Origin of the sequence: Nocardioides ginsengisegetis (assembly GCF_014138045.1) — a bacterium.
Lineage (GTDB): Bacteria > Actinomycetota > Actinomycetes > Propionibacteriales > Nocardioidaceae > Nocardioides > Nocardioides ginsengisegetis.
The window spans coordinates 168667-224078 of the sequence record NZ_JACGXA010000001.1 but is presented as its reverse complement, the minus strand read 5'-3'; the positions used below and the strand labels follow the sequence as shown (position 1 = coordinate 224078).

At 72.3% G+C, this 55412-nt stretch carries 56 protein-coding genes (2 of these 56 only partly in view); 17 read left to right on the top strand and 39 right to left on the bottom strand.

Annotation, left to right across the window (positions count from 1 at the left end):
- The 8 genes from FB382_RS01070 to FB382_RS01035 form a co-directional block, all read right to left on the bottom strand.
- Positions 1-169, bottom strand: the 5' end (the start) of a protein-coding gene (locus FB382_RS01070; RefSeq protein ID WP_182536054.1) for a hypothetical protein. 377 nt of this gene lie to the left of the window's left edge; the window shows 169 of its 546 coding nt (coding positions 1-169); the start codon lies at positions 167-169; its stop codon lies beyond the left edge, outside the window.
- A gap of 3 nt (positions 170-172) precedes the next feature.
- Positions 173-1798: a choice-of-anchor P family protein gene (locus tag FB382_RS01065; protein WP_182536052.1), complete on the bottom strand. Its 1626-nt coding sequence runs from the start codon at positions 1796-1798 to the stop codon at positions 173-175.
- Positions 1795-2502, bottom strand: a complete 708-nt coding sequence (locus FB382_RS01060) for an ABC transporter ATP-binding protein (protein ID WP_182536050.1) — start codon at positions 2500-2502, stop codon at positions 1795-1797. The genes FB382_RS01065 and FB382_RS01060 overlap by 4 nt, the downstream gene beginning before the upstream one ends.
- Entirely contained in the window at positions 2499-3236 is a 738-nt protein-coding gene (locus FB382_RS01055; RefSeq protein WP_125037540.1) for an ABC transporter ATP-binding protein, read from the bottom strand. Before FB382_RS01055 ends, FB382_RS01060 begins: the two co-directional genes overlap by 4 nt.
- Positions 3223-5151, bottom strand: a complete 1929-nt coding sequence (locus tag FB382_RS01050) for a branched-chain amino acid ABC transporter permease (RefSeq protein ID WP_182536048.1) — start codon at positions 5149-5151, stop codon at positions 3223-3225. Before FB382_RS01050 ends, FB382_RS01055 begins: the two co-directional genes overlap by 14 nt.
- Before the next feature lie 3 nt (positions 5152-5154).
- Entirely contained in the window at positions 5155-6645 is a 1491-nt protein-coding gene (locus tag FB382_RS01045; RefSeq protein WP_182536046.1) for an ABC transporter substrate-binding protein, read from the bottom strand.
- A 98-nt stretch (positions 6646-6743) separates the two neighbouring features.
- Complete coding sequence (locus FB382_RS01040) at positions 6744-7892, bottom strand: acyl-CoA dehydrogenase family protein (RefSeq protein ID WP_182536044.1); 1149 nt, start codon at positions 7890-7892, stop codon at positions 6744-6746.
- Positions 7893-8013: 121 nt separating this feature from the next.
- On the bottom strand, positions 8014-8769 hold the full coding sequence (locus tag FB382_RS01035) for a DUF559 domain-containing protein (protein ID WP_182536042.1): 756 nt from the start codon (positions 8767-8769) through the stop codon (positions 8014-8016).
- 100 nt (positions 8770-8869) lie between these two features.
- Here FB382_RS01035 and FB382_RS01030 point away from each other — a divergent pair, with 100 nt between their 5' ends.
- The gene (locus tag FB382_RS01030; protein WP_182536040.1) at positions 8870-10063 is read left to right on the top strand and encodes a GNAT family N-acetyltransferase; all 1194 of its coding nucleotides are present in this window, start codon (positions 8870-8872) and stop codon (positions 10061-10063) included.
- Here FB382_RS01030 and FB382_RS01025 read toward each other — a convergent pair.
- From FB382_RS01025 to cysS, 3 genes are read right to left on the bottom strand one after another with little or no spacing between them, the layout of a single operon-like run.
- Positions 10054-11580: a metallophosphoesterase gene (locus FB382_RS01025; protein WP_343055438.1), complete on the bottom strand. Its 1527-nt coding sequence runs from the start codon at positions 11578-11580 to the stop codon at positions 10054-10056. The two genes, FB382_RS01030 and FB382_RS01025, sit on opposite strands and share 10 nt — an antisense overlap.
- 56 nt (positions 11581-11636) lie before the next feature.
- Complete coding sequence (gene rlmB / locus FB382_RS01020) at positions 11637-12587, bottom strand: 23S rRNA (guanosine(2251)-2'-O)-methyltransferase RlmB (RefSeq protein ID WP_125037534.1); 951 nt, start codon at positions 12585-12587, stop codon at positions 11637-11639.
- Positions 12587-14014, bottom strand: a complete 1428-nt coding sequence (gene cysS / locus FB382_RS01015) for a cysteine--tRNA ligase (protein WP_182536026.1) — start codon at positions 14012-14014, stop codon at positions 12587-12589. The genes rlmB and cysS overlap by 1 nt, the downstream gene beginning before the upstream one ends.
- 23 nt (positions 14015-14037) lie before the next feature.
- Here cysS and FB382_RS22735 point away from each other — a divergent pair, with 23 nt between their 5' ends.
- On the top strand, positions 14038-15276 hold the full coding sequence (locus tag FB382_RS22735) for a C39 family peptidase (protein ID WP_220481215.1): 1239 nt from the start codon (positions 14038-14040) through the stop codon (positions 15274-15276).
- 49 nt (positions 15277-15325) lie between these two features.
- Here FB382_RS22735 and FB382_RS01005 read toward each other — a convergent pair whose 3' ends face one another.
- Together FB382_RS01005 and FB382_RS01000 are read right to left on the bottom strand one after the other, a co-directional pair.
- Positions 15326-16366, bottom strand: coding sequence for a hypothetical protein (locus FB382_RS01005; RefSeq protein ID WP_182536024.1), 1041 nt, complete (start codon positions 16364-16366; stop codon positions 15326-15328).
- A gap of 170 nt (positions 16367-16536) precedes the next feature.
- A complete protein-coding gene (locus FB382_RS01000) occupies positions 16537-18075 on the bottom strand; it encodes a molybdopterin-dependent oxidoreductase (protein WP_182536022.1) in 1539 nt (512 codons plus the stop codon).
- A gap of 41 nt (positions 18076-18116) precedes the next feature.
- On the opposite strand from FB382_RS01000, the gene ispF reads away from it, so the two are divergent.
- Positions 18117-18605: a 2-C-methyl-D-erythritol 2,4-cyclodiphosphate synthase gene (ispF, locus tag FB382_RS00995; protein WP_182536020.1), complete on the top strand. Its 489-nt coding sequence runs from the start codon at positions 18117-18119 to the stop codon at positions 18603-18605.
- Positions 18606-18609: 4 nt separating this feature from the next.
- On the opposite strand, the gene FB382_RS00990 is transcribed toward ispF, so the two are convergent.
- From FB382_RS00990 to FB382_RS00960, 7 genes are read right to left on the bottom strand one after another with little or no spacing between them, the layout of a single operon-like run.
- Positions 18610-19305, bottom strand: coding sequence for a sirohydrochlorin chelatase (locus FB382_RS00990; protein ID WP_182536018.1), 696 nt, complete (start codon positions 19303-19305; stop codon positions 18610-18612).
- Positions 19302-20420: a uroporphyrinogen-III synthase gene (locus tag FB382_RS00985; RefSeq protein ID WP_182536016.1), complete on the bottom strand. Its 1119-nt coding sequence runs from the start codon at positions 20418-20420 to the stop codon at positions 19302-19304. The genes FB382_RS00990 and FB382_RS00985 overlap by 4 nt, the downstream gene beginning before the upstream one ends.
- Complete coding sequence (gene nirD / locus FB382_RS00980) at positions 20417-20779, bottom strand: nitrite reductase small subunit NirD (protein WP_246377314.1); 363 nt, start codon at positions 20777-20779, stop codon at positions 20417-20419. Before nirD ends, FB382_RS00985 begins: the two co-directional genes overlap by 4 nt.
- A 5-nt stretch (positions 20780-20784) precedes the next feature.
- Positions 20785-23319, bottom strand: a complete 2535-nt coding sequence (nirB, locus tag FB382_RS00975; protein WP_182536012.1) for a nitrite reductase large subunit NirB — start codon at positions 23317-23319, stop codon at positions 20785-20787.
- Positions 23316-24764 (bottom strand): FAD-dependent oxidoreductase, encoded by a 1449-nt coding sequence (locus FB382_RS00970; RefSeq protein ID WP_182536010.1) that lies wholly within the window; start codon positions 24762-24764, stop codon positions 23316-23318. Before FB382_RS00970 ends, nirB begins: the two co-directional genes overlap by 4 nt.
- Entirely contained in the window at positions 24761-26803 is a 2043-nt protein-coding gene (locus FB382_RS00965; protein ID WP_182536008.1) for a molybdopterin oxidoreductase family protein, read from the bottom strand. Before FB382_RS00965 ends, FB382_RS00970 begins: the two co-directional genes overlap by 4 nt.
- A gap of 40 nt (positions 26804-26843) precedes the next feature.
- Entirely contained in the window at positions 26844-28280 is a 1437-nt protein-coding gene (locus tag FB382_RS00960; protein ID WP_182536006.1) for an MFS transporter, read from the bottom strand.
- A gap of 158 nt (positions 28281-28438) precedes the next feature.
- Here FB382_RS00960 and FB382_RS00955 point away from each other — a divergent pair, with 158 nt between their 5' ends.
- Complete coding sequence (locus FB382_RS00955; RefSeq protein WP_182536004.1) at positions 28439-29125, top strand: IspD/TarI family cytidylyltransferase; 687 nt, start codon at positions 28439-28441, stop codon at positions 29123-29125.
- 77 nt (positions 29126-29202) lie between these two features.
- Complete coding sequence (locus FB382_RS00950; RefSeq protein ID WP_220481207.1) at positions 29203-30405, top strand: IS30 family transposase; 1203 nt, start codon at positions 29203-29205, stop codon at positions 30403-30405.
- Positions 30406-30448: 43 nt separating this feature from the next.
- Here FB382_RS00950 and FB382_RS00945 read toward each other — a convergent pair whose 3' ends face one another.
- Positions 30449-31018: a 2-C-methyl-D-erythritol 4-phosphate cytidylyltransferase gene (locus tag FB382_RS00945; protein WP_182536002.1), complete on the bottom strand. Its 570-nt coding sequence runs from the start codon at positions 31016-31018 to the stop codon at positions 30449-30451.
- A gap of 79 nt (positions 31019-31097) precedes the next feature.
- Complete coding sequence (locus FB382_RS00940; RefSeq protein ID WP_125037520.1) at positions 31098-31583, bottom strand: CarD family transcriptional regulator; 486 nt, start codon at positions 31581-31583, stop codon at positions 31098-31100.
- Positions 31584-31781: 198 nt separating this feature from the next.
- Between FB382_RS00940 and FB382_RS00935 the strand changes: the two genes are divergently transcribed.
- Genes FB382_RS00935 through FB382_RS00925 form a run of 3 tightly spaced genes read left to right on the top strand, consistent with a single transcriptional unit; the run spans position 31782 to position 34022 of the window.
- Positions 31782-32678, top strand: coding sequence for a UbiA prenyltransferase family protein (locus FB382_RS00935; RefSeq protein ID WP_182536000.1), 897 nt, complete (start codon positions 31782-31784; stop codon positions 32676-32678).
- A 53-nt stretch (positions 32679-32731) separates the two neighbouring features.
- Positions 32732-33265, top strand: coding sequence for a hypothetical protein (locus FB382_RS00930; RefSeq protein WP_182535998.1), 534 nt, complete (start codon positions 32732-32734; stop codon positions 33263-33265).
- A gap of 13 nt (positions 33266-33278) precedes the next feature.
- On the top strand, positions 33279-34022 hold the full coding sequence (locus FB382_RS00925; RefSeq protein ID WP_182535996.1) for a phosphoglyceromutase: 744 nt from the start codon (positions 33279-33281) through the stop codon (positions 34020-34022).
- 4 nt (positions 34023-34026) lie between these two features.
- Here the strand turns inward: FB382_RS00925 and phoU are convergent, their stop codons facing one another.
- Positions 34027-34692 carry a phosphate signaling complex protein PhoU gene (gene phoU, locus FB382_RS00920; RefSeq protein ID WP_182535994.1) on the bottom strand — a complete coding sequence of 222 codons (666 nt, stop codon included), beginning with the start codon at positions 34690-34692 and terminating at the stop codon, positions 34027-34029.
- Positions 34693-34812: 120 nt separating this feature from the next.
- Here phoU and FB382_RS00915 point away from each other — a divergent pair, with 120 nt between their 5' ends.
- From FB382_RS00915 to FB382_RS00900, 4 genes are all read left to right on the top strand, one after another.
- Positions 34813-35958, top strand: a complete 1146-nt coding sequence (locus FB382_RS00915; RefSeq protein WP_182535992.1) for an ATP-binding protein — start codon at positions 34813-34815, stop codon at positions 35956-35958.
- A complete protein-coding gene (locus FB382_RS00910) occupies positions 35955-36632 on the top strand; it encodes a response regulator transcription factor (protein WP_125037514.1) in 678 nt (225 codons plus the stop codon). The genes FB382_RS00915 and FB382_RS00910 overlap by 4 nt, the downstream gene beginning before the upstream one ends.
- 199 nt (positions 36633-36831) lie before the next feature.
- Positions 36832-37800, top strand: a complete 969-nt coding sequence (locus FB382_RS00905) for an EamA family transporter (protein WP_182535990.1) — start codon at positions 36832-36834, stop codon at positions 37798-37800.
- Between the two features lie 18 nt (positions 37801-37818).
- On the top strand, positions 37819-38172 hold the full coding sequence (locus FB382_RS00900; RefSeq protein WP_125037513.1) for a DUF1304 domain-containing protein: 354 nt from the start codon (positions 37819-37821) through the stop codon (positions 38170-38172).
- On the opposite strand, the gene FB382_RS00895 is transcribed toward FB382_RS00900, so the two are convergent.
- The 3 genes from FB382_RS00895 to FB382_RS00885 all read right to left on the bottom strand — a co-directional run bounded on the left by FB382_RS00895 (position 38162) and on the right by FB382_RS00885 (position 40467).
- Complete coding sequence (locus tag FB382_RS00895; protein WP_182535988.1) at positions 38162-38674, bottom strand: YbjN domain-containing protein; 513 nt, start codon at positions 38672-38674, stop codon at positions 38162-38164. The genes FB382_RS00900 and FB382_RS00895 overlap by 11 nt on opposite strands.
- Positions 38671-39930, bottom strand: coding sequence for a D-inositol-3-phosphate glycosyltransferase (mshA, locus tag FB382_RS00890; protein WP_425490039.1), 1260 nt, complete (start codon positions 39928-39930; stop codon positions 38671-38673). The genes FB382_RS00895 and mshA overlap by 4 nt, the downstream gene beginning before the upstream one ends.
- Before the next feature lie 96 nt (positions 39931-40026).
- Positions 40027-40467: a hypothetical protein gene (locus FB382_RS00885; protein ID WP_182535986.1), complete on the bottom strand. Its 441-nt coding sequence runs from the start codon at positions 40465-40467 to the stop codon at positions 40027-40029.
- A 95-nt stretch (positions 40468-40562) separates the two neighbouring features.
- Between FB382_RS00885 and FB382_RS00880 the strand changes: the two genes are divergently transcribed.
- Both FB382_RS00880 and FB382_RS00875 read left to right on the top strand, forming a co-directional pair.
- Entirely contained in the window at positions 40563-41345 is a 783-nt protein-coding gene (locus FB382_RS00880; RefSeq protein WP_182535984.1) for an SDR family oxidoreductase, read from the top strand.
- 38 nt (positions 41346-41383) lie between these two features.
- Entirely contained in the window at positions 41384-42073 is a 690-nt protein-coding gene (locus FB382_RS00875) for an aspartate/glutamate racemase family protein (protein ID WP_182535982.1), read from the top strand.
- Positions 42074-42143: 70 nt separating this feature from the next.
- Here the strand turns inward: FB382_RS00875 and FB382_RS00870 are convergent, their stop codons facing one another.
- Together FB382_RS00870 and FB382_RS00865 are read right to left on the bottom strand one after the other, a co-directional pair.
- On the bottom strand, positions 42144-42440 hold the full coding sequence (locus tag FB382_RS00870; RefSeq protein WP_182535980.1) for a protealysin inhibitor emfourin: 297 nt from the start codon (positions 42438-42440) through the stop codon (positions 42144-42146).
- A complete protein-coding gene (locus tag FB382_RS00865) occupies positions 42437-42910 on the bottom strand; it encodes a PPOX class F420-dependent oxidoreductase (RefSeq protein WP_182535978.1) in 474 nt (157 codons plus the stop codon). Before FB382_RS00865 ends, FB382_RS00870 begins: the two co-directional genes overlap by 4 nt.
- Before the next feature lie 107 nt (positions 42911-43017).
- Between FB382_RS00865 and typA the strand changes: the two genes are divergently transcribed.
- The gene (gene typA / locus FB382_RS00860) at positions 43018-44910 is read left to right on the top strand and encodes a translational GTPase TypA (RefSeq protein ID WP_125037506.1); all 1893 of its coding nucleotides are present in this window, start codon (positions 43018-43020) and stop codon (positions 44908-44910) included.
- A 49-nt stretch (positions 44911-44959) separates the two neighbouring features.
- Here the strand turns inward: typA and FB382_RS00855 are convergent, their stop codons facing one another.
- From FB382_RS00855 to npdG, 10 genes are all read right to left on the bottom strand, one after another.
- A complete protein-coding gene (locus FB382_RS00855) occupies positions 44960-45916 on the bottom strand; it encodes a CAP domain-containing protein (protein WP_182535976.1) in 957 nt (318 codons plus the stop codon).
- 40 nt (positions 45917-45956) lie between these two features.
- Complete coding sequence (locus tag FB382_RS00850) at positions 45957-46586, bottom strand: hypothetical protein (RefSeq protein ID WP_182535974.1); 630 nt, start codon at positions 46584-46586, stop codon at positions 45957-45959.
- On the bottom strand, positions 46544-47353 hold the full coding sequence (locus FB382_RS00845; RefSeq protein WP_182535972.1) for a hypothetical protein: 810 nt from the start codon (positions 47351-47353) through the stop codon (positions 46544-46546). The genes FB382_RS00850 and FB382_RS00845 overlap by 43 nt, the downstream gene beginning before the upstream one ends.
- A 155-nt stretch (positions 47354-47508) precedes the next feature.
- Positions 47509-48267 carry an enoyl-CoA hydratase-related protein gene (locus FB382_RS00840; protein WP_182535970.1) on the bottom strand — a complete coding sequence of 253 codons (759 nt, stop codon included), beginning with the start codon at positions 48265-48267 and terminating at the stop codon, positions 47509-47511.
- Positions 48264-48947, bottom strand: a complete 684-nt coding sequence (locus FB382_RS00835) for a dihydrofolate reductase family protein (RefSeq protein ID WP_182535968.1) — start codon at positions 48945-48947, stop codon at positions 48264-48266. Before FB382_RS00835 ends, FB382_RS00840 begins: the two co-directional genes overlap by 4 nt.
- Positions 48944-49252 (bottom strand): class III extradiol ring-cleavage dioxygenase family protein, encoded by a 309-nt coding sequence (locus FB382_RS21945; protein WP_246377071.1) that lies wholly within the window; start codon positions 49250-49252, stop codon positions 48944-48946. Before FB382_RS21945 ends, FB382_RS00835 begins: the two co-directional genes overlap by 4 nt.
- A gap of 260 nt (positions 49253-49512) precedes the next feature.
- The gene (gene folP / locus FB382_RS00825) at positions 49513-50376 is read right to left on the bottom strand and encodes a dihydropteroate synthase (RefSeq protein ID WP_182535963.1); all 864 of its coding nucleotides are present in this window, start codon (positions 50374-50376) and stop codon (positions 49513-49515) included.
- On the bottom strand, positions 50373-51323 hold the full coding sequence (locus tag FB382_RS00820; protein WP_182535961.1) for a glucosyl-3-phosphoglycerate synthase: 951 nt from the start codon (positions 51321-51323) through the stop codon (positions 50373-50375). The genes folP and FB382_RS00820 overlap by 4 nt, the downstream gene beginning before the upstream one ends.
- A gap of 21 nt (positions 51324-51344) precedes the next feature.
- Positions 51345-52565 (bottom strand): acyl-CoA dehydrogenase family protein, encoded by a 1221-nt coding sequence (locus FB382_RS00815; protein WP_182535959.1) that lies wholly within the window; start codon positions 52563-52565, stop codon positions 51345-51347.
- Positions 52565-53239, bottom strand: coding sequence for an NADPH-dependent F420 reductase (npdG, locus tag FB382_RS00810; RefSeq protein WP_182535957.1), 675 nt, complete (start codon positions 53237-53239; stop codon positions 52565-52567). Before npdG ends, FB382_RS00815 begins: the two co-directional genes overlap by 1 nt.
- Before the next feature lie 93 nt (positions 53240-53332).
- Here npdG and FB382_RS00805 point away from each other — a divergent pair, with 93 nt between their 5' ends.
- The gene (locus tag FB382_RS00805) at positions 53333-53947 is read left to right on the top strand and encodes a TetR/AcrR family transcriptional regulator (protein WP_182535955.1); all 615 of its coding nucleotides are present in this window, start codon (positions 53333-53335) and stop codon (positions 53945-53947) included.
- Between the two features lie 31 nt (positions 53948-53978).
- Here FB382_RS00805 and FB382_RS00800 read toward each other — a convergent pair whose 3' ends face one another.
- A complete protein-coding gene (locus FB382_RS00800) occupies positions 53979-55205 on the bottom strand; it encodes an MFS transporter (RefSeq protein ID WP_182535952.1) in 1227 nt (408 codons plus the stop codon).
- 101 nt (positions 55206-55306) lie between these two features.
- Here FB382_RS00800 and FB382_RS00795 point away from each other — a divergent pair, with 101 nt between their 5' ends.
- On the top strand, positions 55307-55412 hold the beginning of the coding sequence (locus FB382_RS00795) for an nSTAND1 domain-containing NTPase (RefSeq protein WP_182535950.1). 4982 nt of this gene lie beyond the right edge of the window; the window shows 106 of its 5088 coding nt (coding positions 1-106); the start codon lies at positions 55307-55309; its stop codon lies beyond the right edge, outside the window.

Sequence of the window (55412 nt, the reverse complement as noted above, 5' to 3'; positions counted from 1 at the left end):
GCACGATCACCACGAGGCCCAGCGGCAGCAGGATCGCACCCGCCCAGAACAGCACGATCTGGAGCAGCTGGTAGTGGTTGTCCTTGAGCGGCGCGGCGCCCGAGGTGCCGCGGCTGGACGCCCGCGGGAGCGACGTGGTGGTGCTGGACGGGGCCGGCAGGGTGGTCATCTCTCAGGCCTTTCGGAGGTCGGGCAGGCCGCTGTCGAGGCCGTGCGAGCAGGAGCCGGCGCCGCCGAGGGCGAGCAGGCCGATCTTGCGGAGGTAGGTGCCGCCAGCGGCCGCGAGTCCGATGCCGCCGAAGAGAAGTACGCCGGGCAGGGAGTAGAGCGGCGGCAGGCCGGCTGCGGCCGGGGCCGCGTCGTCGAGCGTGCCGTCGGTCGCCGGGGCCGCCCCCGCGGGCGCGGCGGCGGGCGGGGCGGCGGACGGCGGGGCGACGCTCGTGCCGCCCCCGCCGCTGCTCCCGCCGGACGTCCCGGTCGACCCGTCGCCGCCGGTCGACGGCGGCGTGGTCGGGATGTCGATGCCCTGCACGGTGTCCACGACGGTGGTCGCCGAGCCGAGCGTGATCACGAACCGCGGCGAGAGGTGCACCGCCGCGCCGAGCAGGCTCTTGAGCTGCCCGGCCTGGTCGGGCACCGCGCCGACGATCTCGTCGAACGGCACCTGGTCGAGCATGCCGCGCAGCTGGTGGGTGTCGAGGGTGACCACGAGTCCCGCGACCGTGCTGGTGGCCTTGTCGCCGTCGCGTTCGTACGCCGGCTTCGGCACCGTGACCTGCACGCCCAGCTGGGCCAGGGCCTTGGCGGGATCGTCGGGCAGCCCGGGGATCGGCTGGGACTGGCCGCCGCCCTCGATGCCGTCGGGCCCGATCGCGAACTCCTGGCCCGCGATCGCCAGCGTCCCGTAGCCCGCCTTGCCGCTGGGCTCCGCCTGCTCGCCGTTGCTGGTCGCCAGCGACCGGACGTGCACGCCCGAGATCGTGATGACCCCGCCGAGCAGGTCGATGTCGGACAAGGCCGCGCGCGACGTCGCCGCCACGGTCGAGCCGTCGTTGGTCGAGGAGCTGGTCGAGACGTAGCCGCCGAAGTCGACCAGCGCCGCCAGCTCGGCCGGGATCTGGCAGGACGTGTCCGGCTCGGCGGACTGCTTCGCCTGCTTCTGCGCAGCCGGCGCAGCAGCGGCCGGGGGCTGTGCCACCGGCAAGCCGGGCAGCGGCGGGAGTCCCGGCAGGCCCGGCGTACCGCCGTCGCCCCCGCCGTCACCCGAGCCCTCCGCGCCCGCGTCGTCCACCTGGCAGTCGGTCGAGTAGCCGGTCGACGCCACCGTCTTGTCGGGCGACGCGTGCGTGCGCATCACCATGCCGGGGAACGGCTCGTCGGCCTGGGTGTCCTCCCCCGAGGGCGAGCTGGAGTTCACCTGGTCGGGGTAGCCGCCATCGGCGATCGGGCCGCTGAGCTCGGGGGGCAGCCCGAGGTTCTCCACGATCGTCTTGAAGCCCTCGCCGACCGCGTCGCCCGGCCAGACGTAGCTGGCGCGGCCGCGCGAGCTGCCGGTGTCGGCCTGCACGGTGGAGTAGCCGAAGCTCAGCTCCGCCTGCGGGTTGGCCGGGATCGGGATCGTCGGCTCGTAGATCTCCACGTGGACCGGCGTCGCGGTCGCGAGTGTGCTGAACCCGCTGTACGCCGGGTCGCCGGAGTCGCCCGCCTGCGCGGGTCCGGCCGCGGCGACCGGGAGCATCGTGCCGACGACGGCCGCGGCGGCGAGGGATCGGGTCAGGCGTTGCCGACTGGTGGTCATGCTGCTCCTCCGAGGATGACGTCGGACATGGTGGCGAGGATCTCGGCGGGCTCGCCGGTGGCGACGACGCGGCCGCCGGACATCACCGCTGCGTAGTCCGAGACGCGCAGGGCGGTGCGTGCGAACTGCTCGATGCACAGGATCGAGACGCCGCTGGCCGCGATCTGGGCGACCGTCTCGTAGAGCTCGTCGACGATCAGCGGCGCCAGCCCCATCGACAGCTCGTCGAGCAGGAGCAGCGCGGGATCGGACGCCAGCGCCCGCGACATGGCCAGCATCTGCTGCTCGCCGCCGGACATGGTGCCGGCGAGCTGGGTGCGGCGCTGGTGGAGCCGCGGGAAGTAGGAGTAGGCGGTGTCGAGGACCGCGGCGGCCGGGACCCCGGCGTACGACATCAGGGTGAGGTTCTCCTCGACCGTCAGGTTGGGGAAGACCGACCGGCCCTCGGGGACCGTGCAGAGCCCGAGCCGCGCGAGCTCCTCGGGGTCGGCGCCGCGCACGTGCACACCGCCGAGGTGGATGTCGCCCGACGTCGCCTGCTTCTGGCCGCTGATCACCTTCACGAGCGTGCTCTTGCCGGCGCCGTTGGGCCCGAGCAGCGCCATCACCGCACCCTTGGGCACGCTCAGGTCGACCCCGCGCAGCACCTCGATGCGGCCGTAGGCGGCGTGCAGGTCGACGACCTCGAGGATCGGGACATTCATGCGGGGACCTCCTCGGAGTAGCCGAGGTAGGCCTCCTGGACGCGGCGGTCGGTGCGGATGTCGGCCGGCGAGCCGGACGCGATCACCTTCCCGAAGTCGAGGACGTGGATCTCGTCGCACACCGTCATCACCAGGTCCATGTCGTGCTCGACCATGAGGATCCCGCGCCCCTCGGCGGCCAGGCCGCGCAGCAGCTCGCCGAAGGCGTCGGTCTCGGCCTCGTCGAGCCCCGACGACGGCTCGTCGAGCAGCAGCAGCGTGGGGTCGGCAGCCAGGCAGCGGGCCAGCTCCAGGAGCCGGGCGGTGCCGGTGGGGATGGCGTCGGCGCGCTCGTGGGCGTACGCCGCGATGCCGACCCGCTCGAGCAGCGCGTCGACGTCGGCGGCGACCGGCCGCACCAGCCCGGCCACGCCGCGGTGGATGTCGAAGGCGACCCGGACGTTGTCGCGGACTGTCAGCGAGCCGAACGCCTCGAGCCGCTGGAAGGTGCGACCCATCCCGCGCTTCGACCGCCGGTGCACCGGAGTGCCGGTGACCGTCCGCCCGTCGAACCGCACCTCGCCGCGCGTCGGCTTCTGCAGCCCGCTGATCACGTTGAAGCAGGTCGTCTTGCCCGCCCCGTTGGGCCCGATCAGCCCGGTGATCCGGCCGGCCTGGGCCGCGAAGCTCGCGCCGTCGACGGCCGTGACGCCGCCGAACTGGACGACCACCTGGTCCACCTCAAGAAGCGACATGCGCGTGCACCTCTCCCGTACGTCGACCCGTACGTCGACCGCCGAGCGGCAGCCGGTCGCGCAGGTCCCCGAGGCCGAGCCGGGAGTCGAGCCGGCGGCCGAGCCCGAACAGCAGGTTGGACAGCCCGTTGGGGTCCCGGCCGAGCGCGACCGCGCCGAAGCCGATCACCGCGAAGATCGCGCCGGCGGCCGACGGGTTGGACGACTGCAGGACCGGCAGCAGCATCAGCCCGACCCCACCCAGCGCCGCCCCGGTCACCGAGGTGACGCCGAAGACGACCGCGAGCAGCAGCAGCGGCAGGCTGTTGAAGAACTGGAAGTCCGCGGCGCCGATCGTGCCGCGCAGCCCGGCGAACAGCGCGCCGGCGAGCCCGGCCATCCCCGCGGACGCCCCGAAGAGCCCGACCCGCCACCACCGCAGGTCCAGCCCGAGGGTGCCGCAGGCCTGCGGGCTGTCGCGCATCGCGATCAGCAGGCGGCCGAGCGCCCCGCGGCGGAGCAGGAGCAGCGCCAGCCCCATGAGGACGAAGAAGACGACCATCACCACGACGTACGCGCCGGTGGAGCCGATCGACGCCCCCAGGATCGAGAGCCGGTCGGCGTGGAGGGTGCCGTTGTAGCCGAACGCGTAGTCGGCCTGGAAGATCATCTTGTCCATCAGCACGCCGAAGGCGAGCGTGGACAGCGCGAGGTAGAGCCCGGTCAGCCGCAGCACGGGCAGGGCGACGAGCGCACCGACCGCGGCGGCGACCAGCGCGGACAGCAGCAGGCCGTAGAGGTTGGGCTGGTCGAGCTTGGCGTAGGCCAGCGCACCGACGCCAGCGAAGGTGAACTGCGCGAGCGAGACATGGCCGCCGTAGCCGGTGAGCAGGACCAGCGACAGCATCACCATGGCGTACGTCGCGGCCGTGCCCACCAGCAGCAGGTTGGCCTGCGACATGCCGGCCGCGAGCGCCATGGCCAGCAGCACGAGGCCGCCACCCCAGCCGAGCGCCTGCGTCGTCGACGGCAGCGGCGCCGACACGATGCCCTTGACCTGCCCGATCCGCAGCTGGGCCTGCGGCATCAGCACGATCACCCCGAAGAGGAACAGCGCCGGCACCACGGCGCGGATGCCCGACAGGGCGCCTTGCGAGGGCAGGTAGGCGACCGCGAACGACTGGAGGATGCCGAGCCCCATGGCCCCGACGAACGTCAGGGGCAGGCTCTTGAGCCGACCGAGCATCGCCGCGGCGTACGCGTTGATGACGAGCAGCGTCAGGGCGTAGTAGTCGAGCCCGATGATCGGGACCAGCAGGATCCCGGCGAGGGCGGCCAGCGAGGTGCCGATCGCCCACGAGAGCGACGCGACCTGCTGGGGCTTGCCGCCGAAGAGCTTGAGCAGGTCGGGGTTGTCGACCGAGGCGCGCATGGCGGTGCCGATGCGGGTGCGGTTGAGCAGCAGGTAGAGCAGCAGCGCGACCACCGCCGACAGCACGATCGTGATGACCTGGTGGGCAGTCACGTAGGTGCCGCCGACCTGCAGGCCGCTGGCGGGGAAGAACGGCGGGACGGTGCGCGCCGCCGGCGGCCAGATCTGCTGGGCGAGACCGATGCAGCCCACGAACAGCCCGACGGTGACCACCAGCGCGACGCTGACCGGCCCCTCGCCGAGGCCGCGGGTGACGTAGCGCTGGATGAACCAGCCGGTGCCCGGCGCGACCACGCCGAGCACGAGGACGAGCGCCAGCCAGGTCGGCATCCCCTGGCGCTGGCTGAAGTCCCAGAACGTGAAGGCCATGACCATGCCGAAGGCGCCGTGCGCGATGTTGAAGACGCGGGTCGTGGTGTAGGTCAGCACGAGGCCGCTGGCCGCGATGGCGTACGCCGCGCCGGTGAAGAGGCCCAGGATCGTGAACGACAGCAGCGAGCTCATGCCTCAGCCCACCGTCGTGACGCCGTTGCAGGTGTACTTCGTCCCGCCGACCGGCACCCAGCGACCGTGCTGCAGCTGGATGAACCGCCAGCAGTCACCGGTGTGCTTGGGGCCGACGTGCTGCGGCGAGTGCAGCCCGTTGGCCGTCCAGCCGTCCACCTTCGCGACGTCGGAGATCAGCGCCGGGCGGCTCAGCTTCCCTCCGAGGGCGGTGGCCCGCTCGACGAACAGCCGGGCCGCCGACCACGAGAACAGCCCGAAGAAGCTGGGCTCCGCGCCGGGCTTCACCTGCTGGAGCCAGCTGAGGTAGAGCTGCTCCTCCTTGTTGGAGGAGGCCTCCTCGAAGGGCGTGAAGTTGATGAACAGCGTGGTGCCCTCGACCGCGTCGCCGCCGCTCTCGACGTAGTCCTTGGTGTACGCCGTGGGGTCGAGCATGAAGACCTCCGGCTTGAAGCCCTGCTGCTGCATGGCCTGCGCGAGCCGGACGAACTGCGCCGTTGAGGCGATCATCTGGACGTACTCGACGCCCTTGTCCTTCATCTGCTGGACGTAGGGCGCGTAGTTGAACTCCGAGATGTCGATGCCCTGCACGTAGTCGAAGTGCATGCCGCGCTTGCCCATCGCTTCGGCCTGGAGCTTGCCGTTCTCGGCGGCGGCGCCGGCGTTGATGTAGAGCATCGCGGCGTGCTTCGCGGCGTCCGGGTGGTTCTTGATGACGTAGTCGGGGACGGCGTTCTCGAACTCGGTCGCCACCGTCGACTGGGCGCCGAAGCACGTGGTGCAGCGGTCGCGGTCGCCGGTGACGGCGGCCGAGCGGAGGTCGGGCAGCCCGCAGGACTGGGCGGTGCTCGCGCCGCCGGAGTCGAAGGCCGACATCGAGCCGACCATCGCGAAGGTCTCGTCGCAGGCCTTGGTGTAGGCCTGCTGGTCGGCCGAGGCGTCGGTGCGGCTGTCGTAGGACTTGAGCTCGAGCTTGCGGCCGCAGATGTCGCTGGTGGCGTTGAAGTAGGCGACGTAGGCCTCCACCGCGTCCTGGCTGGCCTCGAACAGCCCCGGCACCGGGCCGGAGATGTCGGAGGAGTTGCCGATGGTGATGGTCGAGTCGGTGATGCCCGGGCCGTTCTTGAACCCGGCGCAGCTTCCGCCCTTGCCGCCGCCGGTCGCCGCGTTGTCACCGCTGCCCTGGGTGGTCCCGCCCCCGCCCGTCGCGCCGCTCGCCGAGGAGCCGCCGCCGGTGGACCCCGAGCCGCCACCGGCGGTCGACGTACCGCCGGCGGAGGTGGTGCCGCCGCCCGCCTGGGTGCCGGCACCGCCCCCGAGCGCACTGCCGCCCTGGACACCGCCGGCCGTGGTGCCGTTGACGCGGGCGACCGTGGCCGGGTCGAGCTGGCTGCCGCAGGCCGCGAGGACGAGGGACAGCAGCGCGACCCCGGCGGCGAGGGTCAGCGACCCGGTCCGGGGGGCCCGGCGGGGGCCGGGGCGGGGCTGGAGCATGCGAACCTCCGCATTTCTAGAACACGTATCAATTCACAACGACACATGCTCCAGAAGGTGACGGGGGCCACAGGGTGGTCCGATCCAGTCGGGGCGGCCTAGCGGAGGAGGTCCCGGCCGATCACCATCCGCTGGATCTGGTTGGTGCCCTCGAAGATCTGGGTCACCTTGGCGTCGCGGAAGAGCCGCTCGACGGGGTACTCCCGCGTGTAGCCGTTGCCGCCGAGCACCTGCACCGCGTCGGTGGTGACCCGCATGGCGGCGTCGGTGGCGGTCAGCTTGGCGATCGAGGCTTGGCGGGAGAACGGCCGGCCGGCGTCCTTGAGCCGCGCCGCGTGGAGGTACGTCGCCCGCGCGCGCTCGACGTCGGCCGCCATGTCGGCGAGCAGGAACTGCAGGCCCTGCTGCTGGCCGATCGGCTTGCCGAACTGGACGCGTTCGTTGGCATACGCGACCGCGTGGGCGAGCGCGGCCTGGGCGATGCCGGTGCCGACGGCGGCGATGCCGAGCCGGCCGGCGTCGAGGGCGGACAGCGCCACCTTCATGCCGGCGCCCTCTTCACCCACCATCTGGGCGGCCGGGATGCGGGCCCCCTCGAAGATCACCTGGGTGGTGACGTCGCAGGCCAGGCCCATCTTCTTCTCGGGCGCACCGAAGCTCATGCCGGCGGTGTCGGCCGGGACGATGAAGGCCGAGAGGCCGCGCTTGGCGTCCTCGGAGGTGCGGGCGAAGAGGATGTAGTAGTCGGCGCAGGACCCGTTGCTGATCCACTGCTTCGTGCCGGTCACGACGTAGTCGTCGCCGTCGCGGACGGCCTTGGTGCGGATGCCGCTGACGTCCGACCCGGCCTGCGGCTCGGACAGGCAGTAGGCGCCCAGCCACTCCCCCGACAGCATCTTGGGCAGCCACTCGTCGCACTGCTCGGGCGTTGCGTTGGCGGCCACGACGGTCGCGGTCAGCGAGTGGACGCTGGTCCCGACGCCGACGCTCGGCCAGGCCGCGGCGATCTCCTCGATCACCTGCAGGTAGACCTCGTAGGGCTGGCCGCCACCGCCGTAGCCCTCGTCGAAGGGCAGGCTCAGCAGCCCCGACTTGCCCAGCAGCCGGTAGGCCTCCGCGGGGAACGCCGCCGCTTCCTCCATCTCGTGCACCTGCGGCGCGAGCTCCTTGACGGCGATCTCGCGGGTCAGCGCGAGCAGCGCCTCGGCCTCGTCGGTGGGCAGCAGTCGGTCAACGTTGGTAGCCACCCCCCGATCGTAGGACGACCTCAGACCTGCCCCGATGTCGAGGCGACGCTCCAGGGGGCAAACGCGAGCCCCACCCCGCAATCCGGCTGCTTTCGTCCACGTTTGCCCCCGGTAACGTCGATCACGCGAGGGAACGCAGGCACGCGAGCACCCAGTCGGGGTCGTACATCACCTGTCGCCACGTGAAGCGCAGCACCGTCCAGCCGGACAGGACGAGCTCGTCGTAGCGGCGGCAGTCGCGGTCGTGCGCCTCCCGGCCGGTGTGAAACTCCCAGGAGTCCGCCTCGAGCACCAGGCGGCGCCGCACGTCCACGAGGTCCGGATGCACCGACTCGAACGGGTTGAACGCTCGCCCGTCGGCATGCGCGGCGATCCAGCGCACCTTCGCCGCGCCCTTCCCGCGCACGCCGGCCGCCGCCACCTCGAGCTCGTCGCGGTCGACCGCACGGTGGCGCAGCGCGGAGTCGGCCACGGCCAGGGCGGGGCCGGGCGCCAGCCGCCTGCCGCAGTCCAGGACGGTCCGGAGCGGACTGGTCACCGGCCCGCGCTCGTCGTCCAGGTCGGCCCAGAAGACCAGGCTCCCGCGGCGCTCCCGGACCTCCCTGTTGCGCGGAACGCTCACCCACGGGCAGGTGGGAGAGAACGCCACCTCCCACCCGTGCAGCTGAGCGGCCGACAGGTGCGACACGATCCCGCCGAGCCGGGCGGCCGCGGCGATCGCCCGCTCGGCCCCGGGGAGCGCGTAGATCCCGCGCCGGAGCCGCACCACCACCCCCGCGAGCCACGCGGCGCGCAGCCGCGCGGGGGTGGTGAGGCGCAGGAGGCGCTCGGTGGTGGCGACGCCGCCGAGCCGCTCGAGCGCGCAGACCGGATCCATGCCGGCCTCCTACCCACCAGCGGGGTCGGGCCGGACCGTCATCCACAGGGCGCCCCGAAATACGCGGGCAGGACGTGCGAAAACCGGGCAGAGTGCCCCCGTGCCGAACCGCCATACCCGTCCCCTCACCCGCGACGACCTCGAGGCGTCGGTCCGCCTCGGCCTGGAGGCCTTCGGCGCGCCGCCGAGCGACTTCGTGATGCCCGACCCGGCTGACTACCCCTACCCGGGCCGCCACTCGTGGGGCACCTTCGAGGACGACGCCCTGGTCGCGCGGATGCTCGCCCGGGACTACGACTCGTGGTGGCGCGGCGTGCAGGTCCCCACGTGCGGGATCGCCGGCGTCACCGTGGTCGCCGAGCGCCGCGGCGCGGGCCTGCTGACCGACCTCTTCGCGGCCACGCTCGCCGACGCCGCCACCCGCGGCCAGGTGATCTCGACGCTCTTCCCGACCGCGCCGGGGATCTACCGCCGCTTCGGCTACGAGCTGATCGGCTCCTACGACACCGTCGAGGTCCCGACCGCCGCCCTCGCCTCGGTCGCCGCACCGACGGGCACGACCACCCGCCGTGCCACCGTTGGCGACATGCCCGCCGTCCGTGCGGTGTACGACGCGTGGGCGGCGCAGCAGAACGGCCCGCTGACCCGCTCGGGGCCGTCGTTCACCGCCGCGGACGAGGAGGTGGTCGGCGCGTTCACCGGCATCACGCTCGCCGAGGACGGCACCGGCGTGGTCGGCTACGTGATGTGGCAGCGCGGCACCGGCTACGACGCGGCCGCCTCGATCGAGGTCGAGGACCTGGTCGCGCTGACCCCCGACGCCGCCCGCGCGCTGTGGCGGCTGCTCGGCAGCTTCGGCAGCGTCACCGGCCGGGTCCGCGTCCACACCAGCGGCGACGACCTGGCCCGCCTCGTCCTGCCCTTTCCCGAGTGGGAGGTCGTGCACCGCCACCCCTACATGCTCCGCGTGCACGACGTGGTGGGGGCGTTCGAGGCGCTGCCGCTGGTCGGGGTCGCCTCGATCGCCTTCCGGGTCGCCGGCGACCCGCTCGGCACCATGGACGGCGGCTACCGGCTCGTCGTCGCCGACGGCCAGGCCAGCTGCACGGCGGGCGACGTACCCGACGGGGCCGCGGAGCTGACCCCGCAGGGCCTCGCACTCGCCTACGCCGGCGCGCAGTCCGCGGGCAACCTGCGGCTCGCGGGCCACCTCACCGGCGGCGACGCGGCCTTCGACGCCACGCTCGACGCGTTGCTCGGCGGCCGCCAGGTGCACATCCGCGACTACTTCTGAGCCGTCTCCACTCGCGACGGGGTGAGCACGAGGGGGATGTAGGCGGCGACGTGGAACTCGCCGGTCGTCCGCAGCGTCACCGGCTGGATCCCCACCGGCCGTCCGTCGCGGTAGGTCACCAGGCTGATCTGGGCATCGCGGCGCGGCTTGCCCCCGATCGCGATGGCGTACGCCGCCCCGCCCGCCGTGCCGGTCGTGTAGGAGTACCCCACCTGGCCGTTGCTGCCCACCACCCGCGTCGGCCCCTCCTGGACGTGCAGGTGGCCGGCCAGGACCAGGTCGACGCAGCCGCGGGCCAGGGCGTCGGCGGCGAGGTCGGCGTCGTGCACGAGCATCGTGCTGACCCGCACCGGTGAGGCGCACGCGACGTCGGACAGCCGTTGGCCCACCTCGTCGAAGCTCAGCCCGGTCTCGTCCCGCCAGGCCCCGAGACCGCTCGAGCGGGGGTCGTCGACACCGAGCAGGGTCGCGCCGTCGGGCCCGTCGATGACCTCCCCGTCCATCATCGTCCAGCCGTGGCTGTCGAGGTAGGACGAGACGAACGTGCCGTGGTCGTGGTTGCCGGCGACGCCGTAGCGCCGGAGCCCGTCGAAGGCCTGGGTCACCGAGTCGAGGCTGAACTCCTCCCAGGACTTGCCGGCCGAGGTGTCGTCCCCGGCGTCGAAGACGGCCGTGGCGCCCGCCGCGTCGCCGAGGGCGCGGGCGACCTGGTCCATGCCGATGTTGTCGTGCCGGTCGGCGACGAGCACGACGACCGTCTCACCCTCCGAGGGCTGGTGCAGGTCGAGGGCCGCGGCATCGGTGGCGGCGGTGACGTACCAGCTCTTGCTCGACTCGTACTTGGAGATCGCGCTGGTGAGCAGGCGACGGGTCTGGTCGGTCGTGACGTCACCGCGCACCTCGATCCCGGCGGCCTCCTCGGGCAGCGTGACGTCGGGGCCGACGAAGTCGCCCAGCGACATCCACGGGTGTTCCGACTCCACCACCGACTCGTTGCGCGTCCACGGCTGCCACGCCATCAGCACGAGGAAGACGACGAGCAGTCCGGCCAGCGCGCCCTGCGGCCCCAGGGCGCGGGCGCCCAGGTCCCGCCGCCGTCTCCTGCCGAGGAGCAGCCAGACCAGGATCGGCACCAGGCCGACGACGGCGCCGCGGAGCGCGGCGTCCCAGGCCATGTCGGCCACGGCGTCCTTGACCTTGTCGACCTGGGAGTCAGGTTGTCCCGCGATGGAGATGTAGCGCCGGACGAGGTCGTCGGTCGAGCGCGCCTCGGTCTTGCCCAGGCGGATGTCGACGCCCAGGGTGTTGCCGGTGTCGAGCCGGAAGTCCGGCAGCACCGGCCCGGTGTGCACGACCACGTGCCCCCCGAGGTCGGGGCTGACCTGCGCGTCGTGGCTGGCCAGCACGACCGTGCGGCTGCTCGAGAGGAAGAACAGCAGACCGGCCAGGAAGGCGACGATCGTCCAGACCGCGACGTACGCCGTCAGCCGCGACACCGTCGCCGTGTGCCTGAGCACGCGCCCCCGCGCGTCCTCGGGCACACGACCCGGGGACTGCGGAGAGGACGACATGGTCAGGCGCGCGCCTGCGCGATGGCGTAGAGCGTCACCGACGCCGCCACCCCCGCGTTGAGCGACTCGACCTGGTTGGCCATCGGGATCGACACGAGCTGGTCGCAGGTCTCGGCGACCAGGCGGGACAGCCCGTTGCCCTCCGAGCCGACCACCACGACGAGCGGGCCGTCGGCGAGGTCGAGCTCGGGCAGCGTGATGTCACCGTCGGCCGCGAGCCCGATGACCATGCAGCCGGCGTCCTGGTAGGCCTTGAGCTGGCGGGTCAAGTTGACCGTCTGGGCGACCGGGATGCGGGCGGCCGCGCCGGCGCTGGTCTTCCACGCCGAGGCGGTCATGCCGGCCGCGCGACGCTCGGGGATCAGGACGCCGTGGGCACCGAAGCCGGCCGCGCTGCGCACGATCGCGCCGAGGTTGCGGGGATCGGTGACCTGGTCGAGCGCGACGATCAGCGGCTTCTCGCCGTTGGCCGCCGCCGCGTCGAGCAGGTCGTCGGGGTGGGCGTACTCGTAGGCAGGGATCCGCGCGCAGAGGCCCTGGTGCACGGCGCCGCCGGTCATCCGGTCCATCTCGTTGCGGGTGACCTCGAGGAGGTTCAGGCCCTTGTCCGCGGCCAGCTTGAACGCCTCACGCAGCCGGCTGTCGCGCTCGGCGCCCTCGGCGACGTAGATGCCGTTGACCGGCACGCCCTCGCGCAGCGCCTCGACCACGGAGTTGCGCCCGGCGATCCACTCGGCGTCCGAGCTCTTCGTCGTACGCCGCTTGGGGCGCGCCGCGGCCGACTTGTCGACCTTGTTGACCTGCTTGTAGACCTTGTGGTTGGGGCGGTCCTTGGCCTTGGGCGTGGGGCCCTTGCCCTCGAGACCACGGCGCACGCGACCACCGGAGCCGGCGGTGGGGTTGCCCTTGCCGGTCTTCTTGATCGCGCCCTTGCGCTGACTGTTCCCTGCCATTACTTCTTGCCTGCTTCCAGTGACCACGAGGGTCCGGTGGGGGTGTCTTCGATCTCGATGCCGGCGGCCTTGATCCGGTCGCGGATCGCGTCGGCGGTCGAGAAGTCCTTGCTGGCGCGCGCCTCCGCGCGCTGCTCGAGCAGCCCGCGGACCAGCACGTCCACGGCCTCGGTGAGCTGCTGCTCGTGGCCGCCGGTGCTGCTGGCCCACGCGACGTCGTCGGGCGAGAGGCCCAGCACATCGAGCATCGCCAGCACCGACGCGGCGGTGCCGCGCAGGGCGGCGCTGTCGCCGCCGGCGAGGAGCTTGTTGCCCTCGCGGGCGACCTCGTGGATGGCGGCGACGGCGGCGGGGGTGCCGAGGTCGTCGTCCATCGCGTTGACGAAGTCGGCGCAGGGCATGCCGTCGGCCGGGATCTCGCCGAGCACCGCACGCGCGCGGGCCAGGAAGCCCTCGATCCGGCGGAACCCGACGGCCGACTCCTCCAGCGCCTCGAAGCTGAACTCCACGTGGCTGCGGTAGTGCGCGGACACGAGGTAGTAGCGCAGCTCGATGCCGCGGAAGCGGCCCAGCACGGCCGGGATCGTGAGGCTGTTGCCGAGCGACTTGCTCATCTTCTCGCCGGCGGTGGTGATCCACGCGTTGTGCATCCAGTACGACGCGAACGGGTGCCCGGCCGCGCGCGACTGGGCCTGCTCGTTCTCGTGGTGCGGGAAGCGCAGGTCGACGCCGCCGCCGTGGATGTCGAAGGCCTTGCCGAGGTACTTGCCGGCCATGGCGGAGCACTCGATGTGCCACCCGGGCCGCCCCGGACCCCACGGCGAGGGCCACGCGGCGGTCTCGGGCTCGGAGTCCTTCTTCCAGCCCTTCCACAGCGCGAAGTCGCGCGGGTCGCGCTTGCCGCGCGGGTCGGCGTCCTCGGCCGCCTCCATGTCGTCGATGCGCTGGCGGGTGAGCTCGCCGTACTGCGGCCACGAGCGGACGTCGAAGTAGACGTCGCCCGAGCCGTCCTCGGCGGCGTACGCGTGCCCCTTGGTGATCAGCGCCAGGATCAGCTCGATCATCTCGGGGACGTGGCCGGTGGCGGCGGGCTCGTAGGTCGGCGGCGCGACGTTGAGCGCCGCGTAGGCCTTGTCGAGCTCCCGGTGCATCGCGTAGGCGAGGTTGTACCAGGGGCGGCCCTGCTCGGCGGCCTTGGCGAGGATCTTGTCGTCGATGTCCGTGGTGTTGCGGATGAACGTCACCTCGAAGCCACGGAAACGCAGCCAGCGCTGCAGGACGTCGAAGTTGACGCCCGAGCGCACGTGGCCGACGTGGGGCTCGCTCTGCACCGTCAGGCCACACACGTAGAGACCCGCCTTCCCCTCCTCGAGGGGGACGAAGTCACGGACTTCGCGGGTCGCGGTGTCGTACAGCCTGAAGGTCACCCGGCTCAGTCTAGAGTCGCGAGGTGCGTGCCCACACATCCGCGCTGGTGTCCCTCGTTCTCGGCCTCGCGGCGGTCCCGGGACTGGCCGCAGCCCCCGCCTCCGCCGCCCCCGCCCGCCCGATCGCGTACGCCGCGTGGGACACCGGTGCCGACTTCCGCACCGGCACCCTCGCCGGGGTCCGGGTCGCCCACGGTCGGCTCGTCCTGGGGACGCCGATCGGCTCCCGGTCCTACGGTGGCCGCCACTACGACCGGGGCTCGTGGACCGGCCCCTGGACGACGTCGTCCTTCGCGCTGACCCAGCTCGTCGCCTCCTGGTCCGCCACCACCCCCGGCGACTCCTGGATCGAGGTGCAGGCCCGCGGCCGGTCCGCCTCCGGCACCACGTCGAGCTGGGACACGTTGGGCCGCTGGACGAGCGGCGACGCGTTCACGACACGCACCTCGGTGGGCGGCCAGGGCGACGACCTGGCCGACGTCGACGTGGACACCCTCTCCGCGCCGGGCGGCTTCACGTCGTGGCAGCTGCGGGTCTCGCTGATGCGGGTCGCCGGCGCGACGACCGCCTCGCCGGCCGTCGACACCCTCGGCGCGATGACCTCGCGGCTGCCCGCGGGCGACGTCGCGACCTCGCGGCCCGGGGTCGCGCGCGGGGTCGTCCTCGACGTGCCGCGCTACTCCCAGATGGCGCACCGCGGCCACTACCCGCGCTGGGGCGGTGGCGGCGAGGCCTGGTGCTCGCCGACCTCCACCTCGATGGTGCTCGGCTACTACGACGCGCTGCCGGACCCGTCGACCTGGGCGTGGGTGCCGAGCGGGCACACCGACCCGTGGGTCGACGAGGCTGCGCGGTCGACCTACGACGCGGCGTACGAGGGCACCGGCAACTGGCCCTTCAACACCGCCTACGCCGCTCCCCTGGCCGGGCACGCCTTCGTGACCCGGCTGCGGTCGCTGCGGGAGGCCGAGCAGTTCATCGTCGCCGGGATCCCGCTGGTCGCGTCGATCTCGTTCGGCAGCGGCGAGCTGTCCGGCGCCCCGATCTCGGCCTCCAACGGCCACCTCGTGGTGATCGCCGGCTTCACCGACACCGGCGACGTCGTGGTCAACGACCCGGCGGCGCGGACCCGCGACGGCGTGCGCCGCACCTACGACCGCGGGCAGTTCGAGGACGCCTGGCTCCCGCGCTCCGGCGGGCTCGTCTACGTCATCTCCGACGACGCCCATCCGCTCCCGGGCGGCGTGCACACCAACTGGTGAAGCGCGTCAGGCCTCACCGGAGCACCGGGGAGGCCTGACGGGTGGTGGGTCAGCGGGTCCCGCGACGCACGCCGGCGCCCGCGAGGACGAGCAGGGCGCTGCCCGCCGTCAGGAGCAGCAGGCTGAGCGCGTTCCCCGTCGACGAGGTCGAGGCGACCGGGGAGACCTGGACCACGGTGGCGCCGGGCAGGCCCGCGTCGACGACCGTCGGCAGCTGCTGGTCGGTCTGCGCGGTGAGCTGCACGGCCTGGGTGCCCTTGACGTCGGTGTGCGAGCAGCGGCCCTGCTGGACCGGCGTGCTCGTGGTCGACGTCTGGGTCACGGTCTGGCCGGGCACCCACGTGTTGGTCGCGGCGTCGTAGACGAACGGCGTGGTCGAGGAGACCGTGGTGGTCACGACCTCGTCCGACGTGCATTCCACGTGGCTCGTGGAGTGCGAGGTGTGGGTCGCCGGCGGCTGGTTCGGCTGGGTCGCGCACTGGTGGTGGACGCCCTGCTGGACCGTCCACGGGGTGAAGACCAGGTTGCTGGTCGTGGGGGTCGTGTCGGTGACCAGGTCCCACGTCTGGGTGGTCTCGTTGAAGACGTAGGTGTCGGTGTACTCCTCGTCGTAGGTCAGCACGCCGGCGCCGTACGCCGTGCCGTCCAGCTGCACCGAGCAGCCCTCGAGCGACTGGTGGTCGACGCGGGTGACGTCCGGGGGCGGGGTGCAGGCCGTGCCGGCCGGCTGGTTGCCGGGCAGGTCGGCGCACGCGTCGGCGGGCGTGCCGCACGGGCCGACCGAGCCGGAGTCGGCGAAGTGGTAGGTGCCGTCCTCGGCCTCGACCACGGCCGACCACGCCGTGGTGGCGCCGTCCTGCGGGACCGGGAAGGTCTGGTCGAACGACGACCCGAAGGTGCCGCTCTGCGTGGCGCCGTCGATGGTCACCGACCAGTGGTTCTGCATGGCGGCGTCGTACGCCGTGGCGCCGACGTGGACGCCGTCGCAGGTGGCGGAGAAGTTGGGCGTGTGGGCCTCGGCCGGTCCGGCGACGAGGAGTGAGGCGCCGAGTGTGGCGACGGAAGCGGCGATGACCGCATAGATCTTCATGCTGGGTGGGTCCCCCTGGAGCTGTGGATGATCCGCTGCTCGACCCCGAGATGCTGCGGTGCTGATCTACCCGTGCCCGCTCACGCCCACCCCAACCTCTTGTGGTTGAGTGATCAATGTCTCGATATCAAGATTAACGACTTTGAGATATCTGTGCGTCCGCCGCGCCGTCAGCCCTTCGCGGTGAAGCCGATCGTGTGCCAGCCCGTCGCCCCGTCGGGCAGCACGTCGGCGACGGCCCCGGTCTGCACGAGGCCGTTCTTGTCGGTGGCGCGCACCTTGAGCGTGTGGTCGCCGGGGTCGGCGGACACGGTGGCGACCCACTGGACCCACGCGTCGTCCGTCGGCGGGTGCGAGATCTCGGCCGGCTGCCAGTCACCGCCGTCGAGCGCGACCTCCACGGCGCTGATGCCGGTGTGCTGCGACCAGGCCACGCCCCCGACCCGGACGTCGCCGGGGTCGACCTTGTCACCGAAGCGGGGCACATCGATCCGCGAGGAGATCTTCACCGGCCCCTGCTCGCCCCAGCCGCGCTGCGTCCAGTAGGCGCTGATCTCGGAGAACCTCGTGACCTCCATGTCCACGACCCACTTGCAGGCCGAGACGTAGCCGTAGAGGCCGGGCACGATCGTGCGCACCGGGAAGCCGTGGTCGATCGGCAGCGGCTTGCCGTTCATCGCGACGGCGAGCATCGCGTTGCGGTCGTCGGTCAGGGCGCTGACCGGGGTGCCGCAGGTCCAGCCGTCGTCGGACGTCTGGAGGACCGCGTCGGCGTCGGGGTGCAGCCCCGCCTCGGCCAGCAGCTCGGCGAGGCGTACGCCGCTCCACCAGGCGTTGCCGATCAGGTCGCCGCCGACCGGGTTGGACACGCAGTTGAGCGTGATCCAGCCCTCGGTGAGCCGACGGTCCAGCAGGTCCTGGTAGGTGATCTCGACCTCGCGGTCGACCAGGCCGTGGATGCGCAGCTTCCAGTCGACCGGCTCGATGGCCGGCACCACGATCGCGGTGTGGATCTTGTAGAAGTCGTCGGACGGCGTCATCCACGGGTGCAGGCCGGGCAGGTCCAGCCGCGCGGCGGCCGGGACGGTCGGCTGGGAGACGCCGGAGAGCCGCAGGAGGCGGCGGGTCTGCTCGACGTGGCGGCGGCCCGCGCCGACCACGCGGCCGACACCGCTGAGGGCGATCGCCAGCGCGGCCATGGCGCCGGCGCCGATCAGGAACCCGCGTCGCGAGCCGCTCGTGAGCGCCTCCCTCGCCTCGCCGGTCACCGGGACCTGCCTGCGCACCAGGGACTGCGAGAGCAGCGCCAGGCTGACCAGCCAGGTCACGAAGCCCACGACCACGGGCAGGAAGTCGACGCCGCTCGGGTTGTGCTCGCTCGCGACCGCCCACGTGGCGACGCCGGCGAGGGCCGCGAAGAGGAGCGTGGACTTCCACCAGGCGCTGGCGGCGAGCCGGCCGGCGACCGCGAACAGCAGCACGCTGGCCACGAGGATGACGCCGACGAGGATCGGCTTGTCCTTGTGGCCGACGATCGAGATGGCCTTCTCGGCCCAGCGGCCGGGCGTCATCCGGATGACGAGCTCGGCGATCGCGACGACGGGCGAGGAGCGGATCGTCATCACCATCGCGACGAAGTAGCTGGTGGCCAGGCCGGTCAGGCCGGCCACGACGCCGGCCACCGCCCAGGCGCCGCGAGATGTCTTCACGACCTTCATTCTCCCTCCGCCACGTCAGGCATGATCACCCCGTGCCTTACGAGTCCCTTACGCCCCGCGTCGGCATCGGCACCGACGTACACCGCCTGGTCGACGGCGTGCCCCTCCACCTCGCGGGTCTCGCCTGGCCCGACGAGCCGCAGGGCCTCGAGGGCCACTCCGACGCCGACGTCGCCGCGCACGCCGCCTGCGACGCGCTCCTGTCCGCGGCCGGGCTGGGCGACCTGGGCTCGAACTTCGGTACGTCGGAGCCCGAGTGGGCCGGAGCCTCCGGCGCGACGCTGCTCGCGGAGACCGCCCGGCGGGTCCGCGCGGCCGGCTTCGAGGTCGGCAACGTCGCGATCCAGGTGATCGGCAACCGGCCGCGCCTCGGCCCGCGTCGCGCCGAGGCCGAGCAGGCGCTGTCGGACGCCGTCGGCGCCCCGGTGTCGGTGTCGGCCACCACCACCGACGGGCTCGGTCTCACCGGCCGAGGCGAGGGCGTGGCCGCGATCGCGACCGTCCTTGTCTGGGCCCCCTGACCGGTCAGGCCACGCTGACGGCCGCGGGGCGCGACGAGGTGGCCCAGGCGAGGTAGCGCCGGGCGACGAGCTCCGCGACGAACCGGTGCGCGCCGATCACGTCGGCGACGACACCGGCTCCGGCGGCCCGGGACTCGGCGACGGCGCGGGTGGCGAAGTGCCCGTCGGCCAGGAGGTACGGCGAGACGGCGGACCCGCGGCGCACCACCTCGGCCGGGCGACGGCCGCGCCCCGACAGCGTGGCGACGGTGACCGGGCCGGCCCAGGTCCGCGACAGCAGCTCGGCGCCCCGCGCGAGGTCGTCGTCGGCCGCGGGGTCGGTGGACCCGGCGGCGACGAGCACGATCGGTTGGCCGGGCCGCGCGCCGGCGGCGATCAGCCGGGCTGCCTGCGCGGCCGCGAGCAGCGGGTGCGGCCCCAGGGCCGGGGTGATCTCGACGGGTCGCGGCGACAGCGCGGCCATCGCGGGCAGGTCGTGGCGGACGTGGTGGCCGGTCGAGAGCAGGAGCGGCACGACCACGGTCGGCCCGTACGACGCGGTCATCACGGTCCGCAGCAGCGGGGCGGCCAGCTCGACGAACGAGGTGGTCGCGGAGATCCCGAGCAGCTCGCCGGCGCGCTCGGTGACCTGCCGGGCGACCTCGTTGCCGGGGGCGTGCCGGGTGCCGTGCGCGACGGTCACGAGCCGTGGGGCGGTCATGGGGCCAGCCTGTAGCCGCGCTTGACCACGGTCTGCACGAGCCGGGTCCCGATGGCGGCCCGCACCCGGGCGACCGCCATCTCCACGGCGTGCTCGGAGCCGGACGCGCCGCCGGGCAGCGCGCAGAGCAGCTCCTGCCGGGACACGACGTGGCCGGGGTTGACCGCGAGCCGTTGCAGCACGGCGAGCGGCCCGGCCGACATCCGCACCTCGACGCCGTCGAGCAGCACGGTGTCGCCGTGCAGGACGAGCAGGTGGCCGGCGACCGGGATCGCGGTGCCGGAGCGTCGGGCCGGGAGCTCGGTCTCCATCAGCTTGATCATCGCGGCGAGCCGCGACCGCGACGGCTGGATCGTCGGGACGCCCCACAGCTCGAACGCCGCGGCCGTCACCGGCCCGACGCAGGTGGCGACGACGTCGGCCTGGAAGGCCGCCGCGACGGCGTCCCTGCGTCCCATCACGCCGGCGGCGTCCATCAGGGCCGCCACCGCCGGGGCGGAGGTGAAGGTGACCGCGTCGAGCTTGCGGTCGGCGATCAGGTCGACCATCCGGAACATCGGGGCCGGGTCCTCGGCGCTGGCCACGCGGTAGACCGTCACGACGGTGACGTCGGCGCCCTGCCGGCGCAGCGCGTGCGAGGCCATCGACAGCGACTGGCCGTGCTCCTGCACCACGATCCGCAGCCCGGACAGGTCCCGGCCGCGCAGGTGGGCGAGCACGTCCTCGAAGCACTCCGACTCCGGCGCCCACAGCTCGCGCAGCCCCTGCCGGCGCAGCGCGCCGACGCTCTTGGGGCCGCGGGCCAGGATCTCGGCCCCGCCGATCGCGGCGACCAGGTCGTCGAGCATCCCCCACCGCTCGGCCGCCCCGAACCACGCCTTCATCCCGACCCCGGTCGTGGCCAGGAACATGTCGACCGGCCGCGCGAGCACGTCCTCGGTGGCGGCCCGCAGCTGCTCGTCGTCGACGTGGTTGGGGTCCTGCGACAGGGCCGGCGCCCACTCGACCCGCGCCCCACGGCGTTCCAGCAGGGCCACCTGCTCCTCGACCTTGCGAGCAGCGGTGACCCCGATCAGGAAGCCGTCGAGCGGACGGTCGGCGGGCGCGGTGGTCATGCCGCGTCCGGCTTGCGGTGCCCCACGAGCACGACGCCCTCGACCACGCGCACGTCGTACGCCGGCACCGAGACGTGCTGGTCGTCCAGGCAGCGCCCGGTCCGCAGGTCGAAGGCGTGCTTGTGCATCGGCGAGGCGACGAACGGCACGTCGCCGCGGGTGCCCACGATGCCCCGGGCCAGGACCGAGGCCTTGGCGAAGGGGTCGTGGTTGCCCAGCGCGTAGACGGTGTCGTCGTGGGTGCGGAAGATCGCGACCGCCTGCCCGTGCACCAGGGCGGTGGCCCCGCGCTCGACCTCGAGCTCGACGATCCGGCAGACGGGCTGCCACTCCTCGGTGCCGCCGCGCGGCGTGGACATGGCGGTCATGGCGCTCCCACGGGGATGGTCGGGCCGAGCACGACGGGCTCGGCGCTGGTCTCGGGCTTGATCTGGCCGCGCTCGGTGGAGAACGTGATGTTGGGGTCCGGGACTCCGGGGGCGTTGACGAAGGAGACGAAGCGGGCGATCTTCTCCGGGTCCTCCAGGGTCGCCTTCCACTCGTCGAAGTAGGAGCCGACGTGGCGCGCCATCGCGTCCTCGAGCTCGGCGCCGAGGCCCAGGGAGTCCTCGACGACGACCTCGCGGACCCGGTCGAGGCCGCCCTCGAGGGAGTCGATCCAGGGCGCCGTGCGCTGCAGCCGGTCGGCGGTGCGGATGTAGTACATGAGGAAGCGGTCGAGGTAGCGCAGCAGCGTCTCGGTGTCGAGGTCGCCGGCCAGCAGCCGGGCGTGGGCCGGGGTGGCGCCGCCGTTGCCGCCGACGTACAGGTTCCAGCCCTTCTCGGTGGCGATCACGCCGAAGTCCTTGCCGCGCGCCTCCGCGCACTCGCGGGCGCAGCCGCTGACGCCGCCCTTGAGCTTGTGCGGGGAGCGCAGGCCGCGGTAGCGCAGCTCGAGGGCGATCGCGAGGCCGACGGAGTCCTGGACGCCGTAGCGGCACCAGGTCGAGCCGACGCAGGACTTCACGGTCCGCAGCGCCTTGCCGTAGGCGTGGCCGGACTCGAAGCCCGCGTCGACGAGCCGCTGCCAGATCGCGGGCAGCTCCTCCATCCGGGCGCCGAAGAGGTCGATCCGCTGGCCGCCGGTGATCTTGGTGTAGAGCCCGAAGTCGCGGGCCACCTCGCCGATCACGATCAGCTTCTCGGGGGTGATCTCGCCGCCGGGGATGCGCGGCACGACCGAGTAGGTGCCGTTGCGCTGGATGTTGGCGAGGAAGGCGTCGTTGGTGTCCTGGAGCGCGGTGGTCTCGTGGTCGAGCACGTGCCCGTTGAACTGGCTGGCCAGGATGCTCGCGATCGCCGGCTTGCAGACGTCGCAGCCGCGGCCCTTGCCGTGGGCCTCCACGATGTCGTCGAAGCGGCGGTAGCCGTGGACGGCCACGAGGTCGAAGAGCTCCTGCCGGGTCAGCGAGAAGTGCTCGCACAGGCCCTTGTCGACGACCCGGCCCTGCGCCGCGTAGAAGTCCTCGATCAGGGCCTTGACCATCGGCTTGCAGGAGCCGCAGGTCGAGCCAGCGCGGGTGGTGGCGTCGTCCGCGGCGGCCGCCAGCACGTCGCCCTTGCAGACGTTGTTGCACGAGCAGACGACCGCCTCGTCGGGCATGCCGACCACGCCGGCGGTCGTGCCGGCGCCGCGGGAGGCCGGCAGGATCAGGTCCTCGGGGTTGGCGGGCAGCGCGATGCCGGGGTTGGTCCCGGTCGCCACCATCGGGCGCAGGATGCCGTACGCCGAGGCGTCGCCCACCAGGATGCCGCCCAGCAGCCGGGTGCCGTCCTCGCTCACGACGAGCTTCTTGTAGATGCCGGCGACCGCGTCGGCGAAGACCAGCTCGAGCGATCCCTCGGTCGCCGCGAACGCGTCGCCGAACGACGCGACGTCGACCCCGAGCAGCTTCAGCTTGGTGGACATGTCGGCGCCCGTGAACGTGCCCGGCCCGGCCAGCAGCACGTCGACCACGACCTCGGCCATGGCGTAGCCGGGAGCCACGAGGCCGTACATCGTCCCGCCCGGGGCCGCGCACTCGCCGACCGCGAAGACGTGCTCGTCGGAGGTGCGGCACTGCTCGTCGACCAGGACCCCGCCCCGCTCGGCGACGTCGAGACCGCAGTCGCGGGCCAGCTGGTCACGGGGCCGGATGCCCGCGGAGAAGACCACGATCTCGGCCTCGATCGTGCCGTCCGCGGTCTCGAGGCCGGTGACCCGGCCGTCGCCGAGGATCCCCGTCGTGGCCGCTCCGGTGTGGACGGTGACGCCGAGCTTCTCGATGTGCCGCACCAGCGTGCTGCCGGCGGCCTGGTCGAGCTGGACCGGCATCAGTCGGGGCGCCATCTCGACGACGTGGGTCTCCAGGCCGAGCTGCACCAGCGCGTTGGCCGCCTCGAGGCCGAGCAGGCCGCCGCCGATGACGACGCCGCGGGTGGCCGTGGCGGACGCCTCCCGGATCGCCTCGAGGTCCTCGATCGTGCGGTAGACGAAGCAGCCGTCCTGGTCGCGGCCCTCGATCGGCGGCACGAACGGGGCGGCGCCGGTGGCCAGCACCAGCGCGTCGTAGCCGATCACCTCGCCGTCGGAGAGCACCACCTTGCGGGTCTCGCGGTCCAGCCCGGTGACCGACGTGCCGAGCACGAGCCGCACGCGGGGGTCGTCGTACCGGCCCTCGGGCAGCAGCGAGAGCTCGTCGGCGCTCTCGACGGAGAAGAAGGACGTCAGGGCGACCCGGTCGTACGCCGGCCGCGGCTCCTCCCCCACGACGACCACGTCGTAGGTCTCGGTGAGCCCGCGCTCCACGGCAGCCTGGACGAGGCGGTGACCGACCATGCCGTGGCCGACCACGACCAGGGTCTTGCGGAGGTGCGTCATCGGGAGGTCCTTCCGGGATGCGTCGACGGTAGGTCGACTGTGTTGTTGGGCTGTTTCGTCATGTTTCGGGCGTGAAAACGATCCGCGGCACCGGCCGGCTCGAGCAGGCGCTGGACGACCTGCGTGCAGCCGCCGCAGCCGGTGGTGGCGCGGGTGCTCGCGCGGACCTCGTCGAGGTCGGCGCAGGCGCGGATCCGGCCGGCGCTGACGCCCGCGCAGGCGCAGACCTCGGCGTCGTCGGTGAGGACGACGGGCGCGGCCGGCGACTCGGGGGCGAGCAGCTCGCCGGGCTCGTGGGGGCCGAGCACCGTGTGCCGGTCGTAGAGCTGGGTGATCAGGCCGACCCGGGACAGGTCGCCGACCAGGGCGGCGGCGACGATGACGCCCTCGCGCACGACGAGCTTGCGGTAGGTGCCGGCGAGCGGGTTGGTCATCTCCACGACCTCGCCGTCGGTGTGCTCGGGGTCGCCCAGCACCGCGACGTCGAGGCCGGTCGCGCGCAGCCGGGCGACGTTGCGGGAGCCGGCGTAGGCCGCGTCGGAGCCGGTGAGGTGGTCGGCCAGGACGCCCGCCTGCTCCCAGGCCGGCGGCACGAAGCCGGTGGTCACGCCGCGGTGCTCGGCACAGTCGCCGATGGCGTGGATGCGGTCGTCGGTCACCGAGGCGAGCGACCCGTCGATGACGACGCCGCGGCGCACCATCAGGCCGGCGCGGCGAGCCAGCGCCGTCGAGGGGCGGCCGCCGGCGGTCAGGACGACCAGGTCCGTCTCGAGGGTGTAGCCGTTGTCCAGGACCAGCCCGTCGTCGGTGAGCCGGACCGCGCGGGTGCCGGTGTAGACCTCGGTGCCGAGCTTGCGCAGGTCGCGGGCCAGGACCTTGCCGCCCGGCTCGCCGACCTGGCTGGAGAGCAGGTGCTCGGTGCCCTCGACGACCTCGGTCGCCACGCCGCGGAGCGTCAGCGCCCGGGCCACCTGGAGGCCGAGCAGGCCGCCGCCGACCACGACGGCTCGACGGGCCTTCGGCAGGGCCGCGTCGAGGCGGTCGCAGTCGGCCAGGCTGCGGAAGGCGTGCACCTTCGGGTGCAGCTGGCCGTCCATCCGGACCAGGCCGCGGATCGGCGGCAGGGTGGGGATGCTGCCGGTGGCCAGCACGAGCCGGTCGTAGCCGATCCGCTCGCCGTCGACGAGCATCACCTCGCCGGCCTCCCGGTCGATCTCCAGGACCCGGCTGCCGGTGCGGACGGTGACGTTGCCGGCGTACCCCTCGCGCAGCGTGATGGCGCCGCGGGAATGGGTGCCCTCGAGGACGGCGCTGAGCAGGATCCGGTTGTACGCCGGCACGGGCTCGTCGCCGAGGACGGTGACGTCGCCGGCGTACCCGCGGGCGGTCAGCTCCTCGACCAGGCGGGTGGCGGCCATCCCGTTGCCGACGACCACCACACTCATGCGGTCACCGCCGCGGCGCAGACCTTGAACTCGGGCATCCGGCTGGCCGGGTCGAGGGCGTCGTTGGTGAGCCGGTTGGCGCCGACCCAGTGGAACGGCACGAAGACGGTGTCGGGACGGATCGTGTCCACGACCCGGGCCGGGGCGGTCATGGTGCCGCGCCGGGTGGTGACCCGGACGGTGGCGCCGTCGGCGGCGCCGATCCGGCCGGCCAGCATCGGGTGCATCTCGACGAAGGCGCCGGTGTCGGGGAGGTCGCGGACGCGGCGGGTCTGGGCGCCGGACTGGTACTGCGCGAGCACGCGGCCGGTCGTCAGGTGGACGGGGTAGTCCGCGTCCGGCTGCTCGGCGGCGCCGCGGTGCTCGACGGCGTGGAAGCGGGCCCGGCCGTCGGGGGTGGCGAACTCCTCGAGGAACATCCGCGGCGTGCCGGGGTGGTCCGCGCTCGGGCACGGCCAGAACACGCCCATCTCCTCGGTGATCCGGGCGTAGGTGATGCCGGAGTAGTCGGCCTTGCCGCCGCGGGTGGCCAGGCCGAGCTCGGCGAAGATCTCCTCCGGGTCGGTCTCGAACGGGATCGGCGAGTCCAGGCGCTTGGCCAGCCCCTGGAGGACGTCGAGGTCGCTGCGCACACCGCTGGGCGGGGTGATCGCCCTGCGGCGCAGGATGACGCGGCCCTCGAGGTTGGTCATGGTGCCGGTCTCCTCGGCCCACTGGGTCACCGGCAGGACGACGTCGGCGATGGCGGCGGTCTCCGACAGCACGATGTCGGCGACGACGAGCAGGTCGAGCGACTCCAGCCGGCGGGTGACGTGGCTGGCGTTGGGGGCCGAGACGACGATGTTGCTGCCGAAGACCAGCATCGCCTTCGGCCCGGTCTCGGTGCCGAGGGCGTCGAGAAGCTCGTAGGCCGACCGTCCCTTGCCGGGCAGCGACTCGGGCGGCACGCCCCAGACGCCGGCGACGTGCTCGCGGGCGGCCGGGTCGTCGATCATCCGGTAGCCGGGCAGCTGGTCGGCCTTCTGGCCGTGCTCGCGGCCGCCCTGGCCGTTGCCCTGGCCGGTGAGGCAGCCGTAGCCGCCGTACGTCGTGCCGCACTGGCCCAGCGCGAGCGCCACGTTGATCCAAGCCAGGACGGTGTCGCTGCCCTGGCTGTGCTGCTCGGCGCCGCGCGCGGTGAGGACCATGACCTTGCGCGCGTTTCCCAACAATTGCGCGATTGCGCGCACCTCGGCTGCCGGGACGCCGGTCACCCGCTCGACCCGCTCGGGCCACCACGAGGCGACGGAGCGGCGGACGTCCTCGAAGCCGGTGGTGCGCTCCGCGACGTACTGCTCGTCGACGTGGCCGCCCGCGACCAGCAGGTGCAGGACGCCCAGCGCGAGGGCCAGGTCGGTGCCGGGGACGGGCTGGAGGACGACGTCGGCGCGGTCGGCGGTGGCGGTGCGGCGGGGGTCGATGACCACGACCGTGCCGCCGCGCTCGCGCAGGGCGTCGAGGTGGCGGGCCGCCGGGGGCATGGTCTCGGCGAGGTTGGAGCCGACGAGGACGGCCACGTCGGTCCGCTCGAGGTCCTGGAGGGGAAACGGCAGTCCGCGGTCCAGGCCGAAGGCGCGGGTGCCGGCGGAGGCGGCCGAGCTCATGCACCAGCGCCCGTTGTAGTCGATCTGGCTGGTGCCGAGCGCGACCCGGGCGAACTTGCCGAGCTGGTAGGCCTTCTCGTTGGTGAGCCCGCCGCCCCCGAAGACGGCGACGCTGTCCGGGCCGTGCTCGGCCTGGAGCTCGGTGAGCTTCTCCGCGATGGTGTCGAGCGCCTCGTCCCAGCTCACCGGCCGGAACTCGCCCGTCGCCCGGTCCCGCACCAGCGGCGTCGTCAGCCGATCGCGGTTGTTGTAGAGGCCGGCGGCGTTCCAGCCCTTGCGGCACAGCCCGCCCTCGTTGACCGGGAACTCCTCCCACGCAGAGACCTCCGGTGACCGGCGACCCGTCAGCCTCATCCCGCACTGCAGCGAGCAGTAGGGGCAGTGGGTCTCGGTCATCGGAGGTCTCCTTGTGGGGGGTGGTCGAGCCTGTCGAGACTCAGATGCGGGCGTCGGCGAGGCCGGCGACCCTGGCGACGGACGCCTTGCGGACGTAGACCGCCCAGGTGACGACCAGGCACACGACGTAGAAGGCCGTGAACACGCCGAACGCCGTCTTCACCGACTCGACCGGGTTGTCGATCCACGGGGCGCCGAAGGCCAGCGGGATCAGGAAGCCGCCGAGCGCGCCGACGGCCGAGGCGATGCCGATGACGGCCGAGGACTTCTTGGTGTCGCGCTTCCAGATCGCCGGGATCATCCGGAAGGTCGACCCGTTGCCGATGCCGGTCGCGGCGAAGACGAAGAGGAACGCCACCAGGAACAGCGGGAACATCGACTTGTTGTCCAGCGCGATCGCCGGGTCGGCGGTCGGGTTGGGAGCGAGCTGGGTGACGGTCCACAGCACCCCGAGGGTGCCGAGGATCATCGCGCCGAACGTCGCGAGGGTGACGCGGGCGCCGCCGTACTTGTCGGCCAGCCAGCCGCCGAACGGCCGCGTGATCGAGCCGACGAGCGCGCCGAGGAACGCGTAGTAGGCGAAGTTGATGCCGGTGCCGGTCGGGAGCGGCTCGGGGACGAAGAACTCCAGCTTGATCAGCAGCGGCAGCGCGGCGGAGTAGCCGATGAACGAGCCGAACGTGCCGATGTAGAGGAACGACATCACCCAGGTGTGCTTGTGCGTGACGACCGAGGCGACGTCCCTGGCGTTGGAGCGGGCCGAGGACAGGTTGTCCATGAAGAAGTACGCCATGATCGCGGCGACGACGGCGAGGGCGGCGTAGAGGTAGCCGGCCCGGGCGAGGTGCAGCCCGCCGGAGCTGGCCTTCACGAGGCCGAAGAGGCCGGCGCCGCCGACCACGATCGGCAGCCCGAGCTGGAGCACCGCGACGCCGATGTTGCCGCCGGCGGCGTTGAGCCCCAGGGCGAGGCCCTTGCGCTTGGCCGGGTAGAAGAAGTTGATGTTGGCCATCGAGGAGGCGAAGTTGCCGCCGCCGACGCCCGCGGTCGCGGCGATCAGCAGGAAGACCCAGTACGGCGTGGTCGGGTCCTGGACGGCGGTCGCGAAGAGCAGCGTCGGGACGAGCAGGAGCAATGCGCTGACAACCGTCCAGTTGCGGCCGCCGAACTTCGGCACCGCGAACGTGTAGGGCAGCCGCAGCAGCGATCCGACCAGGTTGGGCACGGCGACGAGCAGGAAGAGCTGCGAGACGGAGAACTCGAAGCCGACCTTGACCAGCAGCGCCGCGCTGACGCTCCAGAACAGCCAGACGGAGAAGCCGAGGTGCTCGGCGAGGATGGACCAGATCAGGTTGCGGCGGGCGACGGGGGCGCCGGTGGACTCCCAGAACTCGGGGTCCTCGGGGCGCCAGTCGTCGATCCAGCGGCCGGTACGCCGTCCGGTGTGCGGCGCGGCCGGGGGTGCGGTCACGGACATGGGTGCTCCTGGTGGGGGTTTCGGGATGTGTCCCCCACTCTCGGGAGCCGACGTTTCGCATCCGTGCACGGAGGTTTCTCGGAAACATCAACTTGTCCTCACGACCTCACAACCGTGCGCGGCCTCACGGCCCGGGGACGCTCCGTACACTCCGGCGCATGCCTGCTGCCGTCGTCGTCCTCGCCGCCGGGTCCGGCACCCGCGTCGGCGCCGAGGTCAACAAGGTGCTGCTGCCGCTGGGCGACGCCCCGGTGGTCGCCTGGTCGGTGCGCGACGCGCTGGCGCTCCCCGGCGTGGCCCGGGTCCTGCTCGTGGTCCGCGCCGACGAGCGCGAGACCGTCGCGGCCGCGGTGGCGCCGTACCTCGGGGACGGCGAGGTGGTCGTCCTCGCCGGCGGCGAGACCCGGCACGCCTCGGAGTGGAACGCCCTCCGCGCGCTGGCCCCCGAGATCGAGTCCGGCGCCATCGACGTCGTCGCCATCCACGACGGCGCCCGCCCGCTGTCCGGCACGTCGCTCCTCGCCGACACGATCGCGGCCGCGCGCGAGTCCGGTGGGGCGATCCCCGTCGTACCCCTCGGGCACCTGCTGGCCCGCGACCCCTCCGTGGTCGTCCCGGCGGTCGAGCTCGTCGGCGTGCAGACCCCGCAGGCCTTCCGCGCCCCTGACCTCCTCGCGGCCTACCGCGCGGCCGACGCCGACGGCTTCGAGGGCACCGACACCGCGGCCTGCCTCGAGCGGTACGGCCCCGCGGGCTTCACCGTCGCAGCCGTCCCCTCCAGTCCGGCCAACCTCAAGATCACGTTCCCCGAGGACGTGGCGCTGGCGGAGCGTCTGTCGGGATAGTCCGGCACGTTTCTGTTGTCCAGCGGGCCTTGGGCTCAAGGGGTGGATGCAACACCACGGCTTGAGGGGTGTTGCAGATGGGCCGTCCGGGATATTGCCGCGAGGTCCGGTCACGGTTCTGGGATGGGATCCGGGCCGGCCTGCTGATCGGGGAGGCCGCGCGAGCCGCCGGTGTGTCGGTCAACTGCGGGCAGGCATGGTTCCGTGAGCGTGGCGGGGTGTGTCCCTCACGCCAAGAGCCCGGGTCTGTTCGCCCCCGGTTGACGCTGGAGCAACGCGAGGACATTGCCGCCTTCTGGTCGGAGGGGATGTCCAAGGCTGAGATCGCCCGCGAGGTCGGTGTGCATCGCTCGACCATCGGGCGGGAGCTGGCAGCCGGCAGCACCTACTTTCCCGACCGGCGGCCCAAGTACCGTGCCACGGTCGCGCAGGCCGCGGCGGACCGGCGAGCGAGTCGACCCAAGACCACGAAGCTGGCCGGCAACCCTGCCCTGGCCGCGGAGGTGGCTCGTCGGTTGGAGGAGGAGCACAGCCCCGAGCAGATCGCGGCACGGCTGAAGATCGACTTCCCCGACGATGAGGACATGCAGGTGAGCCACGAGCCGATCTACCAGGCGCTGTTCGTCCAGGGACGCGGCGAACTGCGCCGGGACCTGCACAAACGGCTACGCACCGGCCGGGTGTTGCGCAAGCCACGTCGACCGGTCGGGCAACGCGGGGGCAGCAAGATCCCGGACATGGTCAACATCAGCGAGCGTCCGCCCGAGGTCGAGGACCGAGCCGTGCCCGGCCACTGGGAGGGCGACCTGATCGTGGGGGCCAGCTCCCGGTCCGCGATCGGGACCCTGGTGGAGCGCGCCACCGGGTTCACCATGCTGCTGCACCTGCCGGAGAACCACGGCGCAGACACCGTCGCCGCTGCGATGATCGAGGCGATGAGCCGGCTGCCCGAGACGCTGCGGCAGACCCTGACCTGGGACCAGGGCCGCGAGATGGCCAGCCACGTCCGGATCGCCGCCGCCACCGACCTGGAGATCTACTTCTGCGACCCGCACTCGCCCTGGCAACGCGGCACCAACGAGAACACCAACGGGCTGCTGCGCCAGTACTTCCCCAAGGGCGCCGACCTCTCCCTCTTCGGCCCCGACTACCTCGAGCACGTGGCCCGAAAACTGAACAGCCGACCCCGCAAGCGACTCGGGTTCAAGACCCCCGCCGAAGCTCTCGACGAACTACTCTCACAACCCACAGATCCGCACGCTGTTGCATCCACCGGTTGAATTCGCCGGCCGTCGGACAACAGAAACGTGCCGGACTATCCCGCTATGCCGACGTCAGCGCCTCGAGCACCCGCACGTCCTCCAGCGAGGCCACCCGCCGCGCCGTGGGGGGCGCCTCGACGAGCTCGACGGTGAACCGCTCCCGCAGCGCGTCGACCAGGTCGGCGAAGTCCAAGGTGGGCAGCTCGTCGAGCGCGGCCACGACGGACGGCGGCAGCACGATCGGCGAGGCGACGGACACCAGGGCCGCCCGGTCCACGGTCGACCCCACGACGCCGTCGGCAACCACCTTGACGGTGTCGGTCACGGGCCGCACGCCGACCACGACCACGTCGCGCTCGACGGCGGTGACCAGGCAGGAGGCGATGAACGTGGCGGGGGTCATCGGGCAGAGCGCGTCGTGCAGCACGAACGGCTCACCCGAGTCGACCAGCCCGGCCCACTCGGTGCCGAGGTCGACGGGCGTCACGCCGGAGTCGCCGAGACCCCAGACGGCACAGGTCACCAGCGCCTCGCCGTGGATCAGCGCGAACGGCAGCGAGCCGCGGTCGGCCTCGACCACGGAGCCGAGGGCGGGCGGGACGTCGGGGGCGTCGAAGGGATCGTGGGTCATCTCACCCACAAGGTAAGCCCCCGGAGGCCCGGGAAATGCACGATGCCCCCGGGATGGACCCGGGGGCATCGGTGGCTGATCAGGAAGCGAGCACCTCGTCGAGGATGGCCTCGGCCTTGTCCTCGTTGGTGTGCTCCGCCAGGGCCAGCTCGGAGACGAGGATCTGGCGCGCCTTGGCCAGCATCCGCTTCTCGCCGGCCGACAGGCCGCGGTCACGCTCGCGGCGCCAGAGGTCGCGCACGACCTCGGCGACCTTCATGACGTCGCCGCTGTGCAGCTTCTCGAGATTGGCCTTGTAACGACGCGACCAGTTGGTCGGCTCCTCGACGTGCGCGGCACGCAGGACGTCGAACACGCGGTCGAGGCCCTCCTTGTCCACGACGTCGCGAACCCCGACCAGATCGAGGTTGCAGGCCGGCACGCGCACGACCAGGTCCTGCTGGGCGACGATCCGCAGAACGAGGTACTGCCGGTCCTCTCCCTTGATCGTCCGCATCTCGATGTCCTCGATGACTGCGGCCCCGTGATTTGGATAGACAACCGTTTCGCCGACGGTGAAAGTCATGTGTCAGGTACCCCTTCCTAGGTGACTAGTCTAACACGTCCCCGAAGGTGCCCCGACGACGTTTGTGCAGGTCAGGGCCACAATGCGGGCTTGACAGAACCCCTCCTCGTATGGTGGCCGGGGTCGTCCGTGACGGCCGCCACGGGCTGTGACGCCCGAATGCAGCCCTGACGGCGCCCCGTGACGGATACTGCGGGCATGGCCCTGACCCGACGCCTCCGCCGCTCGCGGGACACCTCGCCCGAGAGCCCGGACGACGCCGGTACGCCGGAGCCGCAGCTCCCGCCGGGGCCGGTCGGCGACTACGGCACGATCACCGCCAGCGAGCCGCTCGTCTCGCCCGTCGCCGCGGCCCCTCAGCCGCAGCGTCGCGCCGAGCGCCGCCTGTCGGTGGCCAACCTCGGCCCCGTCCTCCTGCTCCGCACCGCCCACCCCCGCCAGGCCCTGATCACGGCCGCCGGCATCGCCGGCGCCGCGGCCCTCGCCGGCCGCACCAGCCGCGAGCTGGGGCTCGTCTTCGTGACCGCCCTCGTCGGCCAGGCGATCCTCGGCTGGCACAACGACCTGGTCGACGCCCGGCGCGACGCCCGCCACGACGCGGCCGGCAAGCCGATCGCGCTCGGCACCCTCGATGCCGGCACCGTCTGGTTCGCGTTGGCCTGCGGCGTCCTGCTCGTCGTCCCGCTCTCGCTCTCCAACGGCATCACCGCCGGCAGCGCGTTCCTGCTGGCGATGGCGATCGGCCTGCTCGGCAACGTCGTGCTGCGCCGGGGGCTGCTGTCCTGGCTGCCCTGGGCCGCGTCGTACGCCCTCTTCCCCGCGTTCCTCTCCTACGGCGGCTGGGGCGGCGACTTCACGGGCAACCCGCCGGAGATCGCGATCACCGTGCTGGCGGCGCTGCTGGGCGTCGGCGTGCACTTCCTGCGCGCGCTGCCGGGCCTCGTCGCCGACAACGAGGACGGCCTGCGCCACCTGCCGCTGCGGGTAGCGCTCAGGATCGGCGCCACCCGCCTGCTGGTGCTCTCGTCGGTCTGGACGGCGGCGGTGCTGGTCGCGCTGCTCATCACCGGGAACGCGGTCGGACTGTCGCAGTAGCGGACCGCTAGCATGTGGCCACGCAACCGCCGACGACCTGCGAAGGCCTGAAGATGCTCCTCCGACGCAACATCGCGCTCACCGCGAGCGCGCTCGTGCTCGCCGCGACGCCCGTCCTCACCTCGTGTGGGTTCAACTACGCCACCGACCGCGTCTACACCCCGGCGGCCGGCGTCAACAACCGCGACGCCTCGGTCGACGTGCTCGCGGCCGTCGTGGTCTCGGCCCAGGACGACAGCGGCACGTTCATCGCCTCCTTCGCCAACAACAACGTCGACGAGGACGCCACCGTCGAGTCGCTGGCCGGGGCCGACGGCAACACGCTCCAGCCCGGCTCCTTCTCGCCGATCAAGGTCCCGGCCGGCGGCCTGGTCAACCTCGCCAACGTCGGCGGCATCCCGATCTCGGGCACCTTCAAGGCCGGCGACTTCCTGCCCGTCACCATCGTGTTCGGCGACGGCGAGCGGGTCATCATGAAGGTCCCCGTCGTCCGCGCGGACGGCGACTACGCCGGCCTGGACGACTCCGCGAGCTCCGGGGCGAGCGACACCGCGTCGCCGTCGGAGTCCGCCTCCCCCACCAGCTGACCGGGAGCCCCACGTGACCCACACCCTGATCCTGCTCCGCCACGGCGAGAGCGAGTGGAACGCCAAGAACCTCTTCACGGGCTGGGTGGACGTCGCCCTGACCGACAAGGGCCGCGACGAGGCCGTCCGCGGCGGCGAGCAGCTGCGCGAGGCCGGGCTCCTGCCCGACGTCGTCCACACCTCGCTGCAGCGGCGCGCGATCAACACCGCCGCGCTCGCACTGGACGCCGCGGACCGCCACTGGATCCCCGTACGTCGCTCCTGGCGCCTCAACGAGCGCCACTACGGCGCCCTGCAGGGCAAGGACAAGAAGCAGACGCTGGCGGAGTTCGGCGAGGAGCAGTTCATGCTCTGGCGCCGCAGCTTCGACGTGCCGCCGCCGCCGCTCGACGACGACGACGAGTGGTCGCAGGCCGGCGACCCGCGCTACGCCGACCTCGGCGACGAGATGCCACGCACCGAGTGCCTCAAGGACGTCATCGCGCGGATGCTGCCCTACTGGCAGTCCGACATCGTCCCGGACCTCACCGATGGCAACACGGTGCTGATCGCCGCCCACGGCAACAGCCTGCGCGCAATCGTCAAGCACCTCGACGGCATCAGCGACGAGGACATCGCCGGCCTCAACATCCCCACGGGGATGCCGCTGGTCTACCGCCTCGACGAGGAGCTGAAGCCGACCGTCGCCGGCGGCGAGTACCTCGACCCGGAGGCGGCCGCAGCCGCCGCCGCGGCCGTGGCCAGCCAGGGCCGCTGAGGGGTCACGCCCCTGCGGCGTCGACCGAGCGCGGGTTGGTGCCCGTGACGACGAAGACGATCCGGTTGGCCACCGACACCGCGTGGTCGGCGATCCGCTCGTAGTAGCGGCCGAGCAGCGCGATGTCGACCGCGGCCTCGACGCCGTGGCTCCAGTCGTCGGCGAGCAGCTCGACGAACGACGTACGCCGGAGCTGGTCCATCTCCTCGTCGTCACGACCGAGCGCGATGGCGGCCTCGACGTCGCGGCCGGTGATGATCTGGGAGACGCGGGAGACCATGTCCTCGGCGACCTCGGCCATCCGGCTTATGGTCGGCCGGATCTCCTCGGGCACCGCGACGTTGGGCACGCGCAGGCGGGCGATCTTGGCGACGTGGACGGACAGGTCGCCCATCCGCTCGAGCTCGCTGACCATCCGCAGCGCGGCGATGATCGTGCGGAGGTCGCCGGCGACCGGCTGCTGCAGGGAGAGCAGGGAGAACGCCTGGTCCTCGACCTTCTCGCGCGCCCGGTCGATCGCGACGTCGGCGCTGATCACCCTCTCGGCGAGCTCGGCGTCCCCCGTCAGGAGTGCCTCGGTGGCACCGGCCACGGCTTCCTCCACCAGCTTGCAGATGCCGGCGAGGTCGTCGAAGACGGTGTCGAGCTGTTCATGGAAAGCCTCACGCATGAACAGGAGGCTACTTGTGCAAGGTGTCCGGATGACGTCGAAGCGTGAACGCGGCATGAACGTTCGGAAGCCCGGCTCCCGTGGGCGAACTCGCGGTGAAACCCTGCGTACGATCGCGGTGTGGATCCGACGACGCAGGCGTTCCTGGCCGCGCTGATCGGGGCCGTCGTCGCGGGCGGAGCCGTCCTGGCGTGGCACGTCAGCGACCGCCAGCAGTACCGCATACCCCCGGTCGAGGAGCCCGTGGTCCCCGCGGGCGTGGCCACCGTGCTCTCGGTCCTGCGCAGCAGCGCGGTCGTGGTCGACGACGGCGACGTCGTCCTGAAGGCCTCCGCGCCGGCGTACGCCCTGGGCCTGGTGCGCGGCACCTCCCTGCTGTCGGAGGATCTCGCCGAGCTGGTCCGGCAGGTCCGCCGCGACGGGCAGATCCGCGAGACCGAGCTGCTGATGTCCCGCTCCGGGATGCCCTCGCGCCACGTGACCGCCCGCGTCGCACCGCTCGGGTCACGCCTCGTGCTGGCCCTGGTCGAGGACCGGACCCGCGAGCGCCGTGTCGAGGCCGTACGCCGCGACTTCGTGGCCAACGTGAGCCACGAGCTGAAGACCCCCGTCGGCGCCATCCGGCTCCTGGCCGAGGCCGTGGGCGACGCCGCCGACGACCCCGAGGCCGTCAAGCGCTTCGCCGGCCGGATGCTCACCGAGAGCGACCGCCTCTCGCGCCTGGTCCAGCAGGTCATCGAGCTGTCCCGCCTCCAGGGCGACGACCCGCTCGAGGCGCCGATGCCGGTCTCGCTCGACGACGTGATCGCGGTCGCCGTCGACACCAGCGCCATCGACGCCGACTCCAAGCGCATCCAGGTCGTCACGGGCGGGGTACACGGCCTCGAGGTCTACGGCAGCCAGGAGCAGGTGACCGCTGCGGTGGCCAACCTGGTCGCCAACGCCGTGTCCTACTCCGGCAACGACTCGACCGTCCTCGTCACCGCCAAGGCCGACGAGCGGACCGTCGAGATCTCGGTGGTCGACCAGGGGATCGGTATCCCCGAGACCGAGATGGACCGGATCTTCGAGCGCTTCTACCGCGTCGACCCGGCCCGCCACCGCTCCACCGGCGGCACCGGGCTCGGCCTGTCCATCGTCAAGCACGTCGCCGCCACCCACGGGGGCGACGTACGTGTCTGGTCCGTCGAGGGACAGGGGTCTACCTTCACCTTGACGCTGCCGAGGCACCTCTCCAGCACCTTCAACCAGGAGGCACTCCTGTGACCCGTGTACTCGTCGTCGAGGACGAAGAGAGCTACAGCGACGCCCTGGCGTACATGCTGCGCAAGGAGGGCTTCGAGGTCGCCATCGCCGCCGACGGCAACGCCGCCCTCACGGAGTTCGACCGCAACGGTGCCGACATCGTCCTGCTCGACCTGATGCTGCCCGGCATCCCCGGCACCGAGGTGTGCCGGCAGATCCGGGCCACGTCCAACGTGCCGGTGATCATGGTCAGCGCCAAGGACGACGAGGTCGACAAGGTGGTCGGCCTGGAGCTCGGCGCCGACGACTACGTCACCAAGCCCTACTCCCCGCGCGAGCTGGTCGCCCGGATCCGCGCCGTGCTCCGCCGCGGCCAGGACCCCGACCTGTCGCCGGTCACCCTCGAGGCCGGGCCGGTGCGGATGGACGTCGAGCGGCACGTCGTGACCGTCGACGGCCAGCAGCAGCGGCTGCCGCTCAAGGAGTTCGAGCTCCTCGAGATGTTCCTGCGCAACCCCGGCCGGGTGCTGACCCGCGGCCAGCTCATCGACCGGGTCTGGGGCTCCGACTACGTCGGCGACACCAAGACCCTCGACGTGCACGTCAAGCGGCTGCGCGCCAAGCTCGAACCCGACCCGAGCGAGCCGAAGTTCCTCGTCACCGTGCGCGGGCTGGGGTACAAGCTCGACCTCTGAGCCGGTCGCTGCTCACGCCCGGTCGGGATCGCCGGTTCACCGGCGTTCCCGTACGTTCTGGAGGGTTGCAACCCTCCAGAACGTCTGGCTTCACCGGTCCACCGGTGATTCCTGCCCACCCGGACCCCTGGCCGGATGTTGCGCATACAGGTCCGATAACCGCGTGTCGGGTGTCGGTGGGCATCCCTAGGCTGGAGCCGTGACGAGTACGACGACGGGCGCGGCCAGCACTCCCGGCACCCCGCAGACCGACGCCCAGGACACCGCACCTGTCACGGCGGCCTGGCTGCCGGTCGCGGCGGTCGGGGTCACCCTGCTGCTGTGGGCCTCGGCGTTCGTCGCGATCCGCTACCTCGGCGACGACTTCACCCCCGGCTCCCTCTCGCTCGGCCGGCTCCTGGTCGGCGCGATCTGCCTCGGGGTCGCGGCGCTCACCCGCGGCCGACCCCACCTCAGCCGGAGCGACCTGGTCCGGGTCGTGGTGATCGGCGTGCTGTGGTTCGGCGTCTACAACGTCGCGCTCAACGAGGGCGAGCGCCGCGTCGACGCCGGCACCGCCGCGATGCTGATCCAGGTCTCGCCGGTCCTGATCGCGCTGCTGGCGGCCCTGTTCCTCTCCGAGCGCTTCACCGTCTACCTCGCGGTCGGCCTGGCGCTGGCGTTCGGCGGTGTCGCCCTGATCGCGCTGTCCACCTCGCCCGGCGGCAACCGCGACGTGCTGGGCGTGGTGCTCTGTATCGTCAGCGCGGTCGTCTACTCCGTCAGCGTGATCCTCCAGAAGCCGCTCGTCTCGCGCCACAAGGCCGTCCACATCACTTGGCTGGCCTGCACGGTCGGCGCGATCGCCTGCCTGCCGTTCGCCGGCGACCTGGTCCGCGAGACCGCCGATGCCCCGGCCAGCTCGATCCTGTGGGTGGTCTACCTCGGGGTCTTCCCGACCGCGATCGCCTTCACGACCTACGCCTTCGCCCTCAACCACATGAGCGCCAGCAGCCTCGGCGTGACGACCTACCTCGTGCCGCCCCTGACCATCGTGATGGGCGTGCTCTTCCTCGGCGAGGCCCCGCCCGCCATGGCGTACGCCGGCGGCGCGCTCGCCCTCGTCGGCGTCTCGCTCGCGCGGCGCAAGAAGCGCACGCTCGCCGATGAGCAGCCACAGCCGGCGTAGTCCTGCCATGCTGCGGGCGTGAGCATCGTCGCCAACGTCCTGGTCGGCCTGGTGGCCGCGCTGCACCTGTACTTCCTCGTCCTCGAGATGTTCCTGTGGACCACGCCCACGGGGCGCAAGGTCTTCGGGCTCGAGCCGGGGTTCGCCGAGGAGAGCAAGGCGCTGGCGGCCAACCAAGGCCTCTACAACGGCTTCCTCGTCGCCGGCCTCGTCTGGGGCCTGGTCGACGACCGGACCGACGTGAAGCTGTTCTTCCTCGCCTGCGTGATCGTCGCCGGCGCGTACGGCGCGGTGACCGTCAGCCGCCGGATCCTGGTCGTGCAGGCGGCACCGGCGCTGCTGGCGTTCCTGGCGGTGCTGGTCAGTCGCTGACGGCGGCGTCCGGCTCGTCGCCGGCCTCCAGCCAGCCGCGGAACGCCTCGAGGTTCTTCGTCGACTCCCCGCGCAGCTTGCGCCACTCCCACTCCTTGCGGATCGAGGAGGCGAAGCCGAGCTCGAGGATCGCGTTGAACGACTCGTCGGCGTTGGACAGCACCGACCCGAGGAGTCGGTCGAGCTCGTCGGGCGTGACGGCCGAGAGCGGCAGCCGCCCGTCGAGGTAGATGTCGCCGAGCCGGTCGACGGCGAACGAGACGGCGTACATCTTCAGGTTGCGTTCCAGCAGCCACCGGTAGACGCGCTCGTGGTTCTCGTCGGGCTTGCGGCAGACGAAGGCGTGCACGCCGAGCGCGTGGCCGCCCACGTCGAGCCGGACGGCGGTCTGCAGCTTCTTCTCCCCCGGCAGCGAGAACGAGAAGAGGCCGTCGGCGACCTCGTCGTACTCGATCTCGTTGTCGGTCAGGTAGTCACGGATGACCTGGTGTGCGTCTGTCACGACACGGACTGTGCCATGAGGGCGCCGGCGCGCTCGTAGACCTCGAGGGTCCGCTCGGCCGTGCGCTCCCACGCGAACTTGCGGGCCTGCTCCAGCGCGCCCGCCTCGAGCCGCACCCGCAGCGCGGGGTCCTCGATGACGCGGCGCAGCGCGGCGGCCCAGTCGCGGGGCTCGTGGCTGTCGACCAGCAGGCCGCTGTGGCCGTCGCGCACGACGGTCGGCAGCCCGCCGACAGCGGCGGCCAGGACGGGGGTGCCGGCGGCCTGCGCCTCCACGGCGACCAGGCCGAACGACTCGTTGTAGGACGGTACGGCGACCGCCGTGGCCGCGGCGTACCACCGGGCCAGCTCGTCCTGGGCGACCGGCGGGACGAACCTCACCACGTCGGTCAGGCCGAGCTCGTCGGCGAGCTGGGCCAGCGACTCGGGGTGCTCCAGGCCGGTGCCGGACGGCCCGCCGACGACCGGGACGACGAGGTGGGAGCGCAGCGACGGAGTCTGGGCGAGCAGCTCGGCGACGGCGCGGAGCAGCACGTCGGGCGCCTTGAGCGGCTGGATCCGGCCGGCGAAGAGCAGCACGTGGGCGTCCTGCGGCAGCCCGAGCGCGGCCCGGGCAGCCGCCTGCTCGACCGGCCGGAACACCGACAGGTCGACACCGGGGTGCACGACCTCGACCCGGCCGGGGTCGGCGTCGTACAGGTTGATCAGCTGCTTGGCCTCGATGTCGGTGTTGGCGATCAGCATGTCCGCGGCCTCGACGACCTGCTCCTCGCCGATGATCCGGGCGGCCGGCTCGGGGGTGTCGCCGGTGGCGAGGGCGTCGTTCTTGACCTTGGCCATGGTGTGCATCGTGTGCACGAGCGGGACGCCCCAGCGGTCGCGGGCGAGCGCGCCGACCTGGCCGGAGAGCCAGTAGTGGGAGTGGACCGCGTCGTAGTGGCCCACCGGCTGGGCGGCCTCGGCGCGCAGCACCTCGCGGGCGAAGACGCACAGCTGGCCGGGCAGCTCACCCTTGGTGAGCCCCTCGAAGGGGCCGGCGTGGATGTGCCGCACCTGGACGCCGTCGAAGGCCTCCACGACCGGCGGCAGCGCGGAGCTGGTGGCGCGGGTGAAGATGTCGACCTCGATGCCCTGCTGGGCGAGCCTGCGGGACAGCTCGATCACGTAGACGTTCATGCCGCCGGCATCGCCGATCCCCGGCTGGTCCAGCGGGGAGGTGTGCAGGCTGATCATCGCGAGTCGCCTGATGCGGTCCACGTCGCTCCTTCGGTCTCCGGGCGTCCGCGCAACACGGGCCCAACCACTGTGAACCACTCGGGCGTCCCGGCCATTCCCGGCCAGTTGCCGGGCGGTCTAGCGTGCGTGCGACCCCGTGGAGCGCGTGCCACGCGAGGCCCGGCGGGCGCCCGGCTTGGGGTCGGGGACCTTCTTCGCCTTCGGGGCGGGCTTCTCGTCCGGTCGCGACCGGACCAGCATCACGGCGAAGAGCACGAGGACCACCAGGCCGAAGGCGCCGTCGACCGACTCGGGGCTGGCGGCGGGGTGCAGCACCTCCAGCACCGACCAGACGAGCACCGGGTAGGCCACCGCGACGATCGCGCGGAGCCAGGGCGCCGACGTGCTGACCAGCGCGGCGCCGGTGCCGGCGAGGGCGAGGGCGAGCAGGACGAGTCCGGCCCAGTGGAGGGCATCGAGGGCGCCGCCGGAGGTGCCGGCGAGGTCGAGGACCCAGCGGAGGACCCACATGAGCCCTCCGACAAGGCCCGCCCAGCGAGCGATGAGGCGCAGGTCCATGGAGCTCCAACTTCGGGGGTGGGACACGGAGGATCAACGGGCCATACTGCCACCGCGCTGCCGCGTGCCACCACGGCCCCGGCAGAATCTCAGGCATGACGACCACTCCTGCCACACCTGTCACCGCTGACCGAACGGATTCCCGCACCGCCGTCGTGACGGGGGCCAGCAGCGGCATCGGCGCCGCCACCGCCCGGGCCCTCGCGGCCGAGGGTTTCCGGGTCGTGTGCGCCGCGCGGCGCCGCGACCGGATCGAGGAGCTGGCCGCCGAGATCGGCGGGGTCGCGGTCGCCTGCGACGTCACGGACCCCGCGTCGGTGGCAGCCCTCGCCGCGACCGTGGGCGAGGAGCTGAGCGTGCTGGTCAACAACGCCGGTGGGGCGTTCGGGTCCGGGACGGTGGAGACGGCCGACCCGGCGGACTGGCGGGCGATGTACGAGGTCAACGTCCTGGGCGTCCTGCACGTCACCCAGGCGCTGCTCCCCGCGCTGCGCGCGAGCGGCGACGGCCTGATCGTCAACGTCGGCTCGACGGCCGGCCGGATCGCCTACGAAGGCGGCGGCGGCTACACCGCGGCCAAGCACGGCACGCAGGTCGTCACCGAGACGCTGCGGCTCGAGCTGTGCGGCGAGCCGATCCGGGTCTCGGAGATCGCGCCCGGCATGGTCCGCACCGACGAGTTCTCCCTGGTCCGCTTCGACGGCGACCAGGCGAAGGCGGACGCGGTGTACGCCGGCGTACCCGACCCCCTCGTCGCCGAGGACGTCGCCGACGCGATCTCGTGGATCGCGACCCGGCCCAGCCACGTCAACATCGACGAGCTCGTGATCCGCCCGCGCGCCCAGGCCGCCCAGCACAAGGTCCACCGGGTGTCCTGACCCCGGACCGACCCCGTCGGTGGTGCAAGACTGGCCGGATGCAGACCATCGGACTTGTCGGCGGGATGAGCTGGGAGAGCAGCGCGGTCTACTACCGCGACCTCAACCTGGGCGTGCAGAAGCGGCTGGGCGGGCTCTCCTCGCCGCGGCTCGTGCTGAGCACCGTCGACTTCGCGGAGCTGACCGACCTCGAGGACGGCCAGCGCTGGCCGCAGATCGGCGAGCTGCTCGCCGACGCCGCGCGGGGGGTGGAGCGAGCCGGTGCGGACTTCCTGCTGCTGTGCACCACGACCTTCCACAAGGTCGCCGACCAGGTCGAGGCGGCCGTCGGCATCCCGCTCATCCACCTCGCCGACGTGGTCGCGGAGGCCTGCCAGGCGCAGGGCGTCACGAAGGTGGGCTTCATCGGCACCAAGGTCGCGATGGAGGACGGCTTCTTCATCGACCGGCTCGCCCAGCACGGCGTGACCGCGATCGTCCCGGCCCAGGAGCACCACGACTGGCTCAACGCGGCGATCTACGAGGAGCTCGTGCACGGCCACGTGCTCGACCGCACCCGCCGCCGGGTCGTCTCGATCGTCGAGGAGCTGTGGGACGCCGGCGCCGCCGGCGTGCTCCTCGGCTGCACCGAGCTCGAGCTCCTCATCAAGCAGGCCGACGTCGACCTGCCGGTCTTCCCCTGCACCACCCTCCACGTCGAGGCGGCGCTGGACCGGGCCCTGGCCTGAGCGACTCGCCCGGATAGTCCGTCACGAAATCGTTGTTCGGTGAGCCCCCGAACAACAGAAACGTGCCGGACTATCCCGAGAACACCAGCTCCACCAGCCGCCGCAGCTCCTCGGTCAGCAGCTGCTCCGGCACGGTCACCCGCGGCCCGGCCAGGTCGAAGGCGTAGATGAACAGGTCCGGGTGCGGGTCACCCCCACGCAGACGTCGTACGTCGATCGCCGCCAGCAGGGCGCGCGCCTCGGCGACCCGCGGGTCGTCGCCGTCCAGGTCGAGCGACGCCTCCGCGACCCGGCCGGCGAACCCGCCGGTCCGCCGGACCCGCACGAGCGACGACGGACCCGACGGGCCCGACGGCGTGAACGTCATGCGGACGGCGCCCGGTCCGGCGGGAAGCCGCCGGTCGCGATCGGTCCCCAGGACGTCGGCGTGATCCGGATCAGCGACTTGCCCTGCTGGCGCATGGCGGCGCGGTACTCCGCCCAGTCCGGGTGCTCGCCGGAGATGCACCGGAAGTACTCCACCAGCGCGTCCTCCGCCTCCTGCGACGGCATGTCCAGCACTTCGGCGGTCCCGTCGACCTGGACGTAGGGGTCGTTCCACTCGTCGGAGTGCACGAGCACCGACGCCGACGGGTCGCGGCGGAGGTTCACCGCCTTGGCGCGGTCGGGGTAGGTCGAGATGACGATGGCGCCCGACGCGGACACCCCGCCGGAGACCGGCGAGAGCTGCGGGCGGCCGCCGCGGCGCGTCGTGACGAGCGTCATCCGGTGGCGCGGGCGGACGAAGTCGAGCAACGCGGGCAGCTCGACACGGTCGGTGGTCGCGATCTGGGGCATGGTCCGACGGTAACCGGCGATGCGAGGGCCGGGCGCCCGGCGCCGTAGACTCGACGAGGCCTTCGGCCCGTCCGCACCCGCCACTGAAAGTGACGTCGTACCTCCCCATGACTGGAAACACTCTCCGCACCGACCTGCGCAACGTCGCCATCGTCGCGCACGTCGACCACGGCAAGACCACGCTCGTCGACGCCATGCTCCGCCAGGGCGGCGCGTTCACCGAGCACCAGGCCGAGGGTGTCGGGGACCGGGTCATGGACTCCGGTGACCTCGAGCGCGAGAAGGGCATCACCATCCTCGCGAAGAACACCGCGATCCACTACGCGGGTGCCGCGGCCGAGGGCAAGCCGATGACGATCAACATCATCGACACCCCGGGCCACGCCGACTTCGGTGGCGAGGTCGAGCGCGGCCTGTCCATGGTCGACGGCATCGTGCTCCTCGTCGACGCGTCCGAGGGCCCGCTCCCCCAGACCCGCTTCGTGCTGCGCAAGGCGCTCAACGCCGACATGCCGGTCATCCTGGTCGTGAACAAGACCGACCGCGGTGACGCCCGGATCGCCGAGGTCGTCGACGAGACCTACGAGCTCTTCATGGACCTGCTCGACGAGCACCACAGCCAGGACGCGCTCGACTTCCCCGTCGTCTACGCCTCCGGCCGCGCCGGTGTCGCCGGCCTCGAGGCGCCCGAGAACGGCGAGCTGCCGGACTCCCCCGACCTCGAGCCGCTGTTCAAGACGATCCTCGAGACGATCCCCGCTCCGACGTACGACGAGGGCGCGCCGCTCCAGGCCCACGTCACCAACCTCGACTCCTCGCCGTTCCTCGGCCGCCTCGCGCTGCTGCGCATCCACCAGGGCCACCTGAAGAAGGGCCAGACCGTCGCGTGGATCCGCCGCGACGGCACGTCCAAGAACGTCCGCATCACCGAGCTCCTCGTCACCGAGGGCCTCGAGCGCAAGCCCGGCGAGTCCGCCGGCCCCGGCGACATCGTGGCCATCGCGGGCATCCCGGACATCACCATCGGCGAGACCCTGGCCGACCCGGAGAACCCGAAGGCGCTGCCGCTCATCCACGTCGACGAGCCGGCCATCTCGATGACCATCGGCACCAACACCTCGCCGCTGGTCGGCCGGGTCAAGGGCTCCAAGGTCACCGCCCGCCTCGTCAAGGACCGCCTCGACTCCGAGCTCATCGGCAACGTGTCGCTGCGGATCCTCCCGACCGAGCGTCCCGACGCGTGGGAGGTGCAGGGCCGCGGCGAGCTGGCGCTGGCCATCCTGGTCGAGCAGATGCGCCGCGAGGGCTTCGAGCTGACCGTCGGCAAGCCGCAGGTCGTCACCAAGGAGGTCGACGGCAAGGTCCACGAGCCCGTCGAGCGCCTGACGATCGACGCGCCGGAGGAGTACCTCGGCGCCATCACCGAGCTGCTGGCCGTCCGCAAGGGCCGCATGGAGCAGATGACCAACCACGGCACCGGCTGGGTCCGCATGGAGTTCCTGGTCCCCGCCCGCGGTCTGATCGGCTTCCGCACGGAGTTCCTCACCGACACCCGCGGCACCGGCATCGCCCACCACATCTCCGAGGGCTACGAGCCGTGGGCCGGCGAGATCCGCAGCCGCAACAACGGCTCGCTCGTCGCCGACCGCAAGGGTGCCGCCACGGCGTACGCCATGACCTCGCTGCAGGAGCGCGGCGTCATGTTCGTCGAGCCGACCACCGAGGTCTACGAGGGCATGATCGTCGGCGAGAACTCCCGCGCCGACGACATGGACGTCAACATCACCAAGGAGAAGCAGCAGACCAACATCCGGTCCGCCACCTCCGACAACTTCGAGAAGCTCATCCCGCCGAAGAAGCTCTCGCTCGAGCAGTGCCTGGAGTTCTGCCGCGACGACGAGTGCGTCGAGGTCACCCCCGAGACGGTCCGGATCCGCAAGGTCATTCTCGACCAGAACGAGCGGGCGAAGATCGCGAGCCGGGCCCGCAAGTCCAAGTAGCGCGCGTCGCAACCACCCGTCCGAGTCACTCGGGCGGGTCGTTGTCGTTTCAGGGCTTGAAGAGGCGTACGACGTACCGGTGCCTGGCCGGCCCGCCGCCCCGGATGTCCCGCACGACCACCGTGTAGGTCCCGGTCGCGCGGACCCCGGCCACCTGGAAGACCAGCGTCGGCTGCCCGTAGCCGACCACCGGCGCGAACCGGGTGACCTTGAGCCGTGTCTTCGTCGTGCTGCCGCGCTTGACCACCACGGTCGCGTGCGAGAAGTCGGCGGTGGCGTCGCCCGACGACAGCGACCACCGGCCGCCCGGCTCCAGCGGGCCGGGGAACCAGCCGCGCGTCGGCCACGCGACCCAGGCAGGGTTGGTGTTGCGGTCGTCCGTCGGACCGAAGACGTAGAGCGAGTCGGCCTGGGTCGTCAGCCCGTTGCCCATCGTGTCGACGTACGGGTTGAGCACCCACCGCCGGTGCCCGGCCGCGCGGTTACCGGGGCCGGGGTCGTCCATGTAGAGCTGCACCGACTGGCCGGCGTGCATCTCCCCCGAGGTCAGGGCGATGTTGGAGTGGCCGGCGGCGTCGTGCCCGGTCTGGGTCCAGCACTTCCAGTCCGACGGCGGGTCGTGGCTGAGCGCGTCGTTGGCGTCCATGATCAGCGCCGCGGCCTGCGCCTCGCGGTTGAGCTTGCCGCTGAAGCCCACCGGGTCGAGCCCGGCCATCGCGCGCACGAAGTTCACCGACTCCAGGGTCGCCTGCTGGGCAGCGTCCGAGGGGTGCCCGGGCGTGCAGTCGTCGACGGACCCGGTCCAGCCGGACTCGACGTCGAGGTTGGGCGCCATCCGGGTGTTCCAGGCGTCCCGGACCGACGCCTTCGACGAGGTGTCGATCGCTCCCGAGGGAGTGGAGGCGACCGCCGGGCACGCACCCAGCAGCAGCCCTGCACCGAGAGCGAGGGCCAACGTGCGTCGGACCATGGCCAGTCCGCGCACCCCGAGAGGTGTGGCAGCCACGCGCCCCACCGTAGGACGGAACGGGCCGTACGTGAAGCCCCTAGCGGACCCGCTGCGCGTTGTCCCGCGCGACCGCCTCGATGGAGATGCCGGCGAACGCGACCGCCAGCAGCAGCACGAACGAGCGCGACAGCAGGTCGGGCACGAGCTGGCTGACGAACACCGACGCGACGTGGGTGAGCATCACGATCGGCACCCAGGTGGGCGTCGTACGCGCCCGGAGGAGGGCGATCGCGAAGAGCGTCTCGCCGAGGAAGAACGCCACGATCCACCCGTAGAGGAAGATCGCCAGCCCGGTCTCGTGGGCGATGTCCTCGATGCCCTGGTCGCGGATCGCGCCGGTGACGACCAGGGAGTGGAAGAACACCATCAGCATCGCGTAGCCCGCGGTGCCCAGGAACCCGACCGCCAGCACCACGGCCGAGACCATGCTCAGCTGGCGGCCGCGGCGCTCGAAGAGGGTCAGCGCAGCCGGCAGCCCCAGGGTCAGCGCGACCGAGGCGAGGAAGTAGATGGACGCGACCGCCATCCACCGGCCGCCGTCCTGCTGCACGATCGTCAGGGTGTCCGCCGTGCCGCGCGTGCTCGGCATGATCAGCGAGCCGAACGTCAGCGCCATCGCGCCTGTCAGGAGGGCGGCGGCCGACACCGGTACCCAGTCAGAGCGCATGGCACCACCGTAGGGGTACGGCGGTCCGCCCGTGGCATCTTGCCGCGTTGCTGGGGTGTGAGCCCGCCCCTAGTGGTCGTGCCCGGGACCCGGGTGGTCCGGCTCCAGCACAGCACACCGGTCCACAGCATCCAGCCCCAGAACAGCACCACGGCGACGCGGAGCATCTCGGCGATGCCCGTGACCGCCGGCGCCGAGAACATCAGCCCGACCAGGGCGTTGCCGACGCCGGCGAGGACGCCGAGGACGCACAGCACCCGCGGGAACAGCCCGGAGGACCACATGGCCGCCGCGGAGCACAGGACGGCGACGCCCAGCGGGCCGAAGATCGCGTTGTTCATGGTGAACGTCGCAGCATCGAGGGCACGCACGGTGTCGATGGACCCGCCGTGGTCGAGGTACCACGCGGCGCCGGGCACCACGGCGTACGTCGTGATCTCGATCGCCACGCTCACCCCCATGGCCAACACCGCGACGTCCATGAGGTGCCGCGGTCGGCCGGAGTCCGCCAACGCCGAGCGGATCCCGGTGACGATCAGGAGACGGCCGAGGAGGACGACGCTGAACCAGCCCGACGCCCATCCCAGCGCGGTGGTGTGGCCGGCGTAGCCCGACGTCACGTCGGCCGTGGAGGCCTCCGCCCCCAGCGGGACGTCGACGCTGGCAGCGAAGATCGCCACCCACTCGAGGAGGTAGAGGACCGACCCCGCGAGGACGAGGCGGTTGCCCACGAGGACCGGGCGCGCGGTGACGGGAGTCGCGGTCATGCGCCTATCGTGCGGATCCGAGTCCGGCAGTGGCCCGGTCCGTGCAGGAAATTCCTCTAGGTGGGGGCTGGGGCGCCCCGGGGGCGATAGTCCGGCACGCTTCCGTTGTTCGGGGGCCCTCCGGGCAACGGAAACGTGCCGGACTATCCCAGAGCTCACGCGAACTTCGGCTTCTCCTTCGCCACGAACGCCCGGACACCCTCGGCGAAGTCGGGGCCGGTGTAGACCTCGTGGAGGAGCGCCTCGTCGAAGTCCGGGTTGGCCTCGAGCAGGCGCGCGCGAGCCAGCAGCTGTCGCTTCGTGGCCCGCAGGGTCACCCCCGACGCGTGCCGCAGCCCGTCGACGACGGTCGCGACCTCGCCCGAGAGGTCGTCGGTGACCGCCATGAGCGCCCCGACGGCGTACGCCCGGTCGGCGTCGCAGAGCCGCGAGGTCAGCAGCATCTCGCGGGTGAGCGACTCCCCGAAGACGGCCGCGCAGCGGTAGACGATCGAGGAGGAGAGGGCGTTGCCGAGGGTGCGGGCGATGGGGTAGCCGAACCGCGAGTGCCGGGTCGCGATCCGCAGGTCGCAGTGGGTGGCGACCGCGAGACCGCCGCCGACGCACACCCCGTCGACCGCCGCGATCGTGACCTGCGGCAGCGCGAAGAGCGCCTCGAGCAGCTCGCGGATCCAGGTCTCGTACTCCACCGCGTCGGCCGAGAGGAAGTCGGTGATCTCGTTGCCCGCCGCGAACGCCCGCCCGCCGGCGCCGCGCAGCACCACGACCTTGACCGACGTGTCGTCGCGGAGCTCGGCGCACAGGTCGCGCATCCCGGCGTACATCGCCGTCGTGAAGGCGTTGTGCCGGTGCGGCCGGTCGAAGGTCACCTCGACGACGCCGTCGCCGCGCTCGACGCGCAGGTCGTCGGTCACGGCGTGACCAGCCAGCGGCCGAGCAGGGTGCCGTCCTCCTCGAGGAGCGTCGCCAGCTCGAGGTGTACGTCGATCTCCGGCCCGTCGGTGATCCGCGGGTGCGACCCGGCCACCATGCGCGGCACGAACGTCGCCGTGAGCTCGTCGGCGGCGCCCTGCGCGACCAGGTCGCGGAGCAGGTGCGGGCCGCCCTCGGAGAGCAGGTGGGTCAGGCCGCGCTCGGCGAGCCGGGCCTTGAGGGCCGAGAGGTCGACGCGGTGGCTGCCGAGCACGTGGACGTGGTCGTTGCCGAGGAGGGTGCGCGCCTCCTCGAGGTGGTCGGCGGCCGCGCCGGTGGCCATCTGGACGAGCCCGGGCGCGGCACCCCGCAGCTTCTCGGGCACCGCGGCGTGCCGGCTGACCACGACGGTCGGCTTGTCGGCCGGCCGGTAGCCCTCGATCCGCGCCGTCCCGGCACCGACCACGACGGCGTCGGCGAGCCGGCGCAGGGTGTCGAAGACGCGCTTGTCGGCGTCGTTGTTGATCGAGCCGCTCTTGCCGGAGTCGCCGGTGGCGGACCCGTCGACGGTGCTGACCATGTTGACGCGCAGCCACGGCGTCGAGGGTGGCGCGTAGACCTCCGCCAGCTGCTCGTCGGTCAGGTCCCCGGTGCCCGCGTGCGGGCCGATCAGCGCTCTCATCGTTGCTCCCCCTCGGTCTGCCAGCTCATCACCCAGTACTGCACGCCGAACGGGTCGTCGGCGTAGTGCACGGTCGGTGCGCCATGGTCGCTCAGCAGCGGGCCGAGCTCGCGCAGCCCGGCCACGTCGGCCCACAGCTCGGTCGCCAGCGTCTCGTCCAGCGCAGCGAGCGCGTCCGCGTCGTTGGCCAGCAGGGCACGCTCGATCGCCGCGTCGAACGCCGCCGCCCGCTCGTCGAGGTGACCCGGCGCCTTCTCGGTCCGGCAGGCCGACCCGTTGGCGACGACGAGGTAGTCCCGGCGCACGGTGTCAGATCGTTCAATTGCTGGGTTTGACACCTCGGGAGGCAAAGAACCGGTGCTTTTCCCAGCAATTGAACGATTTCGACCGCACGCCACCAGCAACGACTCCCCCACCCGCACCCCCTGCGGCGTGCCGACGATGCTGACCGGCGCAGCAGAGAAACCCGAGACGGCCTCCAGGCACGCGGCGCGCAACGGGGCGACGGGATCCACGAGTCCGGCGTACGACGGGAGCAAGGCCAGCACGCCCGGCACGAGCACGATCACTGCAACCCCCGGATCGCCCGCGCGGGCGGCCGCCGGCCCGCGATCGTCCACGCCATGTCGACCACCTGTCGGGTCTCGGCGACCTCGTGCACGCGGTAGATCCGCGCACCCGCAAGCGCGCAGATCGCGGTCGCCGACAGCGTGCCCAGCAGCCGCTCCCCCACGGGCAGGTCGAGCGTCTCGCCCACGAAGTCCTTGTTGGACAGCGAGACCAGCACCGGCCAGCCGGTGTCGACCATCTCGCCCAGCCGCCGCGTGACCTCCAGCGAGTGGAAGGTGTTCTTGCCGAAGTCGTGGGCCGGGTCGATCACGATCGACGACCGGGAGACACCAGCCGACAGCGCACGCGACGCATAGGCCACGGTGTCCGCGATCGCGGAGGCCACCACGTCGTCGTACTCGATCCGATAGGGCCGGGTCCGCGGCGTCACGCCGCCGGTGTGGGTGCAGATCAGCCCCGCGCCGTACGACGCCGCCACGTCGACCAGCTCCGGGTCGGCCCCGCCCCAAGCGTCGTTGAGCACGTCGGCCCCGGCCTCGCACGCGGCCGCGCCGACCGAGGCGCGCCAGGTGTCGACGGAGATCACCAGGTCCGGATACTCAGCACGCACCCGCGCGACGAAGTCCACGACCCGATCGCGCTCCTCGGCCTCGTCGATGAAGACGCCGGGCGCGGCCTTGATGCCGCCGATGTCCACGATCTCCGCACCCTGCGAGACGACCAGGGCGACCCGCTCGAACGCCTTGTCCTCCGCCCAGGTCGCGCCCTTGTCGTAGAACGAGTCGGGGGTGCGGTTGACGATCGCCATCATCAGCGTCGCGTCGTCGGCGAACGCGTGCCGGCCCAGCTGCAACGTCATGCGAGGGACCCGGCCAGGAAGCCCGCGGCCGGCGGACGCTCGCCCACCGCCACGACCCGGTCGACGGCCTCGATGGCCCCAGGAACATCGGCCGGGTGGTACTGCCGCAGCACGACGTCACGGTGGTCGAGGCTGTCCCGCGACCCACGGCGCAGCGCGGCCGCAGCCATGATCTGGGTCGCCATCGCGCCGAGGTCGCGCAGCGCCTGGTGGCGGTGGGCCCGCCGACCGAGGTCGACCTGCGCGATCGCGTCGATCCCCAGCGTCGCGGCGGTGTCGGCCAGCGCGGCCAGCTCCACGGCGTACCCGGTCGGCACGCGCAGCTTCTCGAAGAGCGACCGCCGCACCGCCCACTCCCCCGCCAGCGGCTGCACGAGCCCGCCGAGCTCGGGGAAGTCCAGCGCGATCAGCGGCCGGGCGACGAGCTCGGTGACCCGGCCGCCCTCATAGGCCGCCACGTCGGAGCCGGACACCAGCGGCCGCTCGTAGAAGCCCTTCACCAGCGCCACGTCCGGACGCGTCAGCAGCGGCCCGAGCAGCCCGGGCACGAAGTGGGTGTCCCAGTCGAGCAGGTCGGCGTCCATGAACACCACGACGTCGCCGGTCGTCACGAACAGCGACTTCCACATCGCCTCGCCCTTGCCGGGCACCGACCCGAGGTCCGGCCGGATCTCGGCGGAGCGGTGCACGACGGCCCCCGCATCGGACGCCACGGCGTAGGTGTCGTCGGTGGAGTCGGAGTCGATCACCACGATCTCGTCGAGCAGCTGCACGGTCTCCACCAGCGCCGAGCGGACCCGCGTCACGACGTCGCCGACGGTCGCGGCCTCGTTGCGCGCGGGCACCACGAGGCTCACCCTTGTCGACCCCTTGGCCGCGAGCAGCGACTCCAGCGTCCAGTCGTCCCAGTGGTGGGTGTTGCGGTCGAACCACGCCTGCCCACTCATGGCCGCGACACTATCCGGCGCTCAGAACCTGAAGAGAGGCTCCCTGCCCAGCTCGGCACGGGCCAGCGTGGTCAGGTGCACCTCGTCGGGTCCGTCGAAGAGCCGCATGGCGCGGTGCCAGCCCCACATGGCGGCGAGGGGTACGTCGTCGGTGACACCCATCCCGCCGTGCACCTGGATCGCGCGGTCGATGACGGCCAGCACCGCACGCGGCACGGCGACCTTCGCCTCCGCGACGAGGTGGCGCGCGGCCTTGTTGCCCTGGGAGTCGATGACGTGGGCGGCCTGGTGGCACAGCGCGCGGGCCTGGTCGAGCTCGATCCGCGACTCCGCGATCCGCTCCTTCACCGCGCCCTGCTCGGCCAGCGTCTTGCCGAAGGCCACCCGCTCCTGCACGCGCTTGACCATCAGCGCCAGCGCCCGCTCGCCGGCGCCGAGCGCCCGCATCACGTGGTGGATCCGGCCGGGGCCGAGCCGGGCCTGGGCGGCCGCGAAGCCGCCGCCCTCCTCGCCCAGCAGGTTGGTCACCGGCACCCGCACGTCGTTGAACTCCGTCACCGGGTGGCCGTGCTGGTCCCAGTGGCCGAAGACCGGCACGTTGCGGCCGACGGTCACGCCCGGCGTGTCCCGTGGGACGAGCACCATCGACTGCTGCCGGTGGGTGGCCGCGGACGGGTCGGTCTTGCCCATCAGGATGAACAGCTCGCACCGCGGGTCGGAGGCCCCGGAGGTGAACCACTTGCGGCCGTTGATGACGTACTCGTCGCCGTCGCGCACGATCGAGGTCTCGATGTTGGTCGCGTCGGAGGAGGCGACCGCCGGCTCGGTCATCGCGAAGCCGGACCGGATGTCACCGGCCAGCAGCGGCGTCAGCCACCGCTCCTTCTGCTCGGCGGTGCCGATGAGGTGGAGCAGCTCCATGTTGCCGGTGTCCGGCGCCTGGCAGTTCATCGCCTCGGGCGCGATCTCGTTGGACCAGCCGGACAGCTCCGCGAGCGGGGCGTACTCCAGCTGGGTCAGCCCCGACTCCGAGGGCAGGAAGAGGTTCCACAGGCCCCGGGCCTTCGCGGACGCCTTCAGCTCCTCGACGACCGGAGGGAGCGTGGTGTCGTGCTCGCCCTTCTCGACCCGATAGGCGGCGTACGACGCCTCCGCGGGGAAGACCTCGTCGCGCATGAACTCGACGAGCCGGGCGTGCAGGTCGAGGGCCCGCTCCGAGGGCTCCGGCATCGCGACGTACATCAGACGTCCGTGACCCGCAGTCCGGAGTGCGCCTTGTAGCGACGGTTGATCGAGATCAGGTTGGCGGTGAACGCCTCGACCTGGTGGGCGTTGCGGAGCCGACCGCCGTAGATGCCGCGGACGCCCGGGATCGTGGTGCAGAGGTCCTGGACCAGGTCGGTCACCTCGCGCACGTCGCCGAGCACCAGCACGTCGGTGTCGACCGACTCGACCGCCGGGTCCTCGAGCAGCACCGCGGAGACGTTGTGGAAGGCGCCCACGACGGTGGAGTCGGGCAGCAGCGCCTCGGCCTGCTGGGCGGCGGAGCCCTCCTCGACGTGCAGCGCGTAGGCGCCCTGCTTGTCGAAGCCGAGCGGGTTGACGCAGTCGACGACGACCTTGCCGGCGAGCTCGGAGGCCAGCGACTTGAGCAGGTCGCCGTGGCCGTCCCACGGCACCGCCACGACGACGATGTCGCCGGCGGTCGCGGCGCCCGCGTTGTCGGCACCGGTGACGGTGCCGCCGACGTCGGAGGCCAGCGCATCGGCGGCCTCGGCGGCGCGCTCGGCGGACCGCGAGCCGATCACGACGGGGAGGCCGGCGGCGGCGAACCGGCGGGCGAGGCCGCGGCCCTGCGGGCCGGTGCCACCGAGCACGGCAACGGTGGTGCCGGCGAGCGAGTCAGGAAGCGTCATGCCGACACTGTCGCAGGAACCGCCGACGCCGGGCACACGCGGTCGAACCGTGAACACGCGCGCTGACCGGACGTTGGTGTTCTAATCGGAGGGATGACCGATCCCGCTCACGCCCCCAGACCTGCGCGTGGACGCCCCCGCAAGGAGGGCGCCGAGCAGCGCATCCTCGAAGCGGCGCTCGAGGAGTACGCCGAGCGCGGCTGGTCCGGCTTCACCATGGACGCCGTGGCTCGACGTGCCGGCGTCGGCAAGTCGACGGTCTACCTGCGCTGGAGCGACAAGGACTCGCTGCTCACCGACGCGGTCACGACCCGCTCCCAGGACATCGAGCAGGTCGACACCGGTTCGCTCCGCGGCGACCTCGAGCGGCTCGCCGCCAACCTGTTCCGCTACCTGCTCGACCCGGCCGGCTGGGCGACGCTGCGGATGGCCATGGAGGCCGCGATCGCGCCGACCCCGCTCGGCTCGTTCACCGAGGTCGTGAGCGGCCAGCACCTCGGCGCCGCGAGCGAGATCGTGCAGAGCCACCTCGAGGCCGGCACGCTCCCCACCGACGCCCCGGTCCGCACCCTCGTGGAGTGCCTCTACGGCGCGGTCATCGTCCAGACGCTCAGCCTGGCCGGCGACGACCGCAAGCTGACCGACGAGGACATCGAGGAGCGGGTCCGCCCCATCGTCGACCTGGTTCTCGCTCCCCTCGCTGGTTGAGGAGGTTGCGCTAGCAACCGTCTCGAAACCCCTAGGCCGCCACCAGCTCCGCCCGCCGCAGCTCCCGCACCGACCGGCTGCCGAGCGTGGCGAGCGCGATCGCGGCGTACGCGATCCCACTGATCACCAGCACCTCCTTGAACCCGAACGCCACCCCGAGCGCCCCGTAGGCCAGCTGCCCGACCGGCATCGCGATCAGCGACCCGAGCGCGTCGTAGGAGTAGGCGCGCGAAAGCATCCGCTCCTCGACGTGCTCCTGCATGGCGAGGTTCCAGCCGAGGTTGAACACCTCGATCCCGGCGCCGGCGACGAAGGCGCCGATCACGACGGGTACGACGGCGTGCGTGGCGCCGAGCAGCACCAGTGGCAGTGCCAGCGCGGAGATCGTGAGCATGCCGACCAGCAGCGGCCGCTCGAGCCGCCGCCGCAGCATGATCGCCGTCGTCAGCAGCAGGCCGACCGATTCGGCCGACAGCGCGTAGCCCCAGCCCTTCGCCCCGATCGTCTCCTTCGCGACCGCCGGGCCGAGGGTCATCCAGGCGCCTGCGTGGATCGCGTTGAGGAACGCGAACGCCAGCACGACCACCCACAGCCAGGTCGTGCGGCGGAAGAACGTCCAGCCCTCCCGCAGCTCGCCCAGCGTGGTCGTCTCCTCGCCCGTCCGGATCCGCGGCGGCACGGACACTCGCGCCATCAGCACCGACGCCAGCGCCCAGGTGATCGCGTCGACCGCCAGCGCCCAGCCCGCCCCGGCCCCGACCACCAGCCACGCGGCGGCCGTCGGGCCGAGCACGCGCAGCGTTCCCCGGGCGACCGCCTGCAGGACGTTGGCCTGCTGGAGCAGCTCGCGCGGCACGAGCTGCGGGAGGAGGCCGGCGTACGCCGGGAAGATCAGCGCCAGCGTCGTGCCGTTCAGCGCCTCGAGCACGATCAGCATCCACAGCTCGGCGGTCCCGCTGATGACGAGGTACGCCGCCAGCCCCTGCGTGGCTGCCAGCACGAAGCCGCCGACCTGGAGCAGCAGCGCCCGCGGCAGCCGGTCGGCGAGCACGCCCCCGGCCAGCAGGAAGACCACCATCGGGATCGTGCTGGCCGCCAGCACCGCGCCCAGCGCGCTGGGCGAGTCCGACACGTGCAGCACCGCGAACGCCAGCGCGACCGGCGCCATCGTGTTGCCGACCATGTTGACGGCGCTCGAGGCGTAGTACCACCGGAAGTTCTGCTCGCGCAGCGGTGCCAGCGCCGTCCCCCGGTCCATGCGGGACAACCTAACGTCGGGTATCCGCGAGCGCAGTCCGGTTTCGCGTCAATGAACCGGTGTTAGATGGTCCAAGGCGTCTGCACAGCGCGGAGGCGGGCATGGAGCTGCGCGTTCTCGGTCCTCTGGAGGCGGCCGAGGACGGTCGCCCGGTGCGTCTCGGCGCCCGATTGCCCCAGGTCGTGCTGGCCGTGCTCGCCGTCCATG

Coding starts and splice junctions, on each gene's coding strand:
- FB382_RS01065 (WP_182536052.1), bottom strand. CDS start 1,798: ATGACCACCAGTCGGCAACGCCTGACCCGATCCCTCGCCGCCGCGGCC.
- FB382_RS01060 (WP_182536050.1), bottom strand. CDS start 2,502: ATGAATGTCCCGATCCTCGAGGTCGTCGACCTGCACGCCGCCTACGGC.
- FB382_RS01055 (WP_125037540.1), bottom strand. CDS start 3,236: ATGTCGCTTCTTGAGGTGGACCAGGTGGTCGTCCAGTTCGGCGGCGTC.
- FB382_RS01050 (WP_182536048.1), bottom strand. CDS start 5,151: ATGAGCTCGCTGCTGTCGTTCACGATCCTGGGCCTCTTCACCGGCGCG.
- FB382_RS01045 (WP_182536046.1), bottom strand. CDS start 6,645: ATGCTCCAGCCCCGCCCCGGCCCCCGCCGGGCCCCCCGGACCGGGTCG.
- FB382_RS01035 (WP_182536042.1), bottom strand. CDS start 8,769: ATGGATCCGGTCTGCGCGCTCGAGCGGCTCGGCGGCGTCGCCACCACC.
- rlmB (WP_125037534.1), bottom strand. CDS start 12,587: ATGGCAGGGAACAGTCAGCGCAAGGGCGCGATCAAGAAGACCGGCAAG.
- FB382_RS01005 (WP_182536024.1), bottom strand. CDS start 16,366: ATGAAGATCTATGCGGTCATCGCCGCTTCCGTCGCCACACTCGGCGCC.
- FB382_RS00990 (WP_182536018.1), bottom strand. CDS start 19,305: ATGACCGCCCCACGGCTCGTGACCGTCGCGCACGGCACCCGGCACGCC.
- FB382_RS00985 (WP_182536016.1), bottom strand. CDS start 20,420: ATGACCACCGCGCCCGCCGACCGTCCGCTCGACGGCTTCCTGATCGGG.
- nirD (WP_246377314.1), bottom strand. CDS start 20,779: ATGTCCACGCCGCGCGGCGGCACCGAGGAGTGGCAGCCCGTCTGCCGG.
- nirB (WP_182536012.1), bottom strand. CDS start 23,319: ATGACGCACCTCCGCAAGACCCTGGTCGTGGTCGGCCACGGCATGGTC.
- FB382_RS00970 (WP_182536010.1), bottom strand. CDS start 24,764: ATGAGTGTGGTGGTCGTCGGCAACGGGATGGCCGCCACCCGCCTGGTC.
- FB382_RS00965 (WP_182536008.1), bottom strand. CDS start 26,803: ATGACCGAGACCCACTGCCCCTACTGCTCGCTGCAGTGCGGGATGAGG.
- FB382_RS00960 (WP_182536006.1), bottom strand. CDS start 28,280: ATGTCCGTGACCGCACCCCCGGCCGCGCCGCACACCGGACGGCGTACC.
- FB382_RS00955 (WP_182536004.1), top strand. CDS start 28,439: ATGCCTGCTGCCGTCGTCGTCCTCGCCGCCGGGTCCGGCACCCGCGTC.
- FB382_RS00950 (WP_220481207.1), top strand. CDS start 29,203: ATGGGCCGTCCGGGATATTGCCGCGAGGTCCGGTCACGGTTCTGGGAT.
- FB382_RS00945 (WP_182536002.1), bottom strand. CDS start 31,018: ATGACCCACGATCCCTTCGACGCCCCCGACGTCCCGCCCGCCCTCGGC.
- FB382_RS00940 (WP_125037520.1), bottom strand. CDS start 31,583: ATGACTTTCACCGTCGGCGAAACGGTTGTCTATCCAAATCACGGGGCC.
- FB382_RS00935 (WP_182536000.1), top strand. CDS start 31,782: ATGGCCCTGACCCGACGCCTCCGCCGCTCGCGGGACACCTCGCCCGAG.
- FB382_RS00930 (WP_182535998.1), top strand. CDS start 32,732: ATGCTCCTCCGACGCAACATCGCGCTCACCGCGAGCGCGCTCGTGCTC.
- phoU (WP_182535994.1), bottom strand. CDS start 34,692: ATGCGTGAGGCTTTCCATGAACAGCTCGACACCGTCTTCGACGACCTC.
- FB382_RS00885 (WP_182535986.1), bottom strand. CDS start 40,467: ATGGACCTGCGCCTCATCGCTCGCTGGGCGGGCCTTGTCGGAGGGCTC.
- FB382_RS00880 (WP_182535984.1), top strand. CDS start 40,563: ATGACGACCACTCCTGCCACACCTGTCACCGCTGACCGAACGGATTCC.
- FB382_RS00875 (WP_182535982.1), top strand. CDS start 41,384: ATGCAGACCATCGGACTTGTCGGCGGGATGAGCTGGGAGAGCAGCGCG.
- FB382_RS00870 (WP_182535980.1), bottom strand. CDS start 42,440: ATGACGTTCACGCCGTCGGGCCCGTCGGGTCCGTCGTCGCTCGTGCGG.
- FB382_RS00865 (WP_182535978.1), bottom strand. CDS start 42,910: ATGCCCCAGATCGCGACCACCGACCGTGTCGAGCTGCCCGCGTTGCTC.
- typA (WP_125037506.1), top strand. CDS start 43,018: ATGACTGGAAACACTCTCCGCACCGACCTGCGCAACGTCGCCATCGTC.
- FB382_RS00850 (WP_182535974.1), bottom strand. CDS start 46,586: ATGCGCTCTGACTGGGTACCGGTGTCGGCCGCCGCCCTCCTGACAGGC.
- FB382_RS00845 (WP_182535972.1), bottom strand. CDS start 47,353: ATGACCGCGACTCCCGTCACCGCGCGCCCGGTCCTCGTGGGCAACCGC.
- FB382_RS00835 (WP_182535968.1), bottom strand. CDS start 48,947: ATGAGAGCGCTGATCGGCCCGCACGCGGGCACCGGGGACCTGACCGAC.
- folP (WP_182535963.1), bottom strand. CDS start 50,376: ATGACGTTGCAGCTGGGCCGGCACGCGTTCGCCGACGACGCGACGCTG.
- FB382_RS00820 (WP_182535961.1), bottom strand. CDS start 51,323: ATGAGTGGGCAGGCGTGGTTCGACCGCAACACCCACCACTGGGACGAC.
- FB382_RS00815 (WP_182535959.1), bottom strand. CDS start 52,565: ATGTACGTCGCGATGCCGGAGCCCTCGGAGCGGGCCCTCGACCTGCAC.
- npdG (WP_182535957.1), bottom strand. CDS start 53,239: ATGACGCTTCCTGACTCGCTCGCCGGCACCACCGTTGCCGTGCTCGGT.
- FB382_RS00805 (WP_182535955.1), top strand. CDS start 53,333: ATGACCGATCCCGCTCACGCCCCCAGACCTGCGCGTGGACGCCCCCGC.
- FB382_RS00800 (WP_182535952.1), bottom strand. CDS start 55,205: ATGGACCGGGGGACGGCGCTGGCACCGCTGCGCGAGCAGAACTTCCGG.